The sequence below is a fragment of the uncultured Chloroflexus sp. genome (assembly GCF_937951745.1).
Classification (GTDB): Bacteria; Chloroflexota; Chloroflexia; order Chloroflexales; family Chloroflexaceae; genus Chloroflexus.
Genome location: NZ_CALFBQ010000018.1, coordinates 1 through 57,671, shown reverse-complemented (window position 1 = coordinate 57,671; position 57,671 = coordinate 1). Strand labels below are relative to the sequence as shown.

At 58.1% G+C, this 57,671-nt stretch carries 54 protein-coding genes (1 of these 54 running past the window's edge); 20 read left to right on the top strand and 34 right to left on the bottom strand.

Annotation, left to right across the window (positions count from 1 at the left end; genetic code table 11):
• Positions 1-164: the 3' end of a deoxyguanosinetriphosphate triphosphohydrolase gene (locus Q1A59_RS05675; protein WP_298404847.1), read on the top strand. It extends 904 nt beyond the left edge of the window; the window shows 164 of its 1,068 coding nt (coding positions 905-1,068); the start codon falls outside the window, past its left edge; the stop codon is at positions 162-164.
• Positions 165-182: 18 nt separating this feature from the next.
• Positions 183-2,219 carry a DNA primase gene (dnaG, locus tag Q1A59_RS05670; protein ID WP_298404843.1) on the top strand — a complete coding sequence of 679 codons (2,037 nt, stop codon included), beginning with the start codon at positions 183-185 and terminating at the stop codon, positions 2,217-2,219.
• Positions 2,220-2,420: 201 nt separating this feature from the next.
• On the opposite strand, the gene bchE is transcribed toward dnaG, so the two are convergent.
• From bchE to Q1A59_RS05650, 4 genes are all read right to left on the bottom strand, one after another.
• On the bottom strand, positions 2,421-4,076 hold the full coding sequence (gene bchE, locus Q1A59_RS05665; protein ID WP_298404841.1) for a magnesium-protoporphyrin IX monomethyl ester anaerobic oxidative cyclase: 1,656 nt from the start codon (positions 4,074-4,076) through the stop codon (positions 2,421-2,423).
• 77 nt (positions 4,077-4,153) lie between these two features.
• Positions 4,154-4,765: a bacteriochlorophyll 4-vinyl reductase gene (gene bchJ, locus Q1A59_RS05660; protein ID WP_298482189.1), complete on the bottom strand. Its 612-nt coding sequence runs from the start codon at positions 4,763-4,765 to the stop codon at positions 4,154-4,156.
• Positions 4,766-4,936: 171 nt separating this feature from the next.
• On the bottom strand, positions 4,937-5,728 hold the full coding sequence (locus tag Q1A59_RS05655) for a TlyA family RNA methyltransferase (RefSeq protein WP_298404835.1): 792 nt from the start codon (positions 5,726-5,728) through the stop codon (positions 4,937-4,939).
• Between the two features lies 1 nt (position 5,729).
• Entirely contained in the window at positions 5,730-6,071 is a 342-nt protein-coding gene (locus Q1A59_RS05650) for a hypothetical protein (protein ID WP_298404833.1), read from the bottom strand.
• A 74-nt stretch (positions 6,072-6,145) separates the two neighbouring features.
• On the opposite strand from Q1A59_RS05650, the gene Q1A59_RS05645 reads away from it, so the two are divergent.
• Complete coding sequence (locus Q1A59_RS05645; protein ID WP_366949930.1) at positions 6,146-6,715, top strand: ABC transporter ATP-binding protein; 570 nt, start codon at positions 6,146-6,148, stop codon at positions 6,713-6,715.
• Positions 6,716-6,850: 135 nt separating this feature from the next.
• Here Q1A59_RS05645 and Q1A59_RS05640 read toward each other — a convergent pair whose 3' ends face one another.
• The 3 genes from Q1A59_RS05640 to Q1A59_RS05630 form a co-directional block, all read right to left on the bottom strand.
• Complete coding sequence (locus Q1A59_RS05640) at positions 6,851-7,360, bottom strand: NUDIX domain-containing protein (RefSeq protein ID WP_298404831.1); 510 nt, start codon at positions 7,358-7,360, stop codon at positions 6,851-6,853.
• 86 nt (positions 7,361-7,446) lie between these two features.
• A complete protein-coding gene (locus tag Q1A59_RS05635) occupies positions 7,447-8,511 on the bottom strand; it encodes a GTP-binding protein (protein ID WP_298404829.1) in 1,065 nt (354 codons plus the stop codon).
• A gap of 11 nt (positions 8,512-8,522) precedes the next feature.
• A complete protein-coding gene (locus tag Q1A59_RS05630) occupies positions 8,523-8,759 on the bottom strand; it encodes an FmdB family zinc ribbon protein (protein WP_298404826.1) in 237 nt (78 codons plus the stop codon).
• A 293-nt stretch (positions 8,760-9,052) separates the two neighbouring features.
• On the opposite strand from Q1A59_RS05630, the gene Q1A59_RS05625 reads away from it, so the two are divergent.
• The 3 genes from Q1A59_RS05625 (at position 9,053) to Q1A59_RS05615 (ending at position 10,749) form a co-directional block, all read left to right on the top strand.
• Complete coding sequence (locus tag Q1A59_RS05625) at positions 9,053-9,550, top strand: glutathione peroxidase (protein WP_298404823.1); 498 nt, start codon at positions 9,053-9,055, stop codon at positions 9,548-9,550.
• A gap of 232 nt (positions 9,551-9,782) precedes the next feature.
• Complete coding sequence (locus Q1A59_RS05620; RefSeq protein WP_298404820.1) at positions 9,783-10,202, top strand: NUDIX hydrolase; 420 nt, start codon at positions 9,783-9,785, stop codon at positions 10,200-10,202.
• A gap of 103 nt (positions 10,203-10,305) precedes the next feature.
• On the top strand, positions 10,306-10,749 hold the full coding sequence (locus Q1A59_RS05615; RefSeq protein WP_298404817.1) for a hypothetical protein: 444 nt from the start codon (positions 10,306-10,308) through the stop codon (positions 10,747-10,749).
• Positions 10,750-10,830: 81 nt separating this feature from the next.
• Here Q1A59_RS05615 and Q1A59_RS05610 read toward each other — a convergent pair whose 3' ends face one another.
• Positions 10,831-11,322: a plastocyanin/azurin family copper-binding protein gene (locus Q1A59_RS05610; protein ID WP_299644275.1), complete on the bottom strand. Its 492-nt coding sequence runs from the start codon at positions 11,320-11,322 to the stop codon at positions 10,831-10,833.
• A gap of 117 nt (positions 11,323-11,439) precedes the next feature.
• On the bottom strand, positions 11,440-12,621 hold the full coding sequence (locus Q1A59_RS05605) for a pseudouridine synthase (RefSeq protein ID WP_298482193.1): 1,182 nt from the start codon (positions 12,619-12,621) through the stop codon (positions 11,440-11,442).
• A 298-nt stretch (positions 12,622-12,919) separates the two neighbouring features.
• On the opposite strand from Q1A59_RS05605, the gene Q1A59_RS05600 reads away from it, so the two are divergent.
• Positions 12,920-16,372, top strand: coding sequence for an AAA family ATPase (locus tag Q1A59_RS05600; protein WP_298403512.1), 3,453 nt, complete (start codon positions 12,920-12,922; stop codon positions 16,370-16,372).
• Between the two features lie 34 nt (positions 16,373-16,406).
• On the opposite strand, the gene Q1A59_RS05595 is transcribed toward Q1A59_RS05600, so the two are convergent.
• From Q1A59_RS05595 to pdxH, 3 genes are all read right to left on the bottom strand, one after another.
• Positions 16,407-16,859, bottom strand: a complete 453-nt coding sequence (locus Q1A59_RS05595; RefSeq protein WP_298403513.1) for a septum formation initiator family protein — start codon at positions 16,857-16,859, stop codon at positions 16,407-16,409.
• A gap of 101 nt (positions 16,860-16,960) precedes the next feature.
• Positions 16,961-17,386: a polymer-forming cytoskeletal protein gene (locus Q1A59_RS05590; RefSeq protein WP_298403514.1), complete on the bottom strand. Its 426-nt coding sequence runs from the start codon at positions 17,384-17,386 to the stop codon at positions 16,961-16,963.
• A 138-nt stretch (positions 17,387-17,524) separates the two neighbouring features.
• Complete coding sequence (pdxH, locus tag Q1A59_RS05585; protein WP_366144837.1) at positions 17,525-18,163, bottom strand: pyridoxamine 5'-phosphate oxidase; 639 nt, start codon at positions 18,161-18,163, stop codon at positions 17,525-17,527.
• Between the two features lie 46 nt (positions 18,164-18,209).
• Between pdxH and Q1A59_RS05580 the strand changes: the two genes are divergently transcribed.
• Together Q1A59_RS05580 and Q1A59_RS05575 are read left to right on the top strand one after the other, a co-directional pair.
• Positions 18,210-18,767, top strand: coding sequence for a hypothetical protein (locus tag Q1A59_RS05580; protein WP_299644270.1), 558 nt, complete (start codon positions 18,210-18,212; stop codon positions 18,765-18,767).
• Positions 18,768-18,799: 32 nt separating this feature from the next.
• Complete coding sequence (locus Q1A59_RS05575) at positions 18,800-20,020, top strand: glycosyltransferase family 4 protein (protein WP_298403521.1); 1,221 nt, start codon at positions 18,800-18,802, stop codon at positions 20,018-20,020.
• Between the two features lie 42 nt (positions 20,021-20,062).
• Here Q1A59_RS05575 and Q1A59_RS05570 read toward each other — a convergent pair whose 3' ends face one another.
• The 9 genes from Q1A59_RS05570 to Q1A59_RS05530 form a co-directional block, all read right to left on the bottom strand.
• Positions 20,063-20,812 (bottom strand): amino acid ABC transporter ATP-binding protein, encoded by a 750-nt coding sequence (locus Q1A59_RS05570; RefSeq protein ID WP_298403522.1) that lies wholly within the window; start codon positions 20,810-20,812, stop codon positions 20,063-20,065.
• Between the two features lie 39 nt (positions 20,813-20,851).
• A complete protein-coding gene (locus Q1A59_RS05565) occupies positions 20,852-22,084 on the bottom strand; it encodes an amino acid ABC transporter permease (protein WP_298403524.1) in 1,233 nt (410 codons plus the stop codon).
• Positions 22,085-22,094: 10 nt separating this feature from the next.
• The gene (locus Q1A59_RS05560; RefSeq protein WP_298403527.1) at positions 22,095-23,297 is read right to left on the bottom strand and encodes an amino acid ABC transporter permease; all 1,203 of its coding nucleotides are present in this window, start codon (positions 23,295-23,297) and stop codon (positions 22,095-22,097) included.
• Positions 23,298-23,568: 271 nt separating this feature from the next.
• Positions 23,569-24,729 carry an amino acid ABC transporter substrate-binding protein gene (locus tag Q1A59_RS05555; RefSeq protein ID WP_298403529.1) on the bottom strand — a complete coding sequence of 387 codons (1,161 nt, stop codon included), beginning with the start codon at positions 24,727-24,729 and terminating at the stop codon, positions 23,569-23,571.
• Between the two features lie 327 nt (positions 24,730-25,056).
• Positions 25,057-25,815 carry an MBL fold metallo-hydrolase gene (locus Q1A59_RS05550; RefSeq protein ID WP_298403531.1) on the bottom strand — a complete coding sequence of 253 codons (759 nt, stop codon included), beginning with the start codon at positions 25,813-25,815 and terminating at the stop codon, positions 25,057-25,059.
• Between the two features lie 17 nt (positions 25,816-25,832).
• Positions 25,833-26,486, bottom strand: a complete 654-nt coding sequence (locus Q1A59_RS05545) for a response regulator transcription factor (RefSeq protein ID WP_298403533.1) — start codon at positions 26,484-26,486, stop codon at positions 25,833-25,835.
• A gap of 199 nt (positions 26,487-26,685) precedes the next feature.
• A complete protein-coding gene (locus Q1A59_RS05540; protein WP_298403535.1) occupies positions 26,686-28,866 on the bottom strand; it encodes a GAF domain-containing protein in 2,181 nt (726 codons plus the stop codon).
• Positions 28,867-29,186: 320 nt separating this feature from the next.
• On the bottom strand, positions 29,187-29,933 hold the full coding sequence (locus Q1A59_RS05535; protein ID WP_298403538.1) for a ScpA family protein: 747 nt from the start codon (positions 29,931-29,933) through the stop codon (positions 29,187-29,189).
• Positions 29,934-30,045: 112 nt separating this feature from the next.
• Positions 30,046-30,534, bottom strand: a complete 489-nt coding sequence (locus tag Q1A59_RS05530) for an HDIG domain-containing metalloprotein (RefSeq protein ID WP_298482197.1) — start codon at positions 30,532-30,534, stop codon at positions 30,046-30,048.
• Positions 30,535-30,717: 183 nt separating this feature from the next.
• On the opposite strand from Q1A59_RS05530, the gene Q1A59_RS05525 reads away from it, so the two are divergent.
• On the top strand, positions 30,718-31,269 hold the full coding sequence (locus Q1A59_RS05525; protein ID WP_298403542.1) for a TlpA disulfide reductase family protein: 552 nt from the start codon (positions 30,718-30,720) through the stop codon (positions 31,267-31,269).
• Positions 31,266-32,117 (top strand): DUF2085 domain-containing protein, encoded by an 852-nt coding sequence (locus tag Q1A59_RS05520; RefSeq protein WP_298403544.1) that lies wholly within the window; start codon positions 31,266-31,268, stop codon positions 32,115-32,117. Before Q1A59_RS05525 ends, Q1A59_RS05520 begins: the two co-directional genes overlap by 4 nt.
• A 121-nt stretch (positions 32,118-32,238) precedes the next feature.
• Here the strand turns inward: Q1A59_RS05520 and Q1A59_RS05515 are convergent, their stop codons facing one another.
• Positions 32,239-32,679: an Rrf2 family transcriptional regulator gene (locus tag Q1A59_RS05515; protein WP_298403547.1), complete on the bottom strand. Its 441-nt coding sequence runs from the start codon at positions 32,677-32,679 to the stop codon at positions 32,239-32,241.
• Positions 32,680-33,164: 485 nt separating this feature from the next.
• On the opposite strand from Q1A59_RS05515, the gene Q1A59_RS05510 reads away from it, so the two are divergent.
• The gene (locus Q1A59_RS05510) at positions 33,165-35,585 is read left to right on the top strand and encodes a 3-hydroxyacyl-CoA dehydrogenase/enoyl-CoA hydratase family protein (RefSeq protein WP_298403550.1); all 2,421 of its coding nucleotides are present in this window, start codon (positions 33,165-33,167) and stop codon (positions 35,583-35,585) included.
• 279 nt (positions 35,586-35,864) lie between these two features.
• Positions 35,865-37,043, top strand: coding sequence for a thiolase family protein (locus tag Q1A59_RS05505; protein WP_298482975.1), 1,179 nt, complete (start codon positions 35,865-35,867; stop codon positions 37,041-37,043).
• A gap of 44 nt (positions 37,044-37,087) precedes the next feature.
• Here the strand turns inward: Q1A59_RS05505 and Q1A59_RS05500 are convergent, their stop codons facing one another.
• From Q1A59_RS05500 to leuB, 8 genes are all read right to left on the bottom strand, one after another.
• Positions 37,088-38,119, bottom strand: a complete 1,032-nt coding sequence (locus Q1A59_RS05500; RefSeq protein ID WP_298403557.1) for an ATP-NAD kinase family protein — start codon at positions 38,117-38,119, stop codon at positions 37,088-37,090.
• Between the two features lie 103 nt (positions 38,120-38,222).
• Complete coding sequence (locus tag Q1A59_RS05495) at positions 38,223-39,620, bottom strand: alpha/beta fold hydrolase (RefSeq protein ID WP_298482973.1); 1,398 nt, start codon at positions 39,618-39,620, stop codon at positions 38,223-38,225.
• A 30-nt stretch (positions 39,621-39,650) separates the two neighbouring features.
• Positions 39,651-40,685: an alpha-ketoacid dehydrogenase subunit beta gene (locus Q1A59_RS05490; protein ID WP_298403561.1), complete on the bottom strand. Its 1,035-nt coding sequence runs from the start codon at positions 40,683-40,685 to the stop codon at positions 39,651-39,653.
• 36 nt (positions 40,686-40,721) lie between these two features.
• The gene (locus Q1A59_RS05485) at positions 40,722-41,738 is read right to left on the bottom strand and encodes a thiamine pyrophosphate-dependent dehydrogenase E1 component subunit alpha (RefSeq protein WP_298403565.1); all 1,017 of its coding nucleotides are present in this window, start codon (positions 41,736-41,738) and stop codon (positions 40,722-40,724) included.
• A gap of 425 nt (positions 41,739-42,163) precedes the next feature.
• Entirely contained in the window at positions 42,164-43,507 is a 1,344-nt protein-coding gene (locus Q1A59_RS05480; RefSeq protein WP_299644257.1) for a phosphomannomutase/phosphoglucomutase, read from the bottom strand.
• A gap of 221 nt (positions 43,508-43,728) precedes the next feature.
• The gene (gene meaB, locus Q1A59_RS05475) at positions 43,729-44,652 is read right to left on the bottom strand and encodes a methylmalonyl Co-A mutase-associated GTPase MeaB (protein WP_298403572.1); all 924 of its coding nucleotides are present in this window, start codon (positions 44,650-44,652) and stop codon (positions 43,729-43,731) included.
• 3 nt (positions 44,653-44,655) lie between these two features.
• Entirely contained in the window at positions 44,656-45,063 is a 408-nt protein-coding gene (locus Q1A59_RS05470) for a cobalamin B12-binding domain-containing protein (RefSeq protein ID WP_299644255.1), read from the bottom strand.
• Positions 45,064-45,506: 443 nt separating this feature from the next.
• The gene (gene leuB / locus Q1A59_RS05465) at positions 45,507-46,583 is read right to left on the bottom strand and encodes a 3-isopropylmalate dehydrogenase (protein ID WP_298403577.1); all 1,077 of its coding nucleotides are present in this window, start codon (positions 46,581-46,583) and stop codon (positions 45,507-45,509) included.
• Between the two features lie 114 nt (positions 46,584-46,697).
• On the opposite strand from leuB, the gene Q1A59_RS05460 reads away from it, so the two are divergent.
• A complete protein-coding gene (locus tag Q1A59_RS05460; RefSeq protein ID WP_299644253.1) occupies positions 46,698-46,916 on the top strand; it encodes a hypothetical protein in 219 nt (72 codons plus the stop codon).
• A gap of 2 nt (positions 46,917-46,918) precedes the next feature.
• Here the strand turns inward: Q1A59_RS05460 and Q1A59_RS05455 are convergent, their stop codons facing one another.
• Complete coding sequence (locus Q1A59_RS05455; protein ID WP_298403581.1) at positions 46,919-50,413, bottom strand: BTAD domain-containing putative transcriptional regulator; 3,495 nt, start codon at positions 50,411-50,413, stop codon at positions 46,919-46,921.
• A gap of 140 nt (positions 50,414-50,553) precedes the next feature.
• On the opposite strand from Q1A59_RS05455, the gene Q1A59_RS05450 reads away from it, so the two are divergent.
• From Q1A59_RS05450 to Q1A59_RS05435, 4 genes are read left to right on the top strand one after another with little or no spacing between them, the layout of a single operon-like run.
• Positions 50,554-51,429, top strand: a complete 876-nt coding sequence (locus Q1A59_RS05450; protein WP_298403584.1) for a hypothetical protein — start codon at positions 50,554-50,556, stop codon at positions 51,427-51,429.
• Positions 51,426-52,049, top strand: coding sequence for a YigZ family protein (locus Q1A59_RS05445; protein WP_298403586.1), 624 nt, complete (start codon positions 51,426-51,428; stop codon positions 52,047-52,049). Before Q1A59_RS05450 ends, Q1A59_RS05445 begins: the two co-directional genes overlap by 4 nt.
• A gap of 8 nt (positions 52,050-52,057) precedes the next feature.
• On the top strand, positions 52,058-52,489 hold the full coding sequence (locus Q1A59_RS05440) for a DUF2231 domain-containing protein (RefSeq protein ID WP_298403589.1): 432 nt from the start codon (positions 52,058-52,060) through the stop codon (positions 52,487-52,489).
• Between the two features lie 10 nt (positions 52,490-52,499).
• A complete protein-coding gene (locus Q1A59_RS05435) occupies positions 52,500-53,180 on the top strand; it encodes a 1-acyl-sn-glycerol-3-phosphate acyltransferase (RefSeq protein ID WP_298403593.1) in 681 nt (226 codons plus the stop codon).
• 23 nt (positions 53,181-53,203) lie between these two features.
• On the opposite strand, the gene Q1A59_RS05430 is transcribed toward Q1A59_RS05435, so the two are convergent.
• The 3 genes from Q1A59_RS05430 to fmt all read right to left on the bottom strand — a co-directional run bounded on the left by Q1A59_RS05430 (position 53,204) and on the right by fmt (position 55,331).
• Positions 53,204-53,797: an SH3 domain-containing protein gene (locus tag Q1A59_RS05430; RefSeq protein WP_298403596.1), complete on the bottom strand. Its 594-nt coding sequence runs from the start codon at positions 53,795-53,797 to the stop codon at positions 53,204-53,206.
• 22 nt (positions 53,798-53,819) lie between these two features.
• Positions 53,820-54,254, bottom strand: coding sequence for a hypothetical protein (locus tag Q1A59_RS05425; RefSeq protein WP_298403598.1), 435 nt, complete (start codon positions 54,252-54,254; stop codon positions 53,820-53,822).
• Between the two features lie 123 nt (positions 54,255-54,377).
• A complete protein-coding gene (fmt, locus tag Q1A59_RS05420; protein ID WP_298403600.1) occupies positions 54,378-55,331 on the bottom strand; it encodes a methionyl-tRNA formyltransferase in 954 nt (317 codons plus the stop codon).
• A gap of 96 nt (positions 55,332-55,427) precedes the next feature.
• Here fmt and Q1A59_RS05415 point away from each other — a divergent pair, with 96 nt between their 5' ends.
• Together Q1A59_RS05415 and Q1A59_RS05410 are read left to right on the top strand one after the other, a co-directional pair.
• Positions 55,428-56,372, top strand: a complete 945-nt coding sequence (locus Q1A59_RS05415; protein ID WP_298403602.1) for an alcohol dehydrogenase catalytic domain-containing protein — start codon at positions 55,428-55,430, stop codon at positions 56,370-56,372.
• Positions 56,365-57,306, top strand: coding sequence for a response regulator (locus Q1A59_RS05410; protein WP_298482969.1), 942 nt, complete (start codon positions 56,365-56,367; stop codon positions 57,304-57,306). Before Q1A59_RS05415 ends, Q1A59_RS05410 begins: the two co-directional genes overlap by 8 nt.
• The last annotated feature ends 365 nt before the right edge of the window (positions 57,307-57,671 follow it).

Sequence of the window (57,671 nt, the reverse complement as noted above, 5' to 3'; positions counted from 1 at the left end):
TTATGCGCCATCCCGAAGAGCTGCCCGCTGAGTTGATGGCGATTATCGAACGGCGGGGCGAGCCGGTTGAACAAGCGGTCATTGATTATATCGCCGGTATGACCGACCGGTACGCATTGACCGTATTCAAACGCATATTTATCCCGCGCACGTGGGGCGGGTAACGGCTGAGATGCACGGTCGTGCGTCTCCTTGATACCGTCTACGATAACCATCACGACCATGGCATTCACAGCATTGGCACCATGAGCGTCATCGACGAAATCAAAGCCAACATCGACATCGTTGACCTCATCAATTCGATGGGGGTAGGACTGCGGCGCAGTGGGCGCAGCTTTGTCGGTTTTTGTCCATTTCATCCCAACAGCCGCACCCCCGCCTTCCACGTCTACCCCGACACCCAGAGCTTCTACTGCTTTGGTTGCCACGCCTCTGGCACGGCCTTCGATTTCGTAATGCGCAAACAGGGCCTCGATTTCAAAGGGGCTTTGGAGTTATTGGCTGAACGGGCCGGCATCCGGCTCGAACCCAAAAATGACGCCCAACGCCAAGAAGACGCACGCCGGGCGCGGCTGCTAGAGATCAACGGCGTCGCTGCTCGCTATTTCAACTATGTGCTGCTCAACCTCAGTCGCGGCGCTCCCGGTCGCGAATATGTCGCTCGCCGCGGCATCAACCAAGAGGCGATTGATGCCTTTCAGATCGGCTATAGCCTCGACGACTGGGGCCACCTCTTTACCTATCTGCACGACAAAAAGGGCTATAGCGTCGAAGACATTATCGCCGCCGGTCTCGCCATCCCCGGCGAGCGTGGCCCGTATGATCGCTTTCGCAACCGCATCATCTTTCCCATCCGCAACGCGCGCGGCGAAGTAATCGGCTTTGGCGGCAGAGCATTGGGTGACGCCCAACCCAAGTATCTCAACACGCCGGAAACCCCGCTCTTCAAGAAGAGCGAGGTGCTCTACGGCCTCGACCTCGCCCGCGACGCCATCCGCGCCACTAATCGCGCCATCGTGGTTGAAGGGTACGTTGATGTCATTACCGCCCATCAACACGGCTTCCGCAACGTAGTGGCGCCGCTCGGCACGGCGTTAAGCAAAGCGCATATCAACCAGCTCAAACGCCTAACCGACGCCGTTTATCTAGCGCTTGACGCCGATGCTGCCGGCCAGAAAGCGACCTTGCGCGGTCTCGAAACTATCCGCGCCGCTACTGAAGAGGAGGGCGAGGGCCGGATAGTGACAACTGCCCAAGGCATTGTGCGACTCGAAAACGATGTCACCATTCGCATCATCAGATTGCCGGCGGGGCGCGATCCCGACGAGGTGATCGCTGCTGACCCCGCACTCTGGCAACAGTTGGTTGAGGAAGCTGCGCCGGTGATGGATTTTTACCTCGAAGCCTACACCGCCGGCCTCGATATGCACGATCCGGCCCAACAGCGGCTGGCGCTTGAGCGGATCATCCCGCTGCTGAGTGAGCTTGACGGCGCGGCTCAGCGCGTCTACGTAGCCCGCGCTGAGCAAATGACCGGCGTGCGCAGCGAGCTGATCGTCGATCTGCTGCGGGCGCGAGTGCAACCGGCTCGGCGCAACGAACGAGCGCGCCGCAATAGCCCGCCGCCACCCCCGCCGCCACCCGCACCGGCGCCGATTGCTGCCTCGCCACTCGACGAGCGTCGCCGCAAGACCGAAGCCTACCTGCTGGCGCTGGCGCTGCGCTACCCCAGCGTCAATGTCGCGATTGAAAAACTGCTCGAAGAGTACAATGCCCGCTGGCGCGAGGCAGGCGAACTGTTCGGGGCCGGTTTGGAAGACCTGCTCGAAGAGCCGTTGCATCAAGCGATTTGGCGCGCTTACCTTGCCACCCCGCTCGAACTGCGCCCCACCGATGCCGAGAGTTTGCAGGCGTGGGTTGAAACCCTTGGCGAACCGCTCACCAGCGAAGCCCAAGCATTGATCGCGACGCTCAACCGCCGGCCCGACGACGTGCGCTACCGCCACGAAGCTGAACAATGCGCTCGCATCTTGCGTAAAGCACAGGTGATGGCTCGCATCCACCGTTACAACGAACGCCTACGCGAACTCGACAACGAGGAAGAGATTCAGCGCATCTTGCACCACATTCGTGAATTGAGTACCTACGCCGAACAGATCACCCAACCCCGCCGGTCGAGCACCTTCCCCGATCTGCGCGATCTCTTAGGACAAGGATAAACTCTGGTGCAGATGCGGTTTACAGCAGCGGGCTTCGTAAACCAAGCCCGGCCCTAAAGGGCCGGGCTGAAGCGTAGCCACCAAGAGCTACAAAAGATACGAAAACACTCGCATGGGTTGCGTCTGGTTGTGGCCTTTGCTCACCAATCCCTTCTCCCTCTCTCCCGCCGGGAGAGGGGGTAAGGGGGTGAGGGCCGCCACTTATGACGCCGGCTTGGCCGGAGTCGCCGCATGAGCGTTCTCGTTCACCGCCACTTCCAACGGCAAGTTGAGCGGATTCTCGGCCTGAATCTTGATCTCTTCGGGATCGATGCCGGGAGCCGCGCCGCCGAAGGTGGTATCGGCATTCATCTCTTTGCGCTGCTTCATCGCCGCGATCTGCTCCGGCGTCAGCACGCGCGACTCGTCAAAGCCGAGATCGATCTCGAGCTGGGCACCACGCATGTGGATGCGACCAAGGTCATAGAAGCGGCGAGTGACGGTGGTCTTCATAAAGGCGCGCAAACAACCGAGCATGTAGCGCCGCTTGAACGGATCCTTGATAAACGGGTACTCAAGGAAGGCCTTGCGCATATAGAAGCGGGCATAGTTGCGCAACACACCCTTGAGCACATCTTCGCGATCCATCAGCTCAGGCTTCATAATCGGCGTCACGAAGTTGTACTTTGCATAGTCGCGCACCTCGACCTTATCACCCAGCTCTTCAAACAGCTCGGCAAACGGCCACGGCGTGTACATATTCCAGTTGGCCATATCCGGCTTCCAGTCGAGCACGTAGCGATAGGTCTCTTCGATCGTCTCCGGCGTCTCATTCTCCATGCCCATAATGAACTGGGCCTCGGCCACCATGCCGTGCTTCTTAATCAGCTCGATCGCGCGCTTATTCTGCTCGATCGTCGTCTGCTTGCGGAAGCGGTCAAGGTTCATCTGAGCAGCAGCCTCGGTGCCGAGCGAGATATGCACCAACCCGGCGGCGCGCCAGAGCGGCAACTGCGCTTCATCACGTAGAATGTCGGTCACACGGGTGTTAATGCCCCAGTAAACCGGCAGTTTGCGCCGTACCAGCTCTTCGCAGAGCGCGGTGAACTTCTTGCGGTTGATGGTCGGCTCTTCATCGGCCAGAATGAAGAAGCCAATTTGATGCTCGCGCACCAGCGTCTCGATCTCATCAACAAACTTCTGCGGGCTGCGAGAGCGATAGCGCCGCCAGAACTTCCACTGCGAGCAGAAGCGGCAGGTGAAGGGGCAGCCGCGGGCGAAATTGGGCACGGCCACCCGCACATTGAGCGGCACGTAGATATAGCGCTTCCAATCGTAGAGGCTCCAATCCGGGGTGAGCTTGTCGAGATCGGCGATCGGATCACGGGCCGGCGTCGCCACCACCTTGCCGTCCTCGAGGTAGGCAATCCCCTTGATGTTGGCCCGGTCGCGCCGGTCGGTGCCGGCCTCAATCGACTGCATCAGCTCGACGATAATCTCTTCACCCTCGCCGCGCACAATGTAGTCGATCCATGGCGCCTCGGTTAAGACCTGACCATACATGAAGGTCGGGTGAATGCCGCCAAGAATGAGACGAGCATTCGGCACTTCTTCACGCGCGATCTGCAACGTCTCTTGCGCCTTGTAGATCATCGGCGTGATCGCCGTGGCCATCACCACATCAGGCCGATTATGGCGCAAGATCAGGCGCAATTGCTCATTGGGCAGATCTTCCGTCATCGCATCGACGAAACGCAGGTTGTTGAAGCCTGCGGTGCGCAATGCGCCGCCGATGTAGGCGACCCAGCTCGGCGGCCAGTTCCCAGCAATTTCAGCCCCACCGGCATGGTAGTTCGGCTGGATCATCATGATCCGCATGCGTGGCCTCTCTTCCTTTCTGACGACCAAGTCTGAACTACAACAACGCAAAGACAAACGAAATCGACGCCCCCGGATTACCCCTCACGTGATACGGCAAACGTGCAGCGCGGCGCACCCATAGCCCGGCATGCCACCTCGCGCACACGGATCCGATCGCTCACTACCCGTCGCAACAAGCCTTCAAACGCCGCCCGGTAGTAACTGCACACCGGCTCGGCAGCCTGCACTCCACGAGCTTCCACGCTATTGGCCAGCGTCAACTGCCATTGTGGCCGTAACGTATAGCCAAATTGCCCGCTGCCGGCGAACGTCCACGCATGTTTGGCAATGGCTGGAAGAAAGATACGCAACGCCAACCCCACCGGCAAGCGCGGTAAGAGCAGCCTGATTAGTGCCGGTACCCGGTTCGTCGCCACATAGTTCGCGGTGAGTTCGCCCGAACGGTCAAGCACTCGCATCGCCGCCGGCATCCCTAGCCAGTCGCGCAAGTCACGGATCATCGCGCCAAATTCGCTCTCGGCCAGCATGTGGTCGGGCATCGTTTCAAGGAAATGGCCTCGCCCACTGCGACGCAGCCAAGCTGCGGTGGTCTCGGCGCCATACTGCTCGCGTAAGGCCGCGATGGTCTGGATGATCGAATTTGGCCCGATCCGGGCAACTTCAGCGACGTGTGCTACATCTTGCATACTATGCCCACTGACATTGTTTGAAATGTCAACGTATGCAATAAATGTAACATCTTTACCCGATTTTGCCGGTTGTAAGTCATTCACTCAGGGTAAAAACTGGGTAAACAAAGGTGTGCAGATGACGGGCAACGTAGTGACATACGGTAGCGATGCAGCGGCGCTGTGTCGCTACGACGCTCCGCCTCCCTCCACACAGGCTATGATCGCGCGTTGGGGTTCGATAGACGGGCGCTGGGGATGGAAGAGGACGAGAAATTCGACGTTCCCCGCCGGGCCGGTAATCGGCGAGCGGGTGAGGCCAGCAGGGTTGAGCTGGTGCGTCGTTGCAAAGGACAGAATATCGTGGATCACCTGCGCATGCACCGCCGGATCGCGCACCACACCGCCTTTGCCCACGTGTTGCGGTCCGGCTTCAAACTGCGGCTTAATCAGCGCCACAATCCACGCGGTTGGTGTGATGAGTCGCTGTACTGCCGGCAAGACGAGCCGCAGCGAGATGAAGCTGACATCGATCACGGCGCAATCGACCAGCACGCCACCAGGCAGCGCGGTGAGGTGGCGAATGTTGGTGCGTTCGAGCGCAACCACCCGTGGATCGGTGCGCAGCCGGTGGTCGAGAATGCCATAGCCGACATCAACCGTAAACACCCGCGCCGCACCGCGTTGCAACAATACGTCGGTAAACCCGCCGGTGGAAGCGCCAACATCGATCGCTGTCAACCCTGCCGGATCAAGCCCAAACTGATCTAGCGCATGCGCGAGCTTGAAGCCACCGCGGCTGACGTAGGGCAAGCCGCCACGCACATCAATCTGGGCGTCGAGAGGTACCATCGTGCCGGCCTTGGTCTGCACGTGGCCGTTGACCAGCACCTGCCCGGCCATGATCAGCGCCTGCGCCCGCGCGCGCGTCTCTGCCAGACCAAGCTCGACTAGCAGCGTATCGAGACGTTGGCGGGCCATGCTACTCTTCTCGGCGCAATTCAACTTCAAGGCGGGTAATTTCGTCTTCCAACTCAGCCACCATCGCCCGCAACCAGTCAGGCGGCGGATTGTGCGGATCATGCAGTTGGGCGCGCAACATGCGCAATTGGTTGCGACGCAGCCGCAACTGCTCACGAATGGTCGCCTGCCGATCGACCGGCGCCGGTGCTGGCGGCAATGGTTGGCCGGCCAGATAATCGTTCACCAGCTCGGTCATGAAGTCATCCAGCTCGATACCGCGCTCGCGGAGCAGCCAGTAAAGCTGGTCGCGTTGCACCTCGGTAAGCCGGATGCGAGTTGGAATGGTGTAGTGTCCACTCATAGCACACGCATTATACCGTATCTTGGGGCACGTAGACGCACTCCTATCTTGATGGGACACCCGCCCTCCGTGGAATTGATCTGACGATCGCTGCTGGGGAAAAGGTAGCGTTGCTGGGAGTGAATGGAGCCGGCAAGAGCACGCTCTTGCTTCAGCTCAACGGGACGCTTCGCCCATCAAGCGGCACGATCGTGGTCGACGGCCTGCCCGTGACGTCATCGAATCTCGGTCAGATTCGGGCACGGGTAGGATTGGTCATGCAACATCCCGATGATCAGCTCTTCTCACCAACCGTCGGTGACGATGTTGCGTTTGGACCGCGCTATATGGGTCTGGCACCGGCCGAGGTTGACCGGCGTGTCCGGCAGGCATTGCAGGCGGTCGGGATGACCGGCTATGAACAGCGTCCACCCCACCGGCTCAGCCTCGGTCAGCGGAAACGGGTGGCCTTGGCGACGGTGCTGGCCATGCAGCCGAGCGTGCTGGCGCTTGATGAGCCTTCCGCCGGTCTTGACCCACGCGCCCGTCGCGAATTGAGCACCCTGCTCCGTACCCTACCGCAAACGATGCTCGTCGCAACCCACGATCTGGCACTGGTCACCGAGGTATGTCCGCGCGTGATCGTGATCGCGACGGTCGCGTGATAGCCGATGAAGCAACCTCCTCACTCCTCACCGATCACGATCGCCTCATGCAGTACGGATTGATCTAACCACCATGCGCTTCCCCTGCCACCGCGGCCTATGGGGAAGCGCGAACTGCTGCCAACAGCGTCCCCGCTACATCAAAGGCCGCCATTGGCGCAGTTGGGTGAAGAACCGCAAGACCATCTCGGTATGCAGTGGAAAGGCTAGCTCAGCCGGCGCAGTGATAATGACCCGATCAGCAGCTTCGCTATTGGGGAGAAAGACTGGTAGATCCTCGCTGCGCAGTTGCGGCCCGATCCCAAACACGAGCAGATAGCCATCGGGAGTGCTGCGCGCAGCAAAATCGCTGACCAACGCCGGATCAATCTCTATCCCAGCCTCTTCGTACAGCTCGCGGGCGGCTGCGTCTTGCCAACGCTCTCCCATCTCGATAAAACCGCCGGGTAACGCCAACTGCCCCCGGCGCGGATGCGCCGCCCGCCGGATCAGCAAGAGTCCATCATCAACTGGCTGCAACAACAAGACCACTGGCAAGGGATTGCGATAGGTTGTGCTACCACAGTGAGAGCAAATGCGGGGCCATGACTGATGTTCGGCAAACGGATGGCCGCAGAATGAACAGAACGAATACTGGCGATACATGACTTCCTGCGCAACGAGCGACGGATCCAACAAGATTTGTAGTATAACATAAAAAATGACGCTGCGCTCCGTCATTGGCCCGCTCTTCACGATCCCACCGGACGCTGCCACGCTTGTGAAGCGGCTATCGCTTCCATGACCGGCTGATCCGGCTGATGCAAACACTGATCGAAGGCAGCGCGCAGCGCGGTTTCATCCATCGCTCCCGGCACACCAATAAACACCATCTGAGTCTGAGGCGACTGGTCACCCCACGGCTCACTCACCGTCACATGCACCCGCGTCCCTACCACCTGCAAGACGGCGCGCCGCTGGGGAACTTCGACCAGATAGACCACCCCTTTAGCGCGGAAAATGGCCGGCGGTAAGTTGAGAATGGTTCGTCGAAACGCATTGAGCGTAAACGGACGGTCACAGACGTAATGCCACGTGGCGAATTCGGCGCCGTGGTCATGGTGGTGGTGTTCGCTATGATCATCTGCCGCAGGATCATGCTCTTCGCTCTGATTGGTGACAGCAACAAAGTGTAGCGCTGCGCGCTGCTGAAAGCGGCCTACATCTAGCACAAGCGACAACGGTACGTCACCATATGTCGCCGGCAAGATTCGCGCCTGTGGCACGATCCGGCGCACCCACTCTTCGATGCTGACCAGTTGATCAGGCGTAACCAAGTCAACTTTGTTGAGTACAACTATATCAGCAGCACTAATCTGTTCGACAATCAGCGCCTCATAGTCCGGCTGCTGGCGCACATAATCGGCGTCAACAACCGTGATCACGCTATCGAGACGGAAATATGGGCGCAGTTCAGGCATGAGAAACGTATCGGCCACGGCCCATGGATCACTCACCCCGCTCGCCTCAATAATAAGATACTCCGGCGGTACTGGCCGATCTAAGAGTTGCAATGCCGCGCGCAGCAGATCATCGCGGATGGTGCAGCAAATACAACCGTTGGCCAGCGCAATCGTATCGCCTTCAAGCCCAACCACCAACTGGGCATCAATATTGATCGCGCCAAAATCATTCACCAGCACCGCCGTGCGCAAACCGTGATCGGCGTGCAGAATCCGGTTGAGCAAGGTGGTTTTGCCAGAGCCAAGGAAACCGGTCAGAATCGTCACTGGAACTGGATGGGCAGACATTTCCATGCGGGTTCTCCTTACCCACGCCGGCGAGGGCGGCAGCAAGGGCAATCGAGACCGTGCCTCACCTGTGCCACGTGAGCCGGGGTCGCGTAGATCGGTTCTGGCGCGCGCCGGACATAACACGTGCTGGTGACGCGCAAGCAAAGCCCGTGGCAAACCGGACACTCGACCGGATCATCAGCGCGCCACATCGGGCGCAGCTCCTCTAACTCTATCTCGCATTCAGGGCACTCATAGACGTACAGTGGCATCGCAACCTACCGGTGAACACAGCAACAAGACATATGAGACAATATATCATCTTTATTCGTCGTTGTCAAAGCGCGCTATGCGCTTTGACCTATCACCTCTCTACGCGCACACGCTTGTGCGCAGAGATGGCAATCCGCAGGGCGGAGGCGTGCCAACTGTTGCACCATCTATCGCTAGCAGATAATTTGTCGCAACAACTACAACCCCGCAATTATTTTACCTTGCCAGTAGTATTATTTGTGGGATAATACCCTTGTATACAATTTGCACATACCCTGCAAGGAGCAATATTATGTCAATATACCAATTCACGGCCCAACGGATCGATGGCACGATGCAGTCGCTGGCCGACTATCGCGGTCAAGTGCTGCTGATCGTCAATGTCGCGAGCATGTGTGGGTTATCGCCGCAATACGCTGGCCTTGAGCAACTCTACCGCCGCTATCGCGATCAAGGTTTCAGCGTGCTCGGTTTTCCCAGCAACCAATTTATGCAAGAGCCGGGCAACAATGAATCGATTGCCCAATTCTGCGAGCGGACGTATCAGGTCACCTTTCCGCTCTTCGCGAAGGTTGACGTGAACGGCCCTCATGAGCATCCGCTCTTCACCTATCTCAAAACTCAACAACCGGGATTGTTTGGCAGCACCGCGATCAAATGGAACTTCACCAAATTTCTGGTTGACCGCAACGGCAAGCCGCGCCGGCGCTACGCGCCGACCGATCTGCCGTCAATGATCGAAGACGACATTGTGGCCTTGCTGCGCCAACAACCCGCGACAGTGAGCTGAACGACCTCTGTCCGACTGCCCATCCTCCGTCAAGGCGTAGCTTTGCTACGCCTTTCTTCATGTAGTGAACGCCCAAGCTTATCATCTGTAACTACTGTATTCCTTATCTTGGTCACAAATCAACCACACGATACGCCTCTATGCGGTACGATAGAACATAACAACATGCAAACCCATGGCAGCCTTCTAGCGACACAACTACTGGCTCATTGCTTCAGAAAGCGTAACGGTCATGAAAACGGTATATGGCGTTGGCGCCGTCGTGTTCCGGTCGCAACCTGATCAAACAATTGAAATCTTGTTGATTCGGAAGCGTAAAGGTTTTTGGTCACTCCCAAAGGGCAAACTTAAAGTAAACGAACCACCGCGCAAGGCGATAGTGCGCGAGGTGTATGAAGAGACCCACGTTATCGCGGAAGTCATTGATCTGATTGGCAGGACTGATTACCTGATCAATGGGCCGCGAGGAACGCAGCGCAAGCTGGTTGATTACTATTTGCTGCGCGCGATCAAAGGTTGCGCCCGGCCAACCGGAGGGAGTGAGCAAATCATTGCCGCCGAGTGGGTGCCGTTAGCGGAAGCCATCGAGCGCATCCAACGTCCCCGGTTGCGCGCTGTAGTGCGCGTAGCGCAATCGTGGTTTAGTTGCTAAGATTTGCACGAAGAATTTCCATGTAATTCATGCCTTATGCACAGAGCCGGCCTTAAGAGCGGCGTGCTATAATAAAGTGGCATAGAGAGGAAGGATGGCACGTATGGATGAGATCGCTGCCACCCAACTTGCCCGCCGCGTTGATGATCATCGGCAAACTATCGCTGAGCGTGTTGCCGCCCGGCTGTTACGCGCATTTCCCGAACTGACGCACACCTTGCGCTTAGAAGAAAACTACGGCCCAATCGAACGTATGGCAGAAGTAGCTGTGCGCCCTCTCAGCGATTTGATCCGGGCAATGCTCTTGTTTGACGCCCTTGAAATTGCTGAAACCGAATTGCGCTGGGCCCGTGGCGTCTTGCCACGCTGGGGAGTGTCATATGAACATACGACAGCGATGATCCGCTGGTATTTTGAGGAGCTTGGCCGGTTACCGCTCTCTCCATCCGAACGAGTAGTAGCCACTGAAGTGGAGCAGCACCTCTTGAACTTAATGGTACGCCTTTACCGCACAGCAGAGCCAAATCAGCGTGCAGTCACCGCGTAGATCAGCAACAATTCCTTTGTGAAATGAAGCAAGGGGCGACAAAAACGTCGCCCCTTGTCATTGTCTGCTACGATGACCAAATTAATTGGTGACAATCAGCTTACCTTGCATCAGTGGATAATGGCCGGGTACCGTACAGATGTAGATATAGGTGCCAGCTGCTGGCGCAGTAAAGGTGACTTCCACCGTCTCATTGCCATTGGCCAGCGGCGACTCAGCTAGAACATTGCTCTTGTCAGCCGGCAAGTAGTTTGCTGCCGGGCCAGCCGTCAGACCGGCATTGACAATCGCTGCCGCTTCAGCATCGCCACCCTTGACCAAGATCCAGTTGTGCTGCTGCACCGCTGAGTTGTTCTTGAAGCGCAGCGTCACCGTCTGGCCAGCAGCAACCCGCAACTCGGTCTTATCATACGCCAATTCTTCACCTTTCGAGCCGATCTCTAACGTGACCGGCCCGCTGCTCTGACCGCCACCGCTCGAACCGCCACTGTTCCCACCGCCGCCACAGGCGACTAACACCATTGCAAGCGCAGTCAGAACGGCGAACGCTATCATGCGTAACCAGATTTTCATTGCTGTGTTCCTTCCTTGCGGTATCTATCACAAAATTGCACCGCTCAATTTATACCACTATTCCAACCATTGTCAAGCAGATTAGAGCATATGATCTAGAGTTTGTATTGATAGAAGCTATTCTTGATCGTCATAACGGCGAGGCCGTGGATCACGCCGGCGACTATCGGGTGTCGATTGATCCGTTCGTTCCGAACGACGCTGGGATGACTGGTCGGTATTTGAGCTACGCCGGGATGGCGGTTCACGGCGTGCTTGATTACCACCCCGCCCCGCCCCTCGCTCGTCACTCCGGCTGCGCGGCGGGCGCTCCTCACGCCATCCCCGCCCCGACCCCCGCTCGTCACTCCGGCTGCGCGGCGGGCGCTCCTCACGCCATCCCCGCCCCGACCCCCGCTCGTCACTCCGACTGCGCGGCGGGCGCTCCTCACTACGCTCGCGGGGCACAGACCGCTCTACCCGTTGCGCACGTGGGGCACGTTCTGATGCAACTGGTGATTCGCGCACTGCCTCTGCCGATCCACTCCCACGCCACGCCGCCGGCACAGACTCCCTAGACCGTTCCGGCACCGACCAGCGTGTAGGAATGTGGGCGCGGAGCGCAGCGACCTCTTCGTCGGTTAGATGCCGCCATGCGCGCGGTGGCAAATCACCGAGCTCCAACTCGCCTTCACGCACCCGGATCAGGCGCAGCACCTCATAGCCCAAGAGCTTCGCTACCGCGCGAATCTGGCGTTTACGCCCCTCGCGCAACACAATCCGCACCCAGACCCCCTCCGGCACCGTACCAATCAACTCAACCCACGCTGGCGCCGTCATCTCGCCATCGAGCAACACGCCATTCCGCCAACTCCGCAGCGCATCAGGCGTTAATGCCCGATCTAACAACACCCGATACTCTTTTTCAACCTCAAAGCTCGGATGGGTCAGAGCATGGGCTAGTTCGCCATCATCAGTGAGGAGAATCAACCCTTCACTATCGAGATCGAGTCGGCCAACTGGAAAGACACGCGCCGGCACATCAACGAGATCGACAACTGTTGGACGACCGTGGGTGTCTTCCGCCGTTGAAACCACTCCGGCCGGTTTATGAAGCATAATATAGGTGCGCTTGGCCGGCATCCGCAGTGGCTGACCATCAACCAACACCTCGTCGTGCTCAAGATCAACACGCGTACCGGGTACAGTGACCACCCGGCCATTTACCATCACCCGTCCCGCAGCGATCAATTCTTCACAATCGCGTCGTGAAGCGATGCCGGCGCTAGCCAACACTTTTTGCAATCGTTCAGGACTCACAGATAGCCTTTCTTTCTCATCCAAACCAGACTGTGAATAACGTTCTTTACTCAACGCTCATCATCTTCCCATCGAGAATCTGCCACTGTTCGGGCTAGATGGGAAAGGATACGAACATATTGGGAAACGGGCTTCACAGACCGTAACCAGCATTTGCGCGACGCGGCGAAGAATCAGCTTTTGCCACCGATGGTTGCTAGAAATGACATCAACCATCGTTTGACAGTATACCATACCGATTTTCGCCGCCTGAGTCAGGGTACAATAGAGTTGAACAACCAACAAGCTACCCCTACCAATGGAACAGCAAACCTCCAGTCAACTCTTTCGGCCTTACGTACCCGCAGCCCTGCGCGATGCGCTTGGTGCCGGCCTGCTCCGTCCGGGGCAAGTACAAACCTACCACGCAACCATTCTGTACACTGATTTGAGCGGATTTACCCACTTAACTGCAATCTTTGCCACCCTCCCTGACGGAGCCGAGCGGCTGCATAACATTTTGCGCAACTACTTCGAGACCATGATTGCAACCATTGCCGCCAATGGCGGTGACGTAATCCACATCGCTGGCGACGCCTTCACCGCGTGGTGGCCCAACATCAATGATCCCGCACTCGCTATTCACTGTGGGTATGCGTTGCATAACGCTATCGCCGCCCTTAATCCAATCATAACGCCTGCCGGACCGTATAATCTCGAATTGCGCGTTGGGGTGAGCGTTGGACCAGTCCATCTCGCCTTGGTAGGCATCCCGAATCAAGGCATCCATCCCGTCTTGATCGGCCAACCGATCAACGCAGCGAGTCTGGCCGAACAACAAGCGCAACCGGGCGAGGTGAAATTGCTCATAATGAATAGCCAGCCTGCACCAGTGGTCGAGTATCAACCGCCAATTGATGCACCCATCTTGACGTGGGAACACTTTCTGCCACCGAGCTTTGCCCGCCGCCTCCGCCTCAACACACTCGTGGCCGAATATCGCTGGTGCGTTCCGGTCTTTGCCGCCTTTGATCTGCCTGAAAACCCGATCGAACTGCAACCATTAGTGATGCAAGCGCAATCAGTTGCGATGCGGTGGGGCGGATGGTTGAACGAGATTGAGGTTGGGAACAAAGGCGCCGTTATGGTCTTTCTCTTTGGCGCACCGGTTGCGCACGGCGATGATACTAGCCGCGCAATCGGCTGCGCGCTTGAGCTGCGCGACCGGGGGGTGATTCGGAAAGCGGGCATCACTGTTGGTTCCCTCTTCGTGGGTGAAGTCGGCAGCCGGCTCCGCCGCGTATACACCGCGCAAGGCGAAGATATGAATCTTGCCGCGCATTTCATGGAACATGCCGCCCATGGGGAGATTTTGGTTTCAGGGCGGGTGCGGCAAGACACGGTTGGCCGCTACCGCACCAGCCCGCCGCAACTGATGAGTATCAAGGGGTACGATCGCAATATTCCCGCGGCCACAGTGCTTTCCGATCGCATACGCACTGACGAACGCGGTTCGCATGCGTTGCGTGCCGCCTTGCCCAGTCATATCACCCTGATCGGACGTGCCCAAGAACGTCTGATGATCGATCAGATTATTGATCGATCAAGCTATCACAGCAATATCTTGCTTATCGAGGGCGAGACAGGTATTGGCAAATCAACACTGTTGTACTACCTTAGTTTGGAATGGCTCAAGCGAGGGCGTCACGGCTTTCGGGGCGAATGCCACAGCGGCACTCAAGAACGCCCCCTCCACCCTTGGCGTGCGATTGTTGGCGATTTATGCGACATTGACGATCATGCGCCAATGCATGTGCGCCGCGTGCGCTTGCAACAGGCATTGATCGATCTGCCAACGGCCTTGCCCCATCAAGTAGCCGCGCTAACACGGCTCCTCGACGTGGAAGGATTTCCACCGCCGGCAAAGCTGATCGACCTTGCCCCATTAGTGGTCGAACTACTGTTAAACCGGCTGAAACGCGAACCCATCTTGATCATACTTGAGGATGTCCATTGGGCCGATCCTGAATCGTTACGGTTGCTCCAAAAGATTATCGACACACTGACGCCGCATTTACCATTGTTAGTCGCACTCTCATATCGCCCCTTGCCGGAACATCTCGTGCCGTTCGTCCAATCATTGCGCCAACTCCCGTTTACAACCTATCATCTGCTCGAGCGGCTGCCGGTCGCCGACCGGGCAAATCTCATTTGCGAACTGATCGGGGTACGCACAATTGACCCTCGTCTTCTTCAGTATCTCGAACGATATGCAGCCGGACAACCGCTCTTCATCAAAGAATATGTGCGACTCTTATTGCAAAAGGGACTGATTGCGATTGAACACGATGAGGCGCGCCTGCTCGGCCCGCTTCCGCACGTCCAACTCTCCAGCTCGGCGATTGGCATTGTGCAAGCTCGGATCGATCAAATGGACGAACGCACCCGTCTGACTTTCAAAGTTGCTGCGGTGATTGGGCGTAGTTTCCCATTCCGCTTGCTACATCACATCCACCCCGCACGTATCAATGAAACCGAACTGCAACACGATTTGGAAACGCTCGCTCGCTATCAACTCATCGAAACCGAGATGGCCGATCCAGAGCCGGTATACCGCTTTAGTTTCGGGATTGCTCACGAAGCCGCCTACACAAGTCTGCTTTTTGCGCAACGGCGCGAACTGCATCAAGCCATTTACCATTGGTATGCGACCGCATATTATGCCGAATTAGCCCAGCGTGAAGCTCCGCTCGCTGTATACGATGTCATTATCCACCATGCGCGGCGCGCCGAACTATGGCCGGAGGTCATTGAGCATTGCCAGCAAGCTGCTCTAATCAGTGCGCGCCGTTCTCTGTTCAACAGCGCGTTACGCTATATCGAACAAGGCATTGGCTTACCGGGCTATGTCGAACGCCGCGCCGAACTCCTTGCCTTGCGGATGTTGCTCAACGATCGCACTGGCAATCATCTGCACCAAAGCGAAGATTTCGCGCTCTTGCAAAGCTTGTTGCGCGAGCGCGATCAACCGCATATCACTGCCATCGCGGCAGTATTACACCTGCGCCACATCCTCATCAGCGGGGCATTACACCTCTTTGATGCGCATCTCACCTATGCCCAAATGCAAGTCGATCGGCTCAGTCACCACAATGCCCTGCTCAGCCGCCTGTTGCAGGCCAACATCTGGCTCATCAAGGCCCAAGGCTTAGCGCTCAAGCGTGAAGAGCGGGAAGCCCTCACCCTCCTCCAACGGGTTGACCGGCTCTGCGCGATGTTGGTGCGCCAATCAACCCCGGATCACGCTGTCGCAAGCCTCATGCCCATCGAGAATATCGCCGCGCAAAGCCACGAACTGCAAGGCTGGATCCTCTTTGAAATGGGCACGTTTCAACAGGCGCACCAGCGCTTTCAGCGGGCAAGTGCGCTTGCTCGCACGGCCAATGATTGGATCGTCGAAAATCGCGCATTGATCGGGCTGTGTCACATGATGCTGGCCGGTAATCAGCTCGATGAAGCCGAGCGCCAATTACAGCAGGCATTACACATTGCACGCTCGATTGGTGATCGCTATGGGCAGGTATTAGGGCTGCGCACACAGGCACTCTTGCACGCAAACCGTCAAGATGGCGCGACAGCGCGCAGCCTGATCTGGCAAGCCATCGCCATTGCCAGCAGCTCGCGCATCGCCATTCTCGAAATCGCGCTCGTAAATCAGCTTGAAGGGCTAATCAGCGAGTTGGAACAACGTGATGACATTGCAGAGGATTGAAGACGGGACGGCAACCGGCCTCTTAAACATCACTCTAGGGAAAGAATGCCTGCCACCAACGCTGCCAGTTAGGCGGCGGCGGCGGCAACGGGACAGGAGACGGCACTGCCGCCGGAGCCGTGGCCAGCGCAACCTCCGGCGCCCGTTCCGGCACGATCACGACATCACCCTCACGGGCCAATCCCAGATCGCGCGCCCAAGTTTCTGCCGCGGCATCTGAGCGTTCGTACTCAAGCCGCGCCTCTAGCGCCTGCGTCGTCGCTTGCAAACTGGCCACTTGGTCGTTAGCAGCCGCCAACTCACGCTCAAGATGGCGCGCAATGACCAATTGATTCACTAGATTCACCGCCATCCCGCCAGTCATAATCAGCAGCATCGCAATCAGCGCCAATGAGGCTAGCGTGCGTCCGTTACCGGGAAACGTCGCGACCAGCCAGCGCCGCACCCGACCACGCAGCATTGCCCAACTGCGCCGGAGGCCAATCATGAGAGTTGCAGGTGACGAGGGTTGGCGAGAGCGTGGCATACGAAGGTGTTTGCGCGGGAACGCTAAGCTATGCTTTCCCGCGCGCAATCAACCGCAAGCGTTTACGACTCAGACGATGACCGTGATTCACGGGGCGCTTCCAACAGCAATGGCTCTTCGATATTGGTCGTCATCGAGCTCTGGCCGCGGAAGAGACCACCCGGCTCAATATGCAAGGCAGCAGTGGTAATATCACCCCAGACCTTACCGGTCGGCGAGATTTCCAACTGTTCGAGCGCGGTAATTTGGCCTTTCACCGCGCCTGACACATGCACATTCCGCGCCTTTATTGTCGCAATTACCCGCCCTGTTTCACCAATGATCAGATTGCCGACAACCTCAATATCGCCTTCCACCGCGCCATCGATGCGGACATTACCCTCGGCATTGAGCGTGCCGACAAAGCGAGTATTGGCTCCGATCACCGTCTCTGGCCGGCCATTGACCATTGGTTGCGGTTGAGCGGATTTGCGATTAGTACCAAACATGCGCGCGATCCTCCTCCACATAGCCGGCCACCTGTATCTACAAGCATTTGTACGTAAGAGGCCGGAAGACTGCCCGATCATGATCGGGAAATCGTTGTTGCCATTATAAACGATACTGCCAGTCGGGGCAACGGCTAATTATGGCGCAAGCCGCTCACGCTGCCAACCGGCAGGGGTGCGCGTATAACAGAGCCGGTCGTGCAGACGCGATGGCCGCCCTTGCCAAAACTCAATCCGATCGGGGATCACCCGATACCCGCCCCAAAAGGGCGGGCGCGGCGGTTCTTGCGCGGCAAACCGAGCTGTCACCTCGGCAACGCGCTGTTCGAGTTCGGCGCGGTTGGCAATGGGCCTGCTCTGGGGCGAGGCCCACGCCCCGATCCGACTTTCGAGCGGACGAGTAGCGTAGTAGGCATCCGATTCCTCAGCGCTGATTTGCTCGGCGTAGCCTTCAACCCGCACTTGCCGTTCGAGTTCCGGCCAGTAAAAGACCAATGCCACCGCCGGATGCGCCGCTAACGCCCGCCCTTTGCGGCTCTCGTAATTGGTGAAAAAGACGAAGCCACGCTCATCAATCCCTTTGAGCAAGACCATCCGCGCCGAGGGTCGCCCATCGGGATCAATGGTCGCCAGCGTCATCGCGTTTGGTTCGATAAGGCCAGCTTCAGCCGCCTCGCGCAGCCAGCAGGTAAACTGAGCAATCGGGTCAGTGTCCGCTTCGCTTTCCGATAAGCCGCGTTGCGTGTATTCCTTGCGTAATTCGGCCAGATTCATCAATGTACTCCATTTGCACAAGAACGATGGCTGACATACAATAGCGCCGATGATGAACAACAGCGCCGCGATTTACGTTGCCCATCATGATAACGCTGCCGTTGCGACAGCGCTGGCCGCTATTCTTGCCGAACAGGGATGGATTACGGTTGACCTCCCGCCGCATGCGATTAGCGGCATTATTATGATACCTGATAAAACCTCCCGCCACTTTTTCATTGCGCCCGCCACCCAAGGGTGGGTCGCAATCTGGGAAGATCCCCGCTATTTTGCCGACCGGAATCTTGCCCGCGCCTTGGCGGTCCGGCTGCATACCCGTAGTGTCTGGATTGAAGTCGGCGGCAATGGCGTCAGTTGGGCGCGCGGCTTGTACGACGGCGACACCGTTTGCGAAGAGCGGTTTGAAGCCGTCGAAACCACCTTCTACGGCGAGCGCGGCGTCGTTCATCTCGTCTTTGATCCCGACCCATTGCCCGAAGAATGGATCGGCCAATTAGGGCTACCGTATCCCGAACTCCACTATGAAGCGATTCTGGCTGGCACAATACCGCCGACCGGGCCACCGTTGCACCTTGCCGTGCAACGTCGCGCCGACGCCGCCCGGTAAGCGGCTATTCTTGGCTAGCGCCACGCACTACTATGCCGTACACCATTTTAATGATTGCCTCGACCAGCTTCTTTTCCGACTACGGCAACCACGTGCGGATTTTGGAAGAGATCCGCGCTTTGCAACGACGCGGTCACCGGATTGTGCTGGTCACGTACCACAACGGTGATGACATTCCGGGTATCACCATCTATCGCTCATGGGATGTGCCGTGGATCAAGCGCGCTGTCGTCGGTTCATCACGCCACAAGCTCTACCTCGACGTAGGGTTGGGGTGGCGCGCCTTGCGCACCGCCTTACGCATTCGCCCTGACATCATTCATGCCCACACCCACGAAGCCGCTGCGATCGGGTTACCGCTACAACGCTTACTCAACCGGCCCTTGATCCTCGACTATCAAGGCAGTATGACCAGCGAAATGCTCGACCACGGCTTCATCCGGCGCACCAACCCGCTGTTTGTGCCATTGGCCCGGCTCGAACGGATGCTCAACCGTGCCGCCGATGCGGTCATGACCTCAACCCATAACGCGGCCAATCTACTGCGCCGCGACCGCTCGGTGCCGGAAGAACGCCTCTTTACGATTGCTGATGGCGTAGATACCGAACGTTTTCGCCCCTACGACGGCTCGCCGGCATGGGCCGCCCAGCGCGCCGAACTGCGCGCGCAATTGGGTATTCCGCCTGATCGCCGGATCGTTGTGTATATTGGGCTGCTAGCGCCCTACCAAGGCACCAATCTGCTGCTTGAAGTGGCCCAGCAGATGTGTCAGCGCCACCCTGATCTGCACTTTTTGATTATGGGTCACCCTGATCCACAAAGCTACCGCAACCTCGCTGCCAGCTTAGGCATCGCCGATCACGTCACCTTGCCGGGTCGGATCATCTACCGCGATTTGCACAGCTATCTGGCCCTCGGCGAGGTGGCGGTCGCGCCCAAGATGAGCTTGACCGAAGGCAACGGCAAGATCGGCAACTATATGGCTATGGGGTTGCCGACGGTTGCCTTTGATACACCGGTCAACCGTGAGATTCTGGGGCCTTACGGTTTCTACGCCAAACTGGGCAACGCCGCAGATTTCGCCGCTCAGCTCGAGCTTGCGCTGACCAACCGTGAGCTGGCCGCCGAGCGCGCTGCCGGAGCGCGAGCGCGGGCCGTGACCGAATTGTCGTGGGAACGGGCCGCGATTGCGATTGAGGGGATCTATGCTGCTGCCATTGCCCGCCGCCAAAGTGAGGACGACGACGAATGAGCGCAGGGCGTTTATCCGGCAACGGATACACGCCCCACCCGATCACAAAATCTGGCTAAGGAACAGTTTCGTTCGTTCGTTACGCGGATTAGTGAAGAATTGGTCGGGAGTGCCCTCCTCGACAATCTGGCCCTGATCCATAAAGACAATCCGGTCAGCCACTTCGCGGGCAAACCCCATCTCGTGGGTCACGCAAAGCATCGTCATACCGCTGCGGGCCAGCGTCTTCATCACATCAAGCACCTCTTTCACCATTTCAGGGTCAAGCGCTGAGGTCGGCTCGTCGAATAGCATAATCCGCGGTTCCATCGCCAAGGCGCGCGCAATCGCCACCCGCTGCTGCTGGCCGCCAGATAGTTGACCGGGGTATTTGTGAGCCTGCTCACGAATACCCACCCGTTCGAGCAACTCAAAGGCTTTCGCCTCAGCCTCTTTGCGGGTCTTCTTGCGCACCCAGATTGGGGCGAGAGTAATGTTCTGCAAGACCGTGAGGTGGGGAAAGAGGTTAAATTGCTGGAACACCATACCCACTTCACGGCGAATGGCATCAATATTGCGAATATCGTTGGTCATTTCGATGCCATCAACGATAATTCGCCCTTCCTGATGTTCTTCGAGCCGATTGATGGTACGGATGAAAGTGCTCTTGCCGCTGCCGGAAGGGCCGCAGATCACAACCACTTCACCGCGTTTTACCCGCAGACTCACATCCTTCAAGGCATGGAAATTACCGTACCATTTATTAACGTTTTCGCAGATGATAATTGGTTCGCTACTGCCATTTCCGCTCATATATCACATCCTTCGCTCGCAAACAGGGAACAAGCCGCATTAGTGCCGGCTGCGCGCAATTTGATCCTCGATCCGCTTGCTAATGCGCGACATAGTAAAGCTAAACACCCAGTAAATCGCTGCAATGACGAGAAACGTCTCGCGCCACACACCGCCGGGAATGCCCAGCCATTCAGGCTGGCCGACGATATTCTGCGCTGCGCCGAGCAGATCGACAAGACCAATAATGACCACCAATGACGTATCCTTGAACAGCGCAATGAACTGGCCAACCAGCACCGGCACCACTGCGCGCAGCGCCTGCGGCAGCGTAATCAGCAGCGTCGTCTGCACAACGTTCAGGCCTAGCGCACGTGCCGCCTCAACTTGGCCTTTCGGAATCGACTGCAAACCGCCGCGCACATTCTCGGCCAGATACGCTGCGCTGAAGAGCGTCACCGCAATGACAGCCCGCACCAGCGCATCAATGCTCTCGCCGCCGGGAAGAAAGAGCGGCAGCAACAGCGCACCCATAAAGAGCACTGTTACCAGCGGCACCCCGCGGATTAACTCGATATAGAGTACACAGAAGGTGCGGATAACCGGCAACGAGCTGCGCCGGCCCAACGCCAGCAGCACCCCAAGTGGGAACGAGAGCACAATCCCGCTCACGGCAAGAATAAGCGTCAGGATCAACCCACCCCACAGCTTTGTCTCAACCACCGGCAAGCCGATGCCGCCGCGCAAGATCAATATCACAGCCGGGTAAGCCAGCAGCCACGCGATGATCAGCGGCCAGCGCACTTTATTCCCGATGAGACGGGCCACCTGATCACCGCCAACTAGCAATACCGCACAGATAAACATGAAGAGCCAGCCGGGAAGCGAGGTCTGACCGGGCAAATCAGGGAAGGTAAACGCGACAACACCGAGACCAACACTGATCGCTGCGGCACCTAACGCCACCATGCGCACGATACCGCCCCACAAACCTGAACTCAGACCAAGCAACAACATCACCAATGCCATTGCCGCCTGTGGACGCCAAAGCTGATCAACCGGGTACGTCCACGTTAGCAACAGCTTGATATTGGTAAACGCCGCTGGCCAGCCGGGAGCAGTCACCATCCACGAAACAAAGCTCGTCACCGTCTGCACGATGATATAGAGCAACACCACTGTGATAATGACGTTGTACCACGTCGAAAAGAGATTTGTGCGCAACCACTCAATCAAACCGATCTGCTGGCGCGGCGCGCGACGGGAAGTTGGGCGACTAACTTCGGTTGCCACAGGCGTCTCCTTAGCGCTCAACGAGTTGAATGCGGCGGTTGTACCAATTCATAAACAGCGACGTCAGCAGGCTGACCGAGAGGTAACTCGCCATCAACATCAAGATCACCGGAACAGCTTGGCCGGTCTGATTATTTATCGTGCTCGCTACGTAGAACAAGTCAGGATAGGCGATAGCCACTGCCAAGCTGCTGTTCTTGGTCAGGTTCAGATATTGGCTCGTGAGCGGCGGGATAATCACGCGCAGCGCTTGGGGCAGAATCACCAACCGCATCGTCTGGCCGGGGGTTAATCCTAGCGCGCGCGCCGCTTCACGCTGACCTTTACTAACTGCCAAAATACCGCTGCGCACAATCTCGCCGATAAACACAGCGGTGTAGATCACCAAGCCAACCAAAAGAGCGGCAAAACTATTGGTGACGGTAATGCCTCCTACGAAATTAAACCGCTGCAATTCGGGGATGGAGAGGCTCACCGGCCATGCGCCGTAGACGAAATAGGTCGTAAAGAACCCGATGAAGGCCACACCCACGGCAATCAAGAAGGCTTGCGGCATTGCCACGCCGGGCCGGTCGCGGCGGGCAAACTGGATGCGGCGGATCGTGTAATAGATGATTCCGCACGCAATCCCGCCGTACACCCAGACCATCCACGTATCGAAATCGTTGGCCGCCTGCGGCCATGCCAGCGTCGCGCCGCGGTTATGCAGATAGAGCAGGCCGCCAATATCAATACTCTCTTGAATACGGGGGAACAGACGGGTCAGCGAAAACCAGAAGATCAATTGCAAGAGCAACGGCACATTGCGCACAATTTCCACATACACCAGCGCCACATTCCGCAACAGCCAGTTGTCAGAGAGGCGAGCAATGCCAAGAATTAAACCTAGGATGGTTGCAAGAACAATGCCAATACCCGCTACTCGCACCGTATTCAAAATCCCGACCACAAACGCGCGTCCGTATGTCATTGAGGGATCATACGGGATCACGCTTTCGGCGATTGGAAAGCCGGCAGGAACCGACAAAAACGCGAATGTCGGCAACAGATTAGCCTGCCGCAACCCATTCATCATGTTCGAGTAGAGGTACCAGAGCAAAGCTATGACCGCGATTGCAAAGACGATTTGCACGATAATCGCAATAATGCGAGTGTCGCGATAAAACGGAATTGTTCCTTTATCGGAAGGAAGTGGTGGAGAACCAGCCGCCATAGGCTACTCCTTATATGAGAATTATCCAAGTAGAGTAGAAAGCAACCAATAACCTCTCCCAAATTGTCTCAATCATCTTGATTTACAACACAGTAGTACGGTCAACGCTGACCATCGCGAGAGATGATCACGCCTCATCATCAGCCAGCAGCCGCTGTTTTGCGCGGCGTTGCAATGCAACATCTTTTTTTATTAAAGGGGCGACGTGTTGCGTCGCCCCTCCAATTCACCCCCAAGCGAACCTATCCGCCATAAGCTAGCCGTTCGATGCCTAGCGGAAGGGCGGCGAGTAGAGCAGACCGCCTTCGGTGTAGAGCGCATTCAGACCACGCGGCAGGTTGAAGGGCGTATCGGGGCCGAGGTTGCGATCGTAGATCTCGGCGTAATTACCCACGTGGCGAATAATGCGCACTGCAAAGTCGTTCGACAAACCAATGCCCTTAGCCAGATCGCCTTCAATGCCAAGGAAGCGGCGGATCTCAGGTACGTCGCTACTGAGAAAATCATTCACATTTTGCGACGTAATGCCATATTCCTCAGCTTGGAAGGTCGCAAACACAATCCAGCGCACGGCGTCGAACCACTGCGCATCACCCTGCCGGACGGCTGGGCCAAGCGGTTCCTTCGACATTGTCACTTCAAGAATCTTGTGATCAGCCGGGTTGCTAAGCAAAGTCAAGCTCGAAATCAAGCCCGACTTGTCGGTAGTGAAACCATCACACTGGCCGGCATCATACGCAGCGCGGGTCGAGTCGCCATCTGGGAAGACCACCGGCGTAAAGGTGAGACCACGGGCGCGGAACTGGTCGGCCAAGTTCAATTCGGTGGTAGTGCCAGTCTGGACACAAATAGTCGCACCGTCCATATCCTCCAGCGTCTCGATGCCGCTGTCTTTGCGCACCATCATGCCTTGGCCGTCGTAGAACGTCGTCGGCGCCCAGTCGAGGCCAAGATTGCCATCGCGGCCCAACGTCCACGTACTATTGCGGATCAGCACATCAATTTCGCCGGTCTGCAAGGCGGTAAAGCGCTCTTGGGCGCTAAGCGGACGATACTCAACCTTGTCCGGATCGTCGAACAACGCCGCAGCAATTGCGCGGCAGAAATCGACATCGAAACCACGGCGGACACCAGCCGTATCGACGGTGGCGAAGCCGGGCAGCGGATTATTGTTGACACCGCAGATCAGCGTGCCACGGGCCAGAATCCGCTCAATCTGACCGCCGGCTGCGGGTTGGGCAGGCGTGCCGCCGGCAGGCGCTGCGGTCGCAGCAGGTGCAGCGGTCGGCGCCGGTGCAGCAGTCGGCTGCTCAGGAGCCGTGGTGGCCGGTTGGGCCGGCGCTGTGGTGGGCGACTGCTGAGCTTGGCCGCCGCAGGCAGCCAATATCAAGCTAAGCAAACCGGCCAGAACTAGGGTGATGTGTTTACGCATGTCCTCTCCTATACAATCTGATACGGTTGCGCGCTCACGCCGGACCTTCCGGCGCTGCGAACCGTGCGGTCCCTTTGGAAATGAGGCGAACTGGCCCCACGCGGCATCGTTGCGCTACATTGACTTCATGTCGTTCGGATTGGGAGAATGATACCATGATTTGCCAGAGTGTGCAAATTGTGTCAGGGTTGCACAGGATCAAGCGATATGGCGGTGACCAACCTACGCTGCGCCTCTGAATCCGCTTTGGCGTTGAACCAGTCGGATGCGCAACCGGTCATCAATTTCGCGCGTCGGCATCGGCGGGAGCCGCACGGCCGTGCGGTGCTACAATGGGAACGATTGTAAATCGTGACCAACCTGCGCTACGCCCCTGAAGCCGCCTGCGGCCACCTCGGCCAACGCCTGCGCGACCGGCATTGTCCAGCGCGGACTGAAATGCACCAACACCAGTTGGCGCACTCCGGCGGCAGCGGCTACCGCACCGGCTTGACGCGGGGTGGTGTGACCGGCCAACGGCTCAGCAACCGTCGCCTCGTGAATCAGGAGATGCGCACCGGTGGCCAGTTCGGTCACTGCTGGGCATGGCTCGGTATCAGCCGAGTAGCACACCGCCGGCAACGATGGCACGGTAAAACGCAGGGCAATGCATGGCCGGCTATGCGCGGTTAACGCCGTCGCTATCTCTAAACCATCCGTCAGAAGCAGCCGGTCGCTAGCGGCGATCGGTCGCCATTCCGCCAGATCCGCCCATTCTTCCAAACCTGCTGCTAGCACGTACTCACGCGCTAGTTCGAGGGTTGGCGCGAGGCCGTAGACCGGCAGCGGCTCGGTGCGCCCGCCTAAACGCAGGCTGAATAGTAACGCCGGCAGACCATTGACGTGATCGCAGTGGCTGTGGGTGAGAATGACACCCTGTAAGGTTTGCGGGTCAATCCCCGCCGCCAATAAACGGCGGTAGCTCTCGCCGCCAACATCAACCAGCAACGACCCTCCCGGCCCGTCCCAAACTAGATGGGTATAAGCGCGATCGGGATCGGGCAAGCCGGTGCCAGTGCCGAGCAAAACAATCCGTGCGTTTATCATAGGGTTGTCCTTATGGCTTACTCCTCATCAATCGGCACAAGCCGCTTGCGTAAGGCATAAATCGCCACTTGTGTGCGATCAGCTAAGTGGAGCTTTGAGAGAATGTTGCTGATGTGGGTTTTAACCGTCTTTTCCGAGACGATCAGTGTATCGGCAATCTCCTTGTTTGACATGCCCTTAGCGACTAACCGCAACACATCCATCTCGCGTGGGGTTAGTTGCTCGACCGGCGCTTCGTTGGGGCGCGGTGTGTTGAACTCTTGCATTAACTTGGCCGCGACATCGGGATGCAAGACGGCTTCGCCGCGGCAGGCGGCACGGACGGCATGGGCCAGCTCTTCCGGTGAAATATCTTTGAGCAGGTACGAGATAGCGCCGGCTTTGATCGCCGGAAACACTTTATCATCGTCGGCAAAGCTGGTCAGTACTATTACCTGAGACGAGGGACTGACCGCTTTGAGCCGGCGGGTGGTCTCGACGCCATCAATGCCGGGCATGACTAAATCCATCAGCACAACATCGGGCAAGAGCTCGCGGGCTAGTTCCACCCCCTCTTCACCGCTGCCCGCTTCGCCGACCACCTCGATGTCGGGTTGCAGTTCGAGGAAATCGCGCAAGCCTTGACGCACGACGCGATGATCATCAATCAACAGCACGGTTATTTGTTCCATCAGCCGGCCTCCTGCGGAATGAATAAGCTAAGGAATGGCGGCGCCATGTACCATCAGCTTGCGCCGACCACGTATTGCTTGGTATGACCTAATATCGGGTAGTCTCTAGATACTTGACCCTTACCCCCCCTCTTCGTTCGCACGCGGGGGAAGAGGGAGCTTCCCGATTCTGAAACGTACCATCCCCTCCTCCCACTCCCTACTCACTCCCCGCATTCCGCCCGCGTAGCGGTACCACCACCTCGATCTCAGCGCCCGCACCGGGATGCGAATAGACAGCGAAAGTACCGCCAAGTTCGGCAGCCCGTTCGCGCATGCTGAGCAAACCGAGATGGCGACCTTCACCCGAAGGTCGCGCGGCGGGGTCGAAGCCTTGCCCGTCATCGATCACACGAATGCGCACCTGATCGGCAGTAAATTCGAGGTGAATCTGGACATTACGGGCCGCGGCGTGTTTGACGATATTGTTGAGCGCTTCTTGCACAATCCGAAACAGCGGCTGTTCCATACCACGAGCATAGCGCTCATCGCCGATCACGTTCAGCTCGATCCGTAGTCCTTCGCGATGGGCCAAATGCTGGGCATGTTGTTGAATAGCGGCTACCAACCCCTGATCGCGCAACGCTGGCGGGCGCAATTGAAAAATGAGCGCGCGCATTTCGGCCAACGCAGCAGTAGCCGTCTCTTGCAGCCGGTCGAGCAAAGCTGGCACGCGGGCCGGATTCCGCTCAAACTGGGCGCGGGCCGCTTGAGCCGTCAGAGTCATGCTAAAGAGTTGCTGGCTGACGCTATCGTGCAACTCGCGGGCCAAACGGTTGCGCTCTTCGAGCGCCGCCGCCTGTTGAGCGCGTTGGTACAGCCGGCCATTCTCAACTGCACCAGCCAGCATATCGGCCACCGTTTCGAGCACCGCTGCATCCTCAGCGGTCAAGCCAGCCGGTTGCGGCGATTCGATATTTAGAACTCCTAAGGTTTTTCCATTAGCGATCAAGGGCACACACAACTCTGAACGAATATCGAGCCGCTCGCTCAAACCGAGATAATCGGCTTCGCTGGCCACATCTTCGGCGCGCACAATGCGCCCGCTGCGCGCAGCCCGCCCCACCAAACCGAGATTGATGTGTTGGCGATAGCCCACCCGCGAGGGCGCATACTGACCGGCGGAAGCAACGAGCACCAACTCGCTGGCATCATCTTCAAGCAAGAACAGATCGACTTGCGGGTAGCCAAAACCTTGCTGAATACGCTGGGTAGCCAGCGGTAACGATTCGCGCAGATCGAGTGTAGCGGTGACGATGCGTGCAATCGAATTCAGCACCGCCAATTGGTCGGCGCGGCGCTGCACTTGCGCCGCCAACTGCTGCGACTCGGCGTAGAGCTGGGCGCTGACAATTGGCCCGCTGACCTGCGCGGCAATCGCTTCGAGCAGATCGACATCTTCATCGCTAAATGCACCGGCGCGGCGGCTTACCACACTCAGGACGCCGATGACCCTGCCGCCACTACGCAATGGCGCAATCACGCACGAGGCCACCTCTGGCCCGAACATCAACGCCTCGCGTGTGGCTGTCCGGCAATCGTCAATCACGAACGGTTGGCCGCTCTGCGCTACCCATGCCAACATTCCATCGAGCAATGGCAATCGTTGGCCAACCATGTCTGCCAACGATGGCGATGCCGCAGCGACGAGCAGGTCGTTGGTTTCATTGAGCAGCGCCACTACACCGCCGCCGAACGCCGCAGCCAATCGATCAACGGTCTGGCGCAAGATGACCTCAAGATCAAGGGTCGCGCCGACAGCGCGCCCCAATTCGGCCAATAGTTGCTCTTTCGCCAACAGACGAGCGCTGCGCTCAGCCAGCCGCACGTTTTCCACCGCCAGCGCCGCTTGGCGTGCAATCGCTTCGACCATCCGCACCGTTGCCAGATCGGGCGGCTGCGGCCACGCAATCACGATCACCCCGATGAGCCGCTCGCCACGCCCCCGCAATGGCGTCAGCAACGCTGCCGCCGGCGCAATGGCTACTGTGTCAGGTACACTGGCAGGCAAGGCCTCCGCCGGAACGAGGTACGAATAACTGAGCCGGTATTCGGGCCGCAACAAGGGCTGGTACAGCACTGGCTCAACCGGCGCGGCCTGTAACTGTTCGGCAAACTGTAGAGCGACGCCGGCGAAGGCGACGGCGTGCAGTGTATCACTTTCATCATCGCGCAGCCGCGCATAGACGCAAGGACTGCCAACAATTCGCCGCAGCGTCTCCACCACTTCGCCAAGCAAACCTTCCGGCGAGTCATCGGCGCGCAGTGCATCGCCAAACGCCAGCCAGTCGCCGAGCGGGAGTGATTGGTTTGCGGCTGTAGGATGCGAAGCGCCAGTCATAGTTGTTGCTCGTAACGTTTGGCAGCTCCCCTCTCAACACCCCGCTGAGGGAGAGTTTTATGCCCCCTCCCAGCCTCCCCCGCTGGGGGAGGAGGGGGCAGAACCCACAAGCGCAAATGTGGTTGATGGCGTTGCGATGCGCCAGTTCACCCTCGCTCCCAGCCCCTCTCTCACTGGCGTGGGAGAGGGGAGCGTAGCACCGGGCGTTGAGGCATCGCACAGCGATTAACGGTTATGATCGACCACATGTTCTGTCTACCCTTAACCCGCTACGGGGAGGGGTATTTATGTATTTGCATTGTCGCACATACCGGCACTGATTACAACTCACGCTCATCGGCTTCGCTGGTCTCAATCGGCGACTCGCCGCGCCCGATCAGAATCGGGCCAAATAACGATATCTGCTCGACCACAATCGCGCGCCGCTTGAGCAATTCCAACATCGCCCAAAACGATACGATCACCTCTTCGGGGGTTGGTTGCGCGGTAAGCAGATCGCTAAAATCGAACCATGCCGCGTGTTCGAGACGGGCGCGAATGCGCGCAGCGACTTCAGCTACGGTCAGACGAGGCACCAGCACGATCCGTTCTTCCGGTTCGAGTGGCAACTGCAACTGAGCGCGGCGGGCCAGCGCCTGCAACAGATCGGCGACGCGGTAGCTGGATGGGGGCGGAGCGATCGTGAGCGGCGGCGGCGCAACCCGGACGAAGGTGCTGCGTCCGCTCTCGTGCCAAACGCGCAGCAGCTCGGCGGCTCGCTTAAAGCGTCGGTACAACTCAAGTTGGGCAGCCAACTGCTCGGCATCTTCATCAACCGGCGCTGCCGGCGCGCTCGGCGAACGGGGCAAGAGCGCGCGCGACTTAATCAGCACCAGACGAGCAGCCAAACTCACAAACTCGGCCAGCTCGTCCGGTTCGACCGCTTCCAGCGCGCGCACATGAGCCAGATACTGGTCGGTCACTTGCGCCAGCGCGATGGTAGTGATATCGAGTTCGGCCCGTTCGATCAGGCGGAGCAGTAGATCAAGCGGGCCGGTGAAGACAGGTAACGTAATTTCGTAGGGCATAATGCTTGGTACAAACGCAAGACGCGAAGATTTTTTATCATTATGGTAAAATTATGTTAAGCTACACAATCATCCCTTTGCGCCTTTGCGTTCCCCACCCCTTCGCGCCCTGCTAGTTCTGCTCGTCAGCCCACTGCAAGCGGGCAGCACGACCGGTCGGATGCGGATCGTGATAATGACGGATCGTCTCAACAATTTCGGGTGGAGACCCGGCCGCTGCCGCCATCCGCGCGCCGCGGGCAGCATGCTCGGCATAGACGGCGATTGCCGGCACGAGCCGGGCGGCAATCAGATAAAGCGCCGGCCAGCGCTTGAGGATTGTCGCCAGCACATACCAGCCGAGCGCCATCGGGCGGCCTGCATCATCAACCTTGCCGCAATCGTGGTAAAGCGCCGCGCGCAACAACAACTCATCACGCTCGCCGGCGGCGATCAGTGTGTGGTAGACATCGAGACAGTGGCGCTGGTCGTAGAGCGGCATCTGCCAAAACAATTGTTGTTCGGCTGGAGTCAGCAATTGCGCAACCAGCTCATATTCGGCGGGTGAAACTTCGGCACGCAAGGCGTTGCGAAGTTGGCGAATGCGGTATGATACAGACATGAGACGATCGCTTGTTGCCATTGATGGTTATCATCGGCGAAGCATTATACCGCCGGAAGTGACACCGGCGCAATTGGCCCGCTTCGCTTGAAAGAGTCGCAGAGGATACAGAGGAACGCAGCATGAGTACGTGACTCGCTGCGCTCAGCGGTGCAACTGATTGTACCATGGTAGAATGAGACTATGAGACACGCTATCATCTTGCTCAGCTTCATCTTCATCCTTGCTGCCTGCACTGGCACACCGCAAGTCAACCAACCACTCGTGGTTGGCGAAACACCAATCGCATCTGAAAGCAAACTCATCGACACCAAACCAGACTGGGCCGCCATTCCCGGCGAGAAAGCGCCCGATTTCAGCTACACACTGGCCGATGGCACCTACAAATTGAGCGATCTACGTGGCAAGCCGGTGATCGTCAACTTTTGGGCCACGTGGTGCTTGCCTTGCATCGAAGAGATGCCGGAATTTGAGGCAGCCCGCCGCACGAATCCCGATCTGGTGATTCTGGCGGTCAACCGTAATGAGTCGACCGAAGCGATCGCCGCCTTCGCGCCGAAAGTAGGGGTCAGCTTCCCCCTAATCACCGATCGCGACGGCACCATTGGTGAGCGGTACGGCGTGACAAATTTACCGACTACCTTCTTTATTAATCGCGATGGTACTATCGCTGCCCGCCACCTTGGCGCGTTAACCGCCGTGCGGCTGGCCGAGCGATTAGCGGAGGTTCGATGAGCGAACGTTCTCCTGATGAGATTCTCCGTATGGCGCAAGAGCGGATTGCGGCGCGGAAGGAGGCTGGGAGGCGGCCTATTCCGTGGGGGCCAATCTTTCTCGGTAGCTTCAGCGCGCTGCTGATAGCCCTGCTCTTTAGCCCCGGTATGCCGCTGGAATGGAAGATGTACGCGGTAGTGCATGGCATTTGCGCCCAGCAGCACAACATCTTTGTCGGCGGGTTGCAATTTCCGCTCTGCGCGCGCAACAGCGGCATCTATCTGAGCTTTATGCTCACCTTCCTCTATCTGTACGCAATCGGGCGCGGGCGGGCCGGTAAGATTCCGCCGTGGCCGATTGCGCTGACGCTGGTGGCTTTCGTCGGTATTATGGCGGTTGACGGCTTCAATTCGCTCCTCCTTGATCTAGGGCTGCCCAACTGGTACCAGCCCGACAACTTTTTGCGCACCCTCACTGGGATGGGCATGGGGATCACGATTGCCAGCGCGTTGCATATCGTGCTCAATAACACCCTACGCCAAAATGTCGATCCGCACCAGCCGATCTTTGCCAATTGGTGGGAACTGCTCGGCATTATCGTCATTGATCTGTTGGCGCTGGCCGCTATCTACGGCAATCTCGGCATCACCTTCTGGCCGCTGGCATTCCTCGCCTTCTTCGGCATTCTCGGCGTGCTCTATTTGGTCTGTTTACTGCTGACCAGCCTGTTTATGGGCTATGAAGGCAAAGTGACGAGTCTGCGCCAACTGGCTGGCCCGGCGACGATTGCACTGTTCCCAACGCTTTTGATCGCAGGCGCGATGTCGTGGTTGCGGTTCTGGATGGAGAGTATGGGGTTGATTCTGTAAACGCAAAGGAGCGGGGATGGTAAAACGCAAAGGCGCAAAGGTTTTATGATAGGGAGCAGAAGAACGGATGGGCGTGATCTCCCTTTACCCAATACCCCTTTGCGATCTGAGCGCCTTTGCATTAAATATAATACATCACTGCCCCATCATGACTACGCTTGCGCTGACAAAGATCATCGAGCGTCATCGAGGCCAAGCGCTGCTCGATGGCCGCACGCAATTCACTCCAGACTTCATCGATCAGTGACCGATCAAACGGCTCGGTAGGTTGTAAGTCGTCACGACCACTCTCAGCCGGCAAGATCGGCCCCTCTAGCACCGTCAGCGCTTCAAGCAACGTGATCGTCTCGGGGGAACGAGCAAGGAGATGACCACCTTGCGGCCCGCGCAGACTCTCAACCAACCCCGCCCGGCGCAGCGTGATTAGCAGTTGGTTGAGGTAATTGACCGGAATCCCCTGTCGGCCAGCGATAGCTTCGCTCTGGATCGGCCCCTCGCCATAGCGCTGCGCCAAATCAAATAGCGCGCGCAACCCGTAGTCTCCTTTGCTCGAGATGCGCATTGTTGCCTCCATAGTCAAGTAGATCACTTAACATTGTAGCAATAAGGGCAACGGGCGTCAAACAGGGCAATCAGTCCCCCTTATTGTTTGCATGCTACGTTAGCGTGAACAACGGCTTTCACCCGCTCACCCAGCCCTCTGAACGCACCTGCCATTGCTCTCGCGGTATCGGACTCTCACCATTACTAACGTTATCTCGCCCTATCTTCATCTCTCATCAAGCATTCACCACAAGTTTTCTCTCGACCAACATCCGCACAAGCAGCCCGCGCAGCGCGCGTCACACCCTCTCGCCTAGCCCCTTCAGACCGGGGACACAGGCCGGGCAAAACATGCTAATCCTGCCCCTTCCCCAATTCGCTCAACTTGTGGTATGATACGCTTATTCCATGACGCAGTGCGTCTAAACACACGGTTACGAATATGCAACCGCGTGACAAGCGCACGAGAGTCCGCAACGGAGAGACACGGTCAAGGAGGACCCAATGACCTATCAGATCAAGCGAGTTGGCGTGATCGGCGCCGGGACGATGGGGGCCGCGATCGCTGCGCTGGTCGCCGGTACCGGGATTCCGGTATTGTTGCTCGATGTGCCGCCCACCTCACTCACCGCCGAGGAGGAAGCAAAAGGCTTGACCCTCAGCCATCCGCAGGTGCGCAACCGAATTGTGCAGCAGGGATTTGAGCGTATGCGCAAAGCACGCCCATCTAATCTCTACAGCGAGCGCAGCGCCGAACTGATTACGCTGGGCAATACGGAAGACGATTTTCACCGGCTGGCTGAATGCGATTGGATCGTCGAGGCAATTGTCGAGCAGATCGGCCCCAAGCAGGCGTTGATGGCGCGACTAGAGAAGGTGCGGAGTCCGAACGCAATTGTCACTACGAATACCTCCGGCATCCCAATCCGGATCATCGCCGAAGGCCGCAGCGAGGCCTTCCGCCGCCACTTCTTCGGCAGCCACTTCTTCAATCCGCCCCGTTATCTGCGCCTGCTCGAAATCATCCCCGGCGACGAGGCCGATCCGGCAGTGGTCGCTGCCTTCCGCCGCTTCGCTGAAGAGCGGCTGGGCAAGGGGGTGGTGATCTGCAAAGACCGGCCCAACTTTATCGGCAACCGCATCTTTGTGTATGCCGGGCAGGTGCTGCTCAATTTCGCTCTCGAACATGGCTATCAGGTGGAAGAGGTCGATGCGCTGACCGGTCCGCTGATTGGGAGGCCTAATACGGCTAGCTTCCGCTTGCTCGATCAAGTTGGGATCGACGTGATGGCTTACGTGGCCAGTAATCTGTACGACGCCATCCCCGCTGACGAGAGCCGTGAGGTGTACCGTCACAACGATCTATCGCGGCGGATGGTCGCCGCTGGCAAGTTGGGCAAGAAGGTTGGGCAAGGCTTCTACAAAGAGGTCAAGCGCGACGGTAAGCGCGAGTTTTGGCCGCTCGATTTGCAGACGCTCGAGTATGTGCCGCCGCAAGGTACCACATCGGTTGATGAACTGATCGCCTCAGCGCGCAAGATCAAACCGTTGCCCGACCGGCTACGCTTTATCCTCGACCGAGCCGAAACCGGCGATCGCGGCGCGAAGCTGGTGGCAGCGGCGATCTACCCGATGATGGCGTATGCCGCCCGCCGCTTGCCCGAAATTGCCGATAGCGTGGCCGATGTTGATAACGCGATGCGTTGGGGATTCGCCCACGAAATGGGGCCATTCCAGCTTTGGCAGGCGATGGGCATCGCTGAAACCGCAGAACGCATGCGCACCTTTGGCGAGAGTCTGCCGGCGTGGGTTGATCAGCTTATCGCTGCTGAAGGCCGTTTCTACGGCGAGGTAGATGGCACGCCAGCGGCGTACAATGTCGCTACCGGCCAACTCGAACCAATCGCGCGCGATCCGCGCGCCATCGATCTGGCTGCGCTCAAGACTGCCGGACGCGAGCTGTTTGGCAATGAGAGCGCCAGCGTGATCGATCTCGGCGATGGCGTGCTCTGCTACGAGCTGCACTCGAAGGCCAATACCATCGGTGGGCAAGCGGTTGAGGTGCTGATCAAGGCCCTCGATGAACTTGAGCAGGGGCCGTGGGTAGGTATGGTCGTCGGCAACCAAGGCCCGCGCTTCTCGGCTGGTCTCGATCTGAACGACGTTGGCGCGGCGGTGATGGCCGGCGCATGGGACGACATCGACGAGTATGCGGCGTTGGTGCAGCAGACCTTCCGCCGTATGCGCGATAGCGCCAAGCCGATTGTCAGCGCGCCGTTCGGCCAGACGCTGGGTGGCGGGGTTGAGTTGTCAATGCACAGCGCGGCGGCGGTGGCTGCCGCCGAAACCTACATGGGATTCGTTGAGTTTGGCGTCGGTGTCATTCCAGCGTGGGGCGGCTGCACCGAGATGAACCGGCGGATTATCGCTACGGCGGCGCGGAGCGGCAACGATCCGCTCAAAGCCTTCCAGCAGGTGTTTGAAACGATTGCGCTGGCGAAGGTCGCCACTAGCGCCCACGAAGCGAAGGAGTTGGGCTTGCTGCGCCCAACCGACCGGATCGTCTTCAACCCCGATTATCTGATTGGCGAGGCCAAGCGTGAAGTGCTGCGGCTAGTGGCCGATGGTTATACACCGCACATCACCGCTAAGCCGTGCTACGCGCTTGGCCGCGATGGGTTGGCGGCGGCGCGGATCGCGATTTACCAGATGCGCGAAGGCGGCTTTGCCACCCCCTACGATGCGGTGCTGGCCGAGAAACTGGCGTATGTCTTGTGCGGCGGCGAATTGAGCAGCGCGCAGTGGGTTGACGACGTATACATGCATAACCTTGAGCGAACGACAGTGATTGAGCTGTTGAAGGACGAGCGCACCCAAGCTCGCGCTCGCTACATGCTCGAACACGGCAAGCCGCTCCGGAATTAAAGCCGCAGAGAGGGCAACGACGCAGAGGATGATACGCGCAAAGGCGCAGAGGAAGGTAAACGCAAAGGCGCAAAGGTTTTTGATATGGAGGACGTGCCGAGCCATAATGAGGTATGGCGATGGGGATCGCAAAGACGCAAAGGTTTTTGATATGGTTTGGCATCAGCGCGTTGGGGAGGAAACCCATCAGATATCTTCGCGTTCTTGGCGAACTTTGCGCCTAAGCGTTGACAACACGTTGCGTCTTGGCGTGACTCGTATAACAAAGGAGTTATCGCGATGCGAGAAGCAGTGATTGTTTCCGGGGTACGCACGGCAGTCGGCAAAGCTGGACGCGGCGCGTTGCGCACGGTGCGCCCCGATGATTTGGCGGCGATTGTGATCAAAGCAGCCATTGAGCGAGCAGGTATTGAGCCGGCACTGGTCGAAGATGTGATTATGGGCTGTGCAATGCCCGAAGGCGAGCAGGGCCTGAATGTGGCCCGCATCGCTGCTCAGCGCGCCGGTTTGCCTGACAGCGTCTGCGGGGTGACCGTCAATCGCTTCTGTTCGTCGGGCTTGCAGACGATTGCGATGGCCGCCTACCAGATTATGGCCGGCCAGAACGAGGTGGTTGTCGCCGGCGGCACCGAGAGCATGAGCATGGTGCCGATGAGCGGCAATAAATTCTCACCCAACCCCTATCTAGCCCAGCACGATCCGGCGGTTTACTTGGGCATGGGTTTGACCGCCGAGAACGTTGCCCGCCGGTTCGAGATCAGCCGGGCCGATCAAGACGCCTTCGCACTGCGTTCGCACCAGCGCGCGTTGGCAGCGCAGGCAGCCGGCCTGTTCGACCGCAGCATCGTGCCAGTCGAGATTGAAATTGTCGAGCCGGGAGCGGATGGTCGTCCTCAGCGGCAAGTATACATCTTTGACCGCGACGAAGGCCCGCGCGCCGACACCTCGGCAGAGGCGCTGGCGAAGTTGAAGCCGGTCTTTGCCGCCGAAGGGACGGTCACTGCCGGCAACTCGTCGCAGACGAGTGATGGCGCGGCGGCGGTGGTAGTGATGAGCGCCGAGAAGGCGGCTGAGCTAGGACTGAAGCCGCGAGCGCGCTTTGTGAGCTTTGCGGTGGGTGGCGTCGAGCCGGAGGTGATGGGGATTGGGCCGGTGGTGGCGATACCAAAGGCGCTGAAGCAGGCTGGGTTGACGCTGGCCGACATTGATCTGATCGAGCTGAACGAGGCCTTTGCCGCCCAAGCGATTGCCGTCATCCGCCAGCTCGGTCTTGACGAAGAGCGGGTCAACGTAAACGGCGGCGCGATTGCGCTTGGTCACCCGCTCGGCTGTACCGGTGCGAAATTGACCGTGCAGATCCTCGATGAATTGGAACGGCGCGGCGGCCGGTACGGGATGGTGACGATGTGTATCGGCGGTGGCATGGGAGCAGCGGGGATTTTTGAACGGGTAGAGTAATCGTTAAGCCGACGGAACGCGTAGGGCGGGTTTTATACCCGCCCTTACGACGATACTGGCACCGGCGTAGTAAAAAACCCAGCTTGCGCCGCCACCGCAATTGCCCGTCGCGGATCAATCACTCGCGGGCCGTGAGGATTTAGGCGTAACAACGCCCAATCGTTAGTGTGCAATTCCAACTCGCGTTCGCCATCGAATGCTAACACAGCGGGCCGGTCGCGATGCACACGCACGGTATCGCCGGGAGCTAGCACACGATGCGCGGCAACATGGACTGTTTGCATCAATCCCGGCGCGACCGGCGCCCGTACCGGTTGGCCGCTTGCTGCCAGATGCAGGTACAATCCATGGCCCGACGGGTAGTTGCCGGCCAGAAAATTGGCCCCGATTGACGACAACCCAATATTGCCCGGCTCGGCGCGGGTCAGCACTATATCACTGATCCGCGTACTATCCCAGATTGCGCGCGCAGCGACAAACCGCTCATCGTACACCGCCGCATCAACCAAGGCAATATCGTCAGGCGGCGCATCAGCAGGCAGATCAGCTTCGGCCTGATTGGCTCGTAGCCGGTAGACATCAATCCGCGGCGCACGCGTGACCGCTGCTGATGCACGTCCGCACGCCACCAAGCCAGCGGCGAGGCCGGCAGTGGTAGCTTCGATCATCATCGGGAAGACATTATTGGTGCCGGTTGAGATCGGCATCAGCGGCACCTCACCGCACCCCTTCGCCACCAAGCGGTTGGTGCCGTCGCCACCGAGAGTCACAATGCAGCCAACGCCGCGCTCGGCCAGCAGTTGCGCTGCTCGCCGCGAGTCGTCAGGAGTAAACCACGCCGGCATGTCAAGCAAGGAGGCTTCGATCTGTAATGGCAAATTGTCGAGCGCCTTCAGACCAATGCCGAAACGATCTGGCATAATCCAGACTCGCTGCACACCAACGGCTTCTAACCCCAACAAGACTCGTTTGACGATGCTAACCTTCTCTTCATTATCGAAGACCGATCCATGGGCAACCAGCCGTCGGATGTCCTTACCTGAGGCTGGATTGGCGATGATACCGACGGTCATCATAACAATATGCCGCGAGATGGATGCATCCCGCGCTCCACAATGATGGTTAGACCAGAGCACACCAGAGAGCTGCCCGACTGTGCAGCTCTCTTAACATCAAGACCTATCCCACTGCCACCGGCAATGTCTCGCGCAAAAATGCAACCATGCTAGCGGTGACGCGCGCAAACCCAGAACTACCGGGTAGCACCCAATTGAAATGGGTCATACCGGGCACTACCTCTAATCGACACGAAGCACCAGCAGAGGCGGCAATCGATTGAGCTTCTACCAACGGCACCAACCGATCTTGGTCGCCGTGGATGATCAACAGCGGGCGCGGCGCGATGTCATCGACCACCGCTTCAGGCACATACTCGATCAGCGCCTCAGCACTCTCTAACGGCACCGTGACCTTCATCTGCGGAAACTCAGCACTAACCTGATCGAGAAACGCACGTGATTCAGGATCGGGTAACACAATCTCTAACGGATCGACCCATGCCGAGACGCCAGTACGCACTCGTTGACGACGATCCGCATCCAAACGAGCAAGAAACTCGTGCCACTCCCAATAACGACGCAGGCTACGCAACCAGCGCTCCCCGTTACCCGGCGGTTCTAGCGCCACTACAGCTTTAACCCGCTCATCAACCGCAGCAGTGGTAATAGCATGCGCACCGCCGAGGCTAATCCCCACCACTGCCAATCGATCAGGATCAACGGTAGGCTGCTCGCCGAGAAAGGTCAGCGCCGCCCGTGCATCGGCCACCTGTTCGAGCGGCTGCAAGCGACCACGTGGGCCTTCACTATCACCAAAACCACGATAGTCAAAGACGAGCGCCACATAGCCAGCAGCGTTCAACACCTTGGCTACATCGGGCATCACCATCGTCTTCAGATAGGTGTAGCCGACCAGCAAGACGACGCCGGGCCGCCGCTCACCTGCCGGTAGACCGCGTGGCGTATAAAGCAGCCCATCGAGCCGATACCCGGCGCTGTAAAACTGTACGCGCTGCACCGGCTGCACCGGCGCCGAACGGGCAGCAATCACGCGCTCGACATCCTCTTTGACAATCGCACCAGCAGGGCCACTACCGGTTAACGTGCTCAAGTCGATCCCATGCTCTTGAGCCAACTTGCGCGCCGCTGGCATCGCGCGCACCCCACCTGCCGCTGCTGGCAGCGATGGTGAAGCTAGCTTTGGCGCCGCCACTGCCGGCGCGGGAGCAGTAGTTACCGTTTCGGTCGTGCCATTGGAAGCCACATCAGCCAAATGCTCGCCGGGAGCGGTGATGTAGGCGATGACCTTCGTCACCGCCACCACACTGCCTTCAGGGTAACAGAGCCGGGCCAGCGTACCGCTGGCCGGCGCCTCAACCACATTCGTAATCTTCTCGGTCTCGACCTCGGCAATCGGTTCGCCCTTCTGTACCGCTTCGCCCTCGCGCTTGAGCCAGAGGTTAATCTTTCCTTCCTGCATACTCAAGCCCCACTTGGGCATCACGACCTCGGTAGGCATGACAACTCCTGCAACAACGGCCCGCCACGCTCAGCCAAGCGTCGCCCGCGCCGCGGCCACAATGCGTTCCGGCGAGGGGATGTAAGCGTCTTCGAGCGTCGGGCTAAAGGGTACCGGCGTATGGGGTGGCGTGACTAGCTTCACAGGTGCGTTGAGAAATTCGAGCGCCTGCGTCGCTGCCAGCGTGGCAATATCAGTTGCCACACTACAACGCGGATTGTCTTCATCAACCACCACGAGTCGGCCCGTCTTGCGGATCGACTCAAGCACCGTCGTCTCATCAAGGGGTGAAAGTGAGCGCAAGTCAACGACTTCAGCACTGATTCCTTGTTGCGCCAACCGCTCGGCGGCGGCGAGCGCGTGCAGCACCATGCGCGAAATCGCCACAATCGTCACATCACCGCCCTCACGCTTGATCTCAGCTTGGCCGAGCGGAATCACATACTCGCCTTCGGGCACCGGCCCTTTCACATCGTAGAGCAGCTTATGCTCGCAGAAGATCACCGGATCATCGTCACGGATAGCTGCCGCTAACAAGCCCTTAGCATCGGCAGGAGTTGCTGGCGCCACCACCTTGAGACCGGGGAAGTGAACGAAGGTCGAGTAGATCGAATCAGAATGCTGCGCAGCAGCGCGGAAACCAGCGCCGATCATCGTCCGAATCACAAGCGGAATGCGAGCCTTGCCACCAAACATATAGCGCATCTTGGCGGCCTGATTAACGATCTGATCGAGACAGACACCCATAAAACCGATGAACATCAGCTCGACCACCGGGCGCAAGCCGGTGGCTGCCGCACCAACCCCAGCGCCGACGAAGCCCGACTCAGTGATCGGTGTATCGCGCACCCGCTGGCGGCCAAACTCATGCACTAACCCCTTAGTGACCCCTAACACCCCGCCCCACGCATCGAGATGACTTTCGTCTTCACTATGCGATGCACCGGTCACGTCTTCACCCATCAAAATCACCGTCGGGTCACGCCGCATTTCAAGGCGCAACGCCTCGTTAATTGCCTCACGGTAACTCAGGGTACGTACCGCCTCTTCGACCATTGCCGTCATGGTTTCACCTCACCATTGAGAATACTTTAGCAAGCACTAGCGATACACCGGAACTGCCGGTTCTTGAAATGGCCAGAGTGCCGCCATCGGATAGTCAACATAAACGTCAGTCAGCAATTCAGCCGGATCGGGCATCGGGCTATCAGCCGCAAACTGACTCGCCTCGTTGATCGCGGCGCGGGCACGAGCATCGATCGCATCAAGCTCGGCCTCAGTCAACAACCCTTGCGCAGTCGCAGTCTGGCGGAAGCGGTAGAGACAGTCGCGCGAGCGATAGTGTTCTTCTTCTTCGCGGTTGCGATAGCGGACCGAGTCACCTTCGAAGTGGCCATAATAGCGGTAAGTCTGGGCCTCGATGAAGGTTGGCCCTTCGCCGCGCCGAGCGCGCGCAATCGCCTCACCAGCCGCTTCATACACGGCAAAGAAATCGAGGCCATCGATGGCAATACTCGGCATACCGAAGCCGCGCGCACGGGCAGCAATATCTTGGCCAGCGACCGAATACTGCGGCGAGGTGGTCTCGGCGTAGCCGTTATTTTCACACACAAAGACCACCGGCAGCTTCCAGATGCCGGCCAAATTGAGACCCTCGAAGGTGGTGCCCTGATTGGAAGCACCATCACCGAAGAAGCAGACCGTCACCTGATCGGTGCCTTTGAGTTTGGCGGTAAGACCAGCGCCACACGCGAGCGGCGGCCCGCCGCCGACGATCCCGTTCGCACCGAGCATCCCCTTGTTCACATCGGCAATGTGCATCGAGCCGCCCTTGCCTTTGCACGCGCCGGTCGCTTTCCCATAAATCTCGGCCATCATCTCGCGCAGATCGACCCCTTTGGCGATACAGTGACCGTGGCCGCGGTGGGTGCTGGTGATGAAATCATTATCGCGCAAGTGCGCGCAGAGGCCTACCGCAACCGCCTCTTCTCCAGCATAGAGATGAACAAAACCGGGGATTTTACCAGCGGCAAAATCGGTGTGGAGCCGATCCTCGAATTCGCGAATGAGCCGCATCCGCTCATACGCCCAAAGGAGCTTATCCCGACTGATTTCCATAGCCGTTTCTCCGTTCAACAGCGAACAACGCCTATATTCTTGGCTCGCCAGCGAGCCGGTGAGGAGCATCAGAACTGGGATTGCGGGCAGTCACACCGACATGGAGGGAGAGATGAGGGGTTCGTCGGTGGGGTATTAATTCTACTTAGGAATACGTTTGATATCTCTATGATACTGGTTCAGAGTAGATGTGTCAAGGGTGATTGTCCCGATATGAACGAGGAATAGCCATTGGTGAATGGAGGGGGATAGGGTGGAGCAACGATTCCGGCGTATGTCACATGTTCATCGATCATTGGCCGTGCGGTACCAACCCCATGCGGTGCGACGGTTGTTGTATCGTTGGCGTTCGCCATTTATTTGTTTACAGTTCACCGGTGGAGCCGCACGGCTGTGCGGCTCCGCATGACGTCACCAAACTGGCATTACGACCGGATCACCGCCAACACCTCATCGCGTTTGGCCTCCATTTCAGCGCGCGAGGCAATCGACTCGAGGTTCAGGCGGATCAGCGGTTCGGTGTTAGAACCGCGCACATTAAAATGCCATGTGTCATAGCTAACCGAGACACCATCAAGTCGCTCGATCTTGCCATCACTATACCGTTCGGCAATCTCATCAAGCTTCGCCCGCACATCACTCACCCGCGAATTGATCTCGCCGGAAATGAAGTAGCGCGATTCGAGACGGCTAAGCAGCTCGCTCATCTTCACCCCCTGCTTTGACAGCATCTCAAGTAGGTAAAGCGAGGGAATGATGCCCGAGTCAGCAAACGCGAAGGCTTTGAAGTAATAGTGCCCAGAGACCTCGCCGGCGAAGATTGCGTCTTCATTCGCCATGCGTCGCTTGATAAAGGCATGACCTACTCGTTCAACCAGCGGAATACCGCCGGCAGCGCGCACCTCATCGGGCACCGCCCACGACGCGCGCACATCGTAGAGAATCTTCGCCCCCGGCTCTTTTTCGAGCAAGTAGCGGCCCAAAATCGCAGTAAGAAAGTCACCGGAAATGAACTCACCGCGATCATCGATGGCAAAGAAGCGGTCGCCGTCGCCATCGAAGGCAAAGCCAATATCAGCGCCTTCGTCTTTGACCCGCTGCTGTAATTCAGCTCGATTTTCTGGCATCAGCGGATCGAGACCGTGATTGGGCAAGGTGCCGTCGGGATCGAGATACATCCCGGTTAATTGGATTGGCAAGCGTGCATACACCTCTTGCAGGATCGGGCCGACCATACCGTTGCCGGTATCAACAATCACCTTCAACGGCTTCATCGCCTCGACATCGATCAGCGAGAGCACTTTCTGCACGAATTGCTCTTTAAAATCGTATTCACGGCGTTCACCGCGCCGGGTCGGGGTTGGAAACGCTTCGCTCTCAACCAACCGGCGTAAATCCTGAATGCCCTCATCACCTGACAAAAGGTAGGGCATACGGCGCACCATTTTGAAGCCGTTGTACTGCTTGGGATTATGCGACGCCGTCACCATCATACCGGGTAAACCGAGCTGGGTACAAGCGAAGTAGTATTGATCGGTGCTGACCATACCGATGTCGGCCACGTCAGCCCCTTGATCCATAATTCCACGAGTGACTGCATCGAACAGAGCAGGGCCAGAAGTTCGCATATCGCGGCCAACAATCACCGTCTCAGCGCCGAGGAACGTCACAAACGCACGCCCGATCAGGTAAGCGACCTCTTCGTTTAATTCAGTCGGGTAGATACCACGAATATCGTAGGCCTTGAAAATTGACGGATTAACCTGCACGGAAATACCTCCTAGATATAATCCGGGATCTGTCGTTCGGGTGGGGCTTACCGCGCCCCTACCGCGCCATACCCATCACCCTTGTTTGGGCGGGGCATACCCCGCCCCTACCGCGCCATACCCATCACCCTTGTTCGGGCGGGGCATGCCGCGTCCCTACCGCGCCATACCCATCACCCTTGTTTGGGCGGGGCTTACCGCGCCCCTACCGCGCCCTCGCCCTATCCATCCAACAACTCACTCGCGGCGGCATACGGATCGCGCCGGCGAGATGCAATCTCACTCACCAATTCCTCCCAACGCTGGCCGCGCAACCGTTCGAGGATCAATTCCTGCACAGCGGCGACTAACTCACGCTCGGCCAACAACCGCGTCCGGCCAGCGTGTACGCCATCACGGACAAGGTGTTGCCGGTGGTGCTCGACCGCATCGACAATCTGCGCGCAACCCTCGCCGGTGGTTGCTACCGCCGTCAACACTGGCGGCGACCAACCATCAGCCGACGCGCCGCCTAATTGCAACATCGTGCGGAGCTGACGCACCGTCTGATCGACACCGGGCCGGTCGGCTTTATTAACGACAAAGATGTCGGCAATTTCGAGCATGCCGGCTTTAATGCTCTGCACATCATCGCCCATACCCGGTACTTCCACCACGATCGTGGTATCGGCAGTCTGGGCAATATCAACTTCATCCTGCCCTGCGCCAACCGTCTCGATGATCACGATTGGAAAGCCGGCTGCTGCGATCAGCGTAACAGCATCAGCCGTAGCACGCGCCAACCCGCCCATCCGGCCCCGGCTGGCCATACTGCGAATGAATACACCGGGATCACCGCCGAGCGCCTGCATGCGGATGCGGTCACCGAGCACCGCGCCGCCGCTGAACGGCGACGACGGATCAACGGCGACAATTCCGACTGGTACGCCACGACGACGCCACTCTTGCGCTAATGCAGTCACAAGGGTAGATTTACCAGCACCGGGAGGGCCGGTGATGCCCACCCGATGGGCCTGAGCGTAGGGATAAGCCGCCGCCATCACTGCACGTGCCACCGGCCCTCCGTGTTCAACCAGAGAAATGGCGCGCGCCAATGCCCGCCGCTCACCGTTGCGCAAGCGCGTCACCAATTCGTGCTCGCTCATAGCTTAACCCCGGGTCAACTGGACGTTAGAACGGATAAAGTCGATAATTGCCTGCGTTGACGAGCCGGGACCAAACACTTCGGCAATACCATGCTCGCGCTTCAGAATCTCGGCGTCTTCGTCGGAAATGATCCCGCCGGCGACGACCAGCACATCGGTCATACCCTGCTCGCGCAGCAACTGCATCACTTTAGGCAGCAGCGTCATATGCGCGCCAGAGAGGATCGAAAGACCGATCACATCAACGTCCTCTTGCAACGCTGCCTCAACGATCATCTGCGGTGTCTGTTGCAGACCGGTATAGATCACCTCCATCCCGGCATTGCGCAGGGCGCGGGCGATGACCTTGGCGCCGCGGTCGTGGCCATCGAGACCGGGTTTTGCGACCAGCACGCGAATCTTTCGCTCCATTGAGCGCTCCTTCTGTTGCGATAACGAGTGAGATTCGGTTGCGTGGCTGCCAGTATAGCACAGGGCAGTACGCGCTGGTTCAAGTATACCGCAGAGCACGCAGGGGAGGACGAATCCTCCCCTAGCATGAGGGACAGAAATAGACAGCACATCTGATCCGGAAGCCTAGGGTTACGCATCACACTGCGCGGGCTGCTGGCCCTCACCCCTAGTCCCTCTCCCACTGATAGGGGAGAGGGGAAGGCAGTACCGGGCTTTACGGCATTGTACAGCGATCAATGAATTACACTCGATCACATGCTCTGTCCGTCCCTTAAAGCGGGGGGAGGTTAGGATGGCGCTGAAAGAAAGGCAGCGTTCGTGCTAAACGACACCAAGGGCGCAGAGGATGAAACGTACAACGACACCCTCTGCGTCCTTGGCGCCCTCTGCAGTAAACCTCACTACTCAGCCACCGCAGCGGCGACCGCATTGCCAACCGCAGCAGTGCTATAGGTAGGCTGGCCGGGAGCGGCAATATCGGCGGTAACAATCCCGTGCTCGATTACCGTTGCTACAGCCGCTTCGACACATTCCGCTTCGGCGGCCAGATTGAGCGAGTGGCGCAACAGCATCGCCACACTCAAAATCGTCGCCAAGGGGTTGGCCTTCCCCTGCCCAGCAATATCGGGAGCCGAACCGTGGATCGGCTCGTACAGCCCCATCCGCCCGCTGCCCAGCGACGCCGACGGCAACATCCCCATCGAACCGGCCAGCATTGCCGCTTCGTCGGTGAGAATATCGCCAAACATATTCTCGGTCACGATCACGTCAAAATCGGCGGGACGACGGATGAGATGCATCGCACACGCATCAACCAGCATCGTCTCGAATTGCAGATCAGGGAACTCATTATGAACCAAGTGAGTGGTAACACTCCGCCACAAGCGACTTGTTTCGAGCACATTTGCTTTATCAACCAACGTCAGTTTACCGCGCCGACGGCGAGCCAATTGCGCAGCAACCCGCACGACGCGGACAATCTCCTCTTCAGTATAGATGCAGAGATCGCTGGCCCACTCGCCATCCGGGCCACGTTCGCGCCGCTTCTCGCCAAAATAGATCCCGCCGGTCAACTCACGCACGACGATCAGATCGACGCCTTGCAGCCGCTCAGGGCGCAGCGGCGAAGCATCGATCAAGCGCGGATGCACCTGCACCGGGCGCAGATTGGCAAACAGACCGAGCGCCTTGCGAATACCGAGCAAGCCCTGTTCAGGCCGCACCTTCGCCTGCGGATCATCCCACTTGGGGCCGCCGACCGCACCAAGCAACACCGCATCAGCCTCGCGGCACAGTGCCACCGTTTCGGCAGGCAACGGCTCACCGGCAGCATCAATCGCGCACCCGCCGATCAACGCCTCGCGCAGGGTAAAGGTGTGGCCAAAGCGGGACGCCACCGCCTGCAACACCTTTACCCCCTCCGCCACTACCTCCGGCCCGATCCCATCTCCGGCTAATACTGCAATCACAGCTTGCACAGCAATCCTCGCAATAACATCTAGATCATGGTTATAAAATGGTAAGAACGCCTCAGTATGATACTACTAAGTTTGCTAGTCGTGTGACAGATGATAGAGCAAGGAAAGAAAAATATGGCGACTCGGCGAGTCGAATCATTTCTGGTGCGGATTGTGGTGTCCGAGCATGAAGATGCTGCGGTACAACAGTGGCACGGGCGAATTCAACACATTGGCACTGGTCTTGAAAGCCGGATCGACCAACTCGACGAGCTCTTAGCTTTTATCGCCAACCATTTACAGCACAACCCTTCAACCAATCCCGCTGGAAACTCTTCCAGTTCCACCACCTAAAATTACGATGCACGTTTACCGCGCACCTGTTCAAACAGTGCTACTGTCTCGGGCAACGGATCAACGCCGAGATCATCACGCAGCGCGGCAACACACCGTTGGTACAACCGGATAGCCGTGCTGCGCTCACCAATTGCCCCATACCCGCGAATCAGCAACTGGTACGCCTCTTCCTGCGCTTTATCGTATTCAAGCACCCGCCACCCTAACGCGATAGCGTCGTGATACTTCCCCTCGTCAAACAGAATGCGGCCCAAACTGAGCGCTGCATCGGTAAACAACAGCCCTAATCGTTCCCGCTCCACCACCGACCAATCTTCGTACAAGCTATCAGGCAAAAACTGGCCAGCGTAGAGAGACACGGCTACTTGGAAAGCCTCGCGTGCTTCGGTGCGACGGTTACGCTGCAATTCGCGCCGTCCGTGCTCCACTGCCTGCACGAAATCAGCCACATCATACGAATGGTCGCTCTCGATATTAAAGCCGTAGGTATCACCTTGCTGAAGAATATAGTAGGTCGGCGCACCTTCTGGCCGATCCGGCTCCAGCGCCTTAATCAACCGACTGATCGTCACCCGCAGATTATTGGAAGCCGACTCGTTATCGAGACCGGGCCAGAGCATATCCATAATCTGCTCGCGTGGCAGCATCCGCCCGCGCTCAATCAGCAACAATTGCAGCAACTGGCGAGCTTTGACACTCCGCCAATCGCGATCGCGCACTTCTTGATCGCCGCGCAACACTTGAAAGCCGCCCAGAGCGCGGATCATCAGCCGGTAAGGCGGGCGATAACTCAACCGCTCGAGTGCTTCCTGAGCAGCTTGGCGAACGTGGGGCGAGCGATCCTTTAATAATGCCCGCAGCGTCCCATACGCATTAACGACGCTCAGATCACCGATCAGGCCCGCGCTACGCACGCGCAACGCAACCGGAAAAGATTCATCAAGCAACGGAATAAGAATAGAGGCCAGCGTCGTCGTGTCAAACTGGCGGAGGGCAGCGATCATCGCCCGGCTCGACAAGCCAAGCTGCAATGCGGTCTTGATCGCCCAGAGCATCGCCGGGCGCGGCAAAAAGGGCAGCGACTCAACACCAACACGATCGCAAATCGTGCATGCCGATAGCAAATCTTCCTTAATCGCAGGCGAGCTGCTCTGACACTGCGCCACCAAATAAGCCCGGTAGATGTGGATCAGGGCACGGAACAAACCATCATAGCGCCGATCCATGAACGAGAGCAGTTCATCTGCCAGCGCCAGCGCCTGATCACGTTCGCCACCTTCGCCGATAGCAATCAGCAACAGACTCTGCAACCAGAGATCCTGCGTATTAAGATACCGGCTATCGCAATAGGGAGAGTGCTGAGCGCTTGCCGCCGGCTGATCACGCAGTTTTTGCCAGAATGCCAGCGCATGCGCTGCCGCTGCGGCAGGCTGGTGGTTGCGCAACATGCCATAGATTTCAACAATCCGGGCACGCGCCCCTAACAGGCGGTCATCAAGATGGGCCACGATCTGCCGTACGCGCTGCAACGATGTGGCAGCCTCTTCAAATCGATCATGCTCGATCAACAACAGCGCCAAGATTAAGGCTGCGTTGCCGGCCAACACACTCCCGGGAACATAATCGCTCAAACGGTAATAACATTCCTGCACTTGATCGAGAGCGGCTTCGCCTTTACCCTGCTGAAAGAGCGCCATAGCCTGCAACAACAGCAACGACTGGCGCAGCATATCGTTCCGATCGATCCGGGGCAACTCAAGCGCAGCATTAATCGCAGACATCGCCTCTGCCGGGCAGCCCTGCTGGGTATAGATCGATGCCCGCAGCGCGGCCAGCAACCACTGCCAGAGCACACTCAGCGGGCGGCGATCAGCCCAACGCGCAATCCGCAATGCTGCCCGAAATCGTCCTTGACTATAGGCCAACGCCATCAAACCGACCAAGGCTGCACCGCGCGACCACGCATCGTTGGTGCGCGCCGCCGCCGCTATAACACGACGGCACACCGCTGCAAACTCAACCGGCGCATCAGACCAGAACAGGAGAACGGCCATATCGCGCAACGCGCGCAGCTCTTGCGCCGGAGCGTTGGCCAGCCGGTATTGTTCAGCAGCTTGGCTGATCAACTGCAACGCGCGTTCGCGATCGGTATTAAACAAACTCCAACCGTGCATGTGGAGCAACTCAGGATCGCGATCGCGCACTTCCGGCGGGAGACGCTCAATCCAATTCCGCAAACTGTCGCGCTGGGGCGAGTCGATCAATGGCCATGCATACTCGCGCAGGGCGTGCGCAATCGCTGCTGGGTTATCAGTCGCCGCCAAATGGCGCAACGCCGCTTCGATCTGATCATGACGCGCCAGCACCATCCCAAACCGTTGGTGCAAGTCGCGCACCGTAACTCGATCAAACCGGGTAAGTGCTCGATCGGCCAACAGGCGCTGCCAGAGCGGATGAAAGCGGAAAATCCGCTCACCATTGGATGCGCCGGTGTCAACCGTCAGCGGCAGACCAAGCGCAATCGCTTGTTCGATCAGTTGGGCGCTGTCATCAACCCCAAGCGCCTCATCGAGCAACGATGGGTTTGCTTGACCGAGCAGCGCAGCGCAGATCAGGCGATCGACTAAACGTGGCGGCAACGCTGCCAACACCTCTGAAGCCAAATACTCAAACAGATCATGCTGATTTGTCGCCAAGCCTTGCAGATACACCCGGCGCTGCTCAGGCGTCTGGCGTGCCAACGTGCGCACCGCCAACTGCACACTCAACATCCAACCGCCGGTGCGTTCAAGCAACAGATCAAGTTCAGCATCCGCCAACGCCACCCCAGTTCGTTGCAACAACTCGATCGCCTCGTGCCGTTGCAGCAAGAGATCATTCGCCCCGACCTCGAGCAAAAGTCCTTCAGCGCGCAGGCGTGGAAGCGGGGCAAACGTCAACGGACGACGCGAAGCCATCACAATGTGCAGATTAGGCGGTGCGGCGCGTAAGAGATAGCCCAGCAGATCAGCCGTGATCGGGCCATCGCTCACCAGATGCACATCGTCGAGCATCAATATTGTTTGTGATTGCAGCTCACGTTGCACATCACTCAGCAATGCGCCAGCCACCAGCGGCCAATCCCGTTCCAAACCGGATACGCTCTGCAGAATGCGCAATGCTTGCTCGCCAGCATGAGGCAAAATCCGCTGGATCACGCCGATCAGATACGCGAGCAGCAAGGCTGGTTCTTGATCGCTCGCCTCAAAACTAAGCCACGCCACTTGCGCTCCGGTGCGCGCGAGTTGATCAGCCCACTGGGCCAATAAGGTTGTTTTGCCATACCCAGCCGGCGCCACTACCGCTGTTACCGGCAGCAAGCGTACTTCGGCTAATAACGCTTGCAAATCCCGGCGCAGCATTTCATCTTCTCGTACCGACGGCGGCGAGAACTTGAGGGGTAATAATGAGGCGCTTACCGCAACCGATGGCGCGTGTGCGGCCAATTCGGTCATGGACTGCTCCTTAAACTACCAGAAAGTGTTACGAATAGGCGGCGTTTGCCATGATGGGCGCATCAGCGCAGTTGCCGAGCAATGTGTGATACAGTTGTATACTATATCCTAATGTGTATTGTAACACGACCCATAAAGCTATGCGCACACTCCTTGACGGTATTCCAGCTCCCCATCACGCCCTGCTGTATACCCGCACCGAACGCGATCAAGCGGTTATCTTCGAGCCGGCTTGCGCACCCTTTTTACGACCGGTGATTGATACCGGCACGCTTCGTCCGTGGTATACGCCGACTGGCGACCACTGGCTGCTCGCCCTGCCACCCGGTTATAGCCAAAACAACGCGATCGGCAGCTTGGCAGATTTGATTCAGCGTCACCCCGGCCTCGGGCGGCGGCTGAGCGCCTATGCTGACATATCAGAGCCGTTATGGTGGGAATTGCCGCCCGCAGCGACACCTGCGCTCTCCGCCCCTATCCCGCGTATCTTGATCGGCGTTGGTGAACGCCCAGCAATTGCATGGGATGCCGGCAATGCCATCCCTATCGCCCCGATCCGCCTCCTCGCGCCTGCCGATCATCTTTCATTAGCCCTGCTTGCAGCTAGCGCCGGTCGCTGCCGCTTACAGCAAGTTACTGACACCATTGCCTTGCCATCGCCGCCAACCACCATTGCCGGTCGCCTTGCTGAACTAGCGGCGCAGGCCGTAGCAATGGCCCACGAGCAGTATGCGCTCTCCCGCGAATTTGCCCGCCGGCTACTGGCCGATTTTGGCCCTCCCGGCAGCACGCTGAGCGCGGCGCTGCAACGCTGGTGGGAACTCGAATTTCGCGAACTGCTCGCCGAGGTTGCCCGCGCGTTGCGCAATCCGATCCCCGAACCGTTCCAGCCCTTCTGGGCCGCGCGCCATGCCGAAGGCCGTGCCCGTTACTATTCACTTACCGCCGAGTTAGCAGCAGTAGAAGCAGCTATTGACGAACTTGCCAATCCGCTTTGGCAAGCTCAAGAGCTATGAGTGCTACACACTATCCTATTCCAGCCGCCCCAGCCCGCACTGAAATCGTCGTGCGCGGATCACGCTTCATTGCCCAAGCCATCCCTACTGCTACCGTTGAAGCTGCGCGCATAGCCATTGCATCAGCCCGCACCGAGATGCCCGACGCTACCCATCACTGCTTCGCCTACCTGATTGGCTATGGCACGAGTACCATTGCCGGCATGAGTGACGATGGCGAACCGGCTGGCACTGCCGGTCGCCCGATGATGGCAGTCCTTCGCGGGGCCGATCTTGGCGACATTACGGTGATCGTCACCCGCTACTTTGGTGGTACTCTGCTCGGTGTCGGCGGGCTCGTGCGCGCCTACAGCGATGCTACCCGCGCCGTGCTCGCCATTGTGCCGCGTACTCAACGGGTGATCTATCAACGGATGACGATCCGCTTGCCCTATTCTGACTACTTTCCTACTCGTCGGATACTCGAAACGAACGCTACAGTGATTGTCAGTGAGTCGTTTGCCGCTGATGTGATGATTATCGCCGATCTTCCGGTTGATCAGATTACTACCATAACGCAACACATTCGTGAGCAAAGCGCTGGCCGAGCACACATCGAGCCGGTGACGACTATGGTATAATTAAGGCAATGTATGCATTGCATCCTGCCACTGTCCATATTCCGATTGGGCTGCTGCTAGCCAGCAGTCTCTTTACGTTGATTGCGCTGCGCACTGGGCGTATGCAATGGGATCAAAGCGCTTTTCATTGCCTAATCTTCGGTTTACTCGGCGCGCTCATTGCTATCGTCAGCGGTTTATTTGACGCTGCGCGCCAATTGGTCGGCCTTGCCATTGACGATCCAGTGATCGTATGGACGAACGGCCACGCCGCGGCGAGTTTGGCCGCCAGTGCCTGTTATGGCCGGGTCTGGCTGATGCGGCGCCGGCAACCGGCCATTCTCAACGACTCTACCCAACGGAAGGCCTACCTCGCTTGGCATATCGCTGGCGCAAGCTTGCTCCTTGTGGGTGGGTGGTTAGGTGGCCGGCTTGTCTTTGGGTTTGATCTGGGCCGCTAGTGAGGGCGTAATGTTTGCTTATGTCGTCTACGGGTTGCTCTATATCATCATTTACTTTTTCCGCCTGATTGGCTGGTGGCGCTGGTCGATCGAGGGGGTTGAGCGGTTGCCACCCCGCGAACAAGGCGGGATGGTTCTGGTGATGAACCATATTAATTGGGTGGACATCCCAGCCGTTGGCGCATTGCTACCATTCCGCTATCGATTGTCATGGCTGGCCAAGATCGAGATTTTTGCCAACCCAATAGCCGGCTGGTTCTTCCGCAATATGAATGTGATCCCAATCCGGCGCGGCAAGCGCGATTTGGCGGCGCTCGATGCGGCCGCCGAAGCGTTGCGGAATGGGGCAGTGCTACTCATCTTCCCCGAAGGCCACCGCAGCCGTAATGGCATTTTACAGCCGGGGCGCGGCGGCGCGATTCGGTTGGCAATGCAGGCTGGCGTACCGATCGTGCCGATGGCAATTACCGGCACCGAGCACGGCTTCCGCGGCACCTTGCGCCGCGAACCAGTGCATATTACGATTGGCGAACCGTACTGGATTGAGCCGTTGCCCGATAACAAGATTCCGGCTGATGTTATGGAACGCCTAACCACTGAGATGATGCTCAAGATTGCTGCGCTGCTGCCACCTACCCAGCGTGGCCCGTATGCCGCACTACTCGAGACGGCCACGCCGACGAGGCAATAGGAGAGGTGGGTGTATACCCGCCTCTACTGGCCTGCCGGTTCTAAGAACTGCGTCCCATCCGGCGCGACCACAGCGCACCATCCACGCTGATTGCCAACCTCAACCTGCCACCATGTGTATCCATCAGCGAGCACCGGTCCCTCGCGCAACACCACTTCTCTTCCGCCGGGCAGTGAGCCAACCACTCGTGCCTGCAAACCGGGTGCAGCCCGCAACCGCAATGGCGCATTACCCACATTGACTACCACTGCTCGCCCGCCAATCTGCAATGTTGGCGGCGGCGGGGTCGGGATCGGCGTAGGTGAAGGAAGCGGTGTCGGCGAGGGGGGTAATGAGGTCGGCGTGGGAGTCTCGATCACGGCCGCCGGTGAGGCGACCGGTTGGGCGACTGCGGAAGAGCCACGCTGCCCGATCAGCCACACCGTGACAGCTCCGCCAAGTGCAATAATGGTGATCACAATGAAGAGTCCGGCCAGCGGAAACCGAGGCCGGTAGCGGCGTCGCACCGAGTCGTACCCTTGCCGGTAGTAGTAGTAGTGCTGGTAATAGAAAGGGTTAAACTCGCCCCGTTCGGCATCAGCGGCGCCGCGTTCATACATCTCGCTCGTGGTTGGCATAGGCGCAGCGAGTAAACCGGTACTACTTGGTTAAGACCAGATCTTCGCGCCCCATCTCTCGCAGCATGTTTGGGTACATCGTATACAAAGGCTCAACTGCCGGTAAGAGTTTCAAAATCTTTGGAATTGGCCCCTTAGCGATAATCTGACGTCGAGCCAGCGCCGTCATCAGATTGATCTTGCCATGCCAAAATTGATGCGCAATATCAGCCTTCATACTCATCTCGACGTCTGGTTTCAGGCTGACCTCACCCCAGAAGACATCACAGTATGCACCGGGTTGGGTTGGTGGATGCGCGGCATCGATCGTGACGACGCCATGCGGCTCTTCGTAACGAAACTGGATGACAATCCGGCCTTCACAAATCCGCGGCGCAATCTGCGCATCACACTTCACCCGATCATAAAGCGTGCCTAAAATGTACCGTAGTTCTTCCTCGTCTTTGAAGAATGGCATACTTCATCTCCTGCGCCATCAACCCAATGATGACGCACTGTCTTCGGCAAATCCTGTGAGTGTGATTATACGCGGTTCATGACCAGAACGCAAGATGAAATAACGCGTCGCGTTAGATTAGCTTCAACTATTACTATTCTGCGCCGTTTCGCCCAACCGGATCTCACTCGCGTGGATCCCGGCCAACCACGCCGCACCACTCATCGGACGCCGGCTAGCTGGCTGCACCTCAATAAGCTCTAGTGCGTCGCTGCCGGTTTGCACCAATGGATTACCACGCGCGCTGCGCCCAACCACCACCCCCGGCCTCGCCGCAGCCGCCGTTGCGCTCACCGCTGCGCTGATTACCCGCAACGGCTGGCCCTGCCAAAAGGTATAAGCTCCCGGCCACGGATCGTAGGCCCGCGTCATCCGCTCGATCACAATGGCCGGTAGTGACCAATCGATTCGCCCATCTTCTTTTTTGAGCATCTTGGTCACGGTTGCTTGACTGTGATCCTGCGGGCGCGGCTCGATCTCGCCGCGGGCATAACGAGGCAATGTCTTGATTAACAGTTCGGCTCCTAAGCGGAACAACTCATCGGTCAACGGGCCAGCCCGCGCTGTCGGCGGCAGATCGACTACGGCTTGCGCCAAAATGGGGCCGCTGTCCATGCCCGGATCGAGCAGCATAATCGTGACGCCGGTCACTGTCTCACCGGCTAAAATCGCACCGGCTACCGGGGTTGGGCCACGGTAGAGCGGGAGCAACGAGGGGTGGATATTAAGATAGCCGAGCGGCGGGATCGCTAACACTGCCCGTCGCAAGATCTCGCCATACGCCGCCACCACGCCAACATCAGGTTGCAACGCTGCCAGTGTGGCGACCACCGCCGGATCGCGCAACGTTTCGGGCTGGAATACCGGCAGGCCGTGGGCGAGCGCCGCTACTTTAACCGGCGGCGGCGTCAGCCGGCGATCACGTCCGGCTGGGCGATCAGGTTGGGTGACAACGCCAACAATATCATACCCGGCAGCCACCAAGGCGTCGAGCGCATGGACGGCAAATGATGGACTGCCTAAAAACAAAACTCGCATGATGCTACTCCTTGGTCACGCTTGCCCGCAACACGGCAAGCAGCGGCATATAGTATAATAGAGTTTGATATCTTTCAAAGCGAAGTCTGCAACCTTATGCGAGCAATTGTTTTTGATGGCGACCTGCGGTATAGCGCCGATTACCCTGAACCTGAACGCCCACCGGGAGAAGCGCTGATCCGTCCACGTCTGGTGGGTATATGTAATACCGATCTCGAAATCACACGCGGGTACATGAATTTTCGCGGCGTTCTAGGCCATGAATTCGTTGGCACTGTGATCGCGGCCGATAATCCATATTGGCACGGGCGGCGCGTCGTTGGCGAAATCAATGCCGCCTGCCGCCACTGCCCCACCTGCTTGCGCGGCAATGAAAGTCATTGCCCATACCGCACCACGCTTGGTATCGACCGGCGCGACGGCGCGATGGCCGATCTTTTTACTCTCCCCGAAGCGTGTTTGCACGAAGTGCCAGCCGGGGTGAGCGATGAGGCCGCTGTCTTCACCGAACCGCTGGCCGCTGCGTTGGAAATTGTGGAGCAGAGTCACATTCGCCCAACCGAACGAGTGGCTGTGGTGGGTGATGGTAAATTAGGCGCGATGATTGTTCAAGTGTTGCGGCTTACCGGTTGCGATTTGACGCTCATTGGCCGCCACCCTGAACGATGGGATCTCTACCGGCGGCAAGGCGTTACGTGCGTACCGAGCACTGATGTGCCACCACACCATTTTGATGTTGTGATTGATTGTACTGGCAACCCGGCTGGTTTGGCAATCGCTCGGCAACTAGTGCGCCCACGAGGGCGGCTAGTGCTCAAGAGCACGTTTGCCGCCGAAACCCACCTGAATCTGAGCATTCTGGTGGTTGACGAAGTGCAACTAATTGGCTCACGCTGTGGCCCGTTCGCCCCAGCGCTCCGCTTGCTCGAGCGCGGCTTGATCGAAACGCAACCCCTGATCAGCGCCCGTTATCCGCTTACCGCAGGGTTAGAGGCGTTTGCTGCTGCTCCCGGCCAACTTAAGGTTTTGCTCAGTGTCTGAAGATATTCATTTGCCGACGGTTCTGATTGCGGACGACGACCCGAACCTTCGCCTCTTTCTCGGCGAAACATTAGTTCGGGCCGGTTTTGCGGTCTTGTTCGCCGAAGATGGTCTCAAGCTCATTCAGCTAGCCCAAGAGCAGTTGCCCAATGTGATCTTGATCGATCTTATGCTACCCGTGATCGACGGCTATGAGGCTATTCGCCAGTTGCGTAACGATACCCGCACCGCCCATTTGCCGATCATCATCGTCACCGCCCGCACTAGTCCGACCGATGTCGTGATTGGCTTTGACACCGGCGCTGATGATTATGTCACCAAACCGTTCAATGCAGCCGAATTGATCGCCCGCATTCGCTCGTTGCTGCGCCGCACTACTCAGCGTTCAGTCCGTAATCCGCTCACCGGTCTGCCCGGTAATCTCCTGATTAGCGAAGAGATTCGCTATCGCCTCCAGCGCGGTGAGGCATTTACGCTGCTGTACATTGATTTGAATGATTTTAAGGCCTTTAACGATGCCTACGGCTTCGCCCGTGGCGATCAGGCGATCCGGCTCGTGGCCGAGATTTGTGAACAGGCGCAAAACCATTTTGCCAACCATGCGATCTTTCTTGGTCATATCGGCGGTGATGATTTCGTCGTGCTTTGCCCTACAGCAATTGCCGCCGATCTTGCCCGCTGGATCGTCCACCAATACGAACAAGCGTCCGGTGTGCTGTACAACGAAGCTGATCGCGCGCGTGGCTACTTGGTTGGGCATGACCGCGCTGGTAATCTCGCTCATATCCCGATCGGCGCTATCGCCATTGGTGGTGTATCGAGCACGCCTACCTCCACAGTTGACGAGTTATCGCGTGTTGCTGCGATGATGAAACACACTGCCAAAACGTTTGGCGGCAGCGCGATCGTAATCGATGGCACACGGTTGCGCTAATGCGAAGGTTTGGCACCGATTAGAGAACCGTTGCCTGTCAACAGTTCTCTGATCAGACAACCCCATGACCTCAAACCCTGTAAGCCATTCTTCTGGCTCACTTTGAGCAACCATAAAGTCAAACTCCTTCCTGCTCGCTTGAAATATCGTCAAAACTGCTTACAATAAGAGGCAATGTGGCGCAGGATGGCAAGGAGCTGGAACATGCAATGGCCTTGGCGACGGACGCGAACAGAGCGCATTATCGAACAAAGCGACGATCATCCTGAACAGCGCCGGCATGGACGCCACTGGCGCCGACTGTTGATTATACTGGCCTTGATTGGCATCGCGGTAAGCATCTTTTTGCTCCTTCGCCCCTCTGA

Bases quoted from the DNA above. Each gene is read 5' to 3' on its own strand.
- Q1A59_RS05425 (WP_298403598.1), bottom strand. From the start codon at position 54,254: ATGCCATTCTTCAAAGACGAGGAAGAACTACGGTACATTTTAGGCACG.
- Q1A59_RS05580 (WP_299644270.1), top strand. From the start codon at position 18,210: ATGATGAACAACAGCGCCGCGATTTACGTTGCCCATCATGATAACGCT.
- Q1A59_RS05655 (WP_298404835.1), bottom strand. From the start codon at position 5,728: ATGGCCCGCCAACGTCTCGATACGCTGCTAGTCGAGCTTGGTCTGGCA.
- Q1A59_RS05500 (WP_298403557.1), bottom strand. From the start codon at position 38,119: ATGATGACCGTCGGTATCATCGCCAATCCAGCCTCAGGTAAGGACATC.
- Q1A59_RS05415 (WP_298403602.1), top strand. From the start codon at position 55,428: ATGCGAGCAATTGTTTTTGATGGCGACCTGCGGTATAGCGCCGATTAC.
- Q1A59_RS05495 (WP_298482973.1), bottom strand. From the start codon at position 39,620: ATGCCTACCGAGGTCGTGATGCCCAAGTGGGGCTTGAGTATGCAGGAA.
- Q1A59_RS05635 (WP_298404829.1), bottom strand. From the start codon at position 8,511: ATGGAAATGTCTGCCCATCCAGTTCCAGTGACGATTCTGACCGGTTTC.
- Q1A59_RS05530 (WP_298482197.1), bottom strand. From the start codon at position 30,534: ATGTCTGTATCATACCGCATTCGCCAACTTCGCAACGCCTTGCGTGCC.
- Q1A59_RS05455 (WP_298403581.1), bottom strand. From the start codon at position 50,413: ATGACCGAATTGGCCGCACACGCGCCATCGGTTGCGGTAAGCGCCTCA.
- Q1A59_RS05610 (WP_299644275.1), bottom strand. From the start codon at position 11,322: ATGAAAATCTGGTTACGCATGATAGCGTTCGCCGTTCTGACTGCGCTT.
- Q1A59_RS05550 (WP_298403531.1), bottom strand. From the start codon at position 25,815: ATGATAAACGCACGGATTGTTTTGCTCGGCACTGGCACCGGCTTGCCC.
- Q1A59_RS05620 (WP_298404820.1), top strand. From the start codon at position 9,783: ATGAAAACGGTATATGGCGTTGGCGCCGTCGTGTTCCGGTCGCAACCT.
- Q1A59_RS05520 (WP_298403544.1), top strand. From the start codon at position 31,266: ATGAGCGAACGTTCTCCTGATGAGATTCTCCGTATGGCGCAAGAGCGG.
- Q1A59_RS05575 (WP_298403521.1), top strand. From the start codon at position 18,800: ATGCCGTACACCATTTTAATGATTGCCTCGACCAGCTTCTTTTCCGAC.
- bchJ (WP_298482189.1), bottom strand. From the start codon at position 4,765: ATGCAAGATGTAGCACACGTCGCTGAAGTTGCCCGGATCGGGCCAAAT.
- fmt (WP_298403600.1), bottom strand. From the start codon at position 55,331: ATGCGAGTTTTGTTTTTAGGCAGTCCATCATTTGCCGTCCATGCGCTC.
- Q1A59_RS05535 (WP_298403538.1), bottom strand. From the start codon at position 29,933: ATGCCCTACGAAATTACGTTACCTGTCTTCACCGGCCCGCTTGATCTA.
- Q1A59_RS05445 (WP_298403586.1), top strand. From the start codon at position 51,426: ATGAGTGCTACACACTATCCTATTCCAGCCGCCCCAGCCCGCACTGAA.
- Q1A59_RS05595 (WP_298403513.1), bottom strand. From the start codon at position 16,859: ATGATTGGCCTCCGGCGCAGTTGGGCAATGCTGCGTGGTCGGGTGCGG.
- Q1A59_RS05555 (WP_298403529.1), bottom strand. From the start codon at position 24,729: ATGCGTAAACACATCACCCTAGTTCTGGCCGGTTTGCTTAGCTTGATA.
- Q1A59_RS05630 (WP_298404826.1), bottom strand. From the start codon at position 8,759: ATGCCACTGTACGTCTATGAGTGCCCTGAATGCGAGATAGAGTTAGAG.
- Q1A59_RS05640 (WP_298404831.1), bottom strand. From the start codon at position 7,360: ATGTATCGCCAGTATTCGTTCTGTTCATTCTGCGGCCATCCGTTTGCC.
- Q1A59_RS05600 (WP_298403512.1), top strand. From the start codon at position 12,920: ATGGAACAGCAAACCTCCAGTCAACTCTTTCGGCCTTACGTACCCGCA.
- Q1A59_RS05450 (WP_298403584.1), top strand. From the start codon at position 50,554: ATGCGCACACTCCTTGACGGTATTCCAGCTCCCCATCACGCCCTGCTG.
- Q1A59_RS05435 (WP_298403593.1), top strand. From the start codon at position 52,500: ATGTTTGCTTATGTCGTCTACGGGTTGCTCTATATCATCATTTACTTT.
- Q1A59_RS05615 (WP_298404817.1), top strand. From the start codon at position 10,306: ATGGATGAGATCGCTGCCACCCAACTTGCCCGCCGCGTTGATGATCAT.
- Q1A59_RS05625 (WP_298404823.1), top strand. From the start codon at position 9,053: ATGTCAATATACCAATTCACGGCCCAACGGATCGATGGCACGATGCAG.
- Q1A59_RS05560 (WP_298403527.1), bottom strand. From the start codon at position 23,297: ATGGCGGCTGGTTCTCCACCACTTCCTTCCGATAAAGGAACAATTCCG.
- Q1A59_RS05540 (WP_298403535.1), bottom strand. From the start codon at position 28,866: ATGACTGGCGCTTCGCATCCTACAGCCGCAAACCAATCACTCCCGCTC.
- Q1A59_RS05515 (WP_298403547.1), bottom strand. From the start codon at position 32,679: ATGCGCATCTCGAGCAAAGGAGACTACGGGTTGCGCGCGCTATTTGAT.
- Q1A59_RS05525 (WP_298403542.1), top strand. From the start codon at position 30,718: ATGAGACACGCTATCATCTTGCTCAGCTTCATCTTCATCCTTGCTGCC.
- Q1A59_RS05440 (WP_298403589.1), top strand. From the start codon at position 52,058: ATGTATGCATTGCATCCTGCCACTGTCCATATTCCGATTGGGCTGCTG.
- Q1A59_RS05485 (WP_298403565.1), bottom strand. From the start codon at position 41,738: ATGGAAATCAGTCGGGATAAGCTCCTTTGGGCGTATGAGCGGATGCGG.
- Q1A59_RS05460 (WP_299644253.1), top strand. From the start codon at position 46,698: ATGGCGACTCGGCGAGTCGAATCATTTCTGGTGCGGATTGTGGTGTCC.
- Q1A59_RS05490 (WP_298403561.1), bottom strand. From the start codon at position 40,685: ATGACGGCAATGGTCGAAGAGGCGGTACGTACCCTGAGTTACCGTGAG.
- Q1A59_RS05505 (WP_298482975.1), top strand. From the start codon at position 35,865: ATGCGAGAAGCAGTGATTGTTTCCGGGGTACGCACGGCAGTCGGCAAA.
- Q1A59_RS05570 (WP_298403522.1), bottom strand. From the start codon at position 20,812: ATGAGCGGAAATGGCAGTAGCGAACCAATTATCATCTGCGAAAACGTT.
- Q1A59_RS05430 (WP_298403596.1), bottom strand. From the start codon at position 53,797: ATGCCAACCACGAGCGAGATGTATGAACGCGGCGCCGCTGATGCCGAA.
- meaB (WP_298403572.1), bottom strand. From the start codon at position 44,652: ATGAGCGAGCACGAATTGGTGACGCGCTTGCGCAACGGTGAGCGGCGG.
- bchE (WP_298404841.1), bottom strand. From the start codon at position 4,076: ATGCGGATCATGATGATCCAGCCGAACTACCATGCCGGTGGGGCTGAA.
- Q1A59_RS05545 (WP_298403533.1), bottom strand. From the start codon at position 26,486: ATGGAACAAATAACCGTGCTGTTGATTGATGATCATCGCGTCGTGCGT.
- Q1A59_RS05650 (WP_298404833.1), bottom strand. From the start codon at position 6,071: ATGAGTGGACACTACACCATTCCAACTCGCATCCGGCTTACCGAGGTG.
- Q1A59_RS05470 (WP_299644255.1), bottom strand. From the start codon at position 45,063: ATGGAGCGAAAGATTCGCGTGCTGGTCGCAAAACCCGGTCTCGATGGC.
- Q1A59_RS05510 (WP_298403550.1), top strand. From the start codon at position 33,165: ATGACCTATCAGATCAAGCGAGTTGGCGTGATCGGCGCCGGGACGATG.
- Q1A59_RS05590 (WP_298403514.1), bottom strand. From the start codon at position 17,386: ATGTTTGGTACTAATCGCAAATCCGCTCAACCGCAACCAATGGTCAAT.